Annotated in this window: 37 protein-coding genes and 1 tRNA gene (1 of these 38 cut by a window edge); 15 read left to right on the top strand and 23 right to left on the bottom strand. The window is 61.9% G+C overall.

Annotated elements, in window-relative coordinates; genetic code table 11:
* Positions 1–502: 502 nt before the first annotated feature.
* Positions 503–889, top strand: a complete 387-nt coding sequence (locus FVW59_RS15005) for an MbcA/ParS/Xre antitoxin family protein (protein ID WP_148065164.1) — start codon at positions 503–505, stop codon at positions 887–889.
* Positions 890–1,636: 747 nt separating this feature from the next.
* On the opposite strand, the gene FVW59_RS15000 is transcribed toward FVW59_RS15005, so the two are convergent.
* The 9 genes from FVW59_RS15000 to FVW59_RS14960 all read right to left on the bottom strand — a co-directional run bounded on the left by FVW59_RS15000 (position 1,637) and on the right by FVW59_RS14960 (position 10,056).
* Positions 1,637–2,827, bottom strand: a complete 1,191-nt coding sequence (locus FVW59_RS15000; RefSeq protein WP_148065163.1) for an Arm DNA-binding domain-containing protein — start codon at positions 2,825–2,827, stop codon at positions 1,637–1,639.
* A gap of 10 nt (positions 2,828–2,837) precedes the next feature.
* Positions 2,838–3,053 (bottom strand): hypothetical protein, encoded by a 216-nt coding sequence (locus tag FVW59_RS14995; RefSeq protein ID WP_148065162.1) that lies wholly within the window; start codon positions 3,051–3,053, stop codon positions 2,838–2,840.
* A gap of 532 nt (positions 3,054–3,585) precedes the next feature.
* Positions 3,586–4,038 carry a Mov34/MPN/PAD-1 family protein gene (locus FVW59_RS19840; RefSeq protein WP_148065161.1) on the bottom strand — a complete coding sequence of 151 codons (453 nt, stop codon included), beginning with the start codon at positions 4,036–4,038 and terminating at the stop codon, positions 3,586–3,588.
* Positions 4,020–5,798 (bottom strand): ThiF family adenylyltransferase, encoded by a 1,779-nt coding sequence (locus tag FVW59_RS14985; RefSeq protein ID WP_148065160.1) that lies wholly within the window; start codon positions 5,796–5,798, stop codon positions 4,020–4,022. The genes FVW59_RS19840 and FVW59_RS14985 overlap by 19 nt, the downstream gene beginning before the upstream one ends.
* A complete protein-coding gene (locus FVW59_RS14980; protein WP_148065159.1) occupies positions 5,795–7,003 on the bottom strand; it encodes a CBASS cGAMP synthase in 1,209 nt (402 codons plus the stop codon). Before FVW59_RS14980 ends, FVW59_RS14985 begins: the two co-directional genes overlap by 4 nt.
* Entirely contained in the window at positions 6,990–7,982 is a 993-nt protein-coding gene (locus FVW59_RS14975; protein ID WP_187275918.1) for a CBASS cGAMP-activated phospholipase, read from the bottom strand. Before FVW59_RS14975 ends, FVW59_RS14980 begins: the two co-directional genes overlap by 14 nt.
* A 284-nt stretch (positions 7,983–8,266) precedes the next feature.
* Positions 8,267–8,343 (bottom strand) — tRNA-Arg (locus FVW59_RS14970).
* Between the two features lie 79 nt (positions 8,344–8,422).
* Complete coding sequence (locus FVW59_RS14965; RefSeq protein ID WP_148065157.1) at positions 8,423–9,430, bottom strand: zinc-dependent alcohol dehydrogenase family protein; 1,008 nt, start codon at positions 9,428–9,430, stop codon at positions 8,423–8,425.
* Positions 9,431–9,507: 77 nt separating this feature from the next.
* Positions 9,508–10,056 carry a DUF2058 domain-containing protein gene (locus tag FVW59_RS14960; protein WP_148065156.1) on the bottom strand — a complete coding sequence of 183 codons (549 nt, stop codon included), beginning with the start codon at positions 10,054–10,056 and terminating at the stop codon, positions 9,508–9,510.
* 250 nt (positions 10,057–10,306) lie between these two features.
* Between FVW59_RS14960 and FVW59_RS14955 the strand changes: the two genes are divergently transcribed.
* A complete protein-coding gene (locus FVW59_RS14955; RefSeq protein ID WP_148065155.1) occupies positions 10,307–10,852 on the top strand; it encodes a glycine zipper 2TM domain-containing protein in 546 nt (181 codons plus the stop codon).
* 201 nt (positions 10,853–11,053) lie between these two features.
* Here FVW59_RS14955 and FVW59_RS14950 read toward each other — a convergent pair whose 3' ends face one another.
* The 3 genes from FVW59_RS14950 to FVW59_RS14940 all read right to left on the bottom strand — a co-directional run bounded on the left by FVW59_RS14950 (position 11,054) and on the right by FVW59_RS14940 (position 13,532).
* Positions 11,054–11,677, bottom strand: a complete 624-nt coding sequence (locus FVW59_RS14950) for a DUF4136 domain-containing protein (protein ID WP_148065154.1) — start codon at positions 11,675–11,677, stop codon at positions 11,054–11,056.
* Between the two features lie 129 nt (positions 11,678–11,806).
* Positions 11,807–12,832, bottom strand: a complete 1,026-nt coding sequence (locus tag FVW59_RS14945; RefSeq protein WP_148065153.1) for a DUF3080 family protein — start codon at positions 12,830–12,832, stop codon at positions 11,807–11,809.
* A gap of 76 nt (positions 12,833–12,908) precedes the next feature.
* Entirely contained in the window at positions 12,909–13,532 is a 624-nt protein-coding gene (locus FVW59_RS14940; RefSeq protein WP_148065152.1) for a glutathione S-transferase family protein, read from the bottom strand.
* Positions 13,533–13,666: 134 nt separating this feature from the next.
* Here FVW59_RS14940 and FVW59_RS14935 point away from each other — a divergent pair, with 134 nt between their 5' ends.
* From FVW59_RS14935 to FVW59_RS14925, 3 genes are all read left to right on the top strand, one after another.
* Complete coding sequence (locus FVW59_RS14935; RefSeq protein WP_148065151.1) at positions 13,667–14,092, top strand: c-type cytochrome; 426 nt, start codon at positions 13,667–13,669, stop codon at positions 14,090–14,092.
* A 209-nt stretch (positions 14,093–14,301) separates the two neighbouring features.
* Positions 14,302–15,438, top strand: coding sequence for an efflux RND transporter periplasmic adaptor subunit (locus FVW59_RS14930; protein ID WP_187275917.1), 1,137 nt, complete (start codon positions 14,302–14,304; stop codon positions 15,436–15,438).
* 3 nt (positions 15,439–15,441) lie between these two features.
* The gene (locus FVW59_RS14925) at positions 15,442–18,582 is read left to right on the top strand and encodes an efflux RND transporter permease subunit (RefSeq protein ID WP_148065149.1); all 3,141 of its coding nucleotides are present in this window, start codon (positions 15,442–15,444) and stop codon (positions 18,580–18,582) included.
* Between the two features lie 18 nt (positions 18,583–18,600).
* On the opposite strand, the gene FVW59_RS14920 is transcribed toward FVW59_RS14925, so the two are convergent.
* On the bottom strand, positions 18,601–19,680 hold the full coding sequence (locus FVW59_RS14920) for an amidohydrolase family protein (protein ID WP_148065148.1): 1,080 nt from the start codon (positions 19,678–19,680) through the stop codon (positions 18,601–18,603).
* A 140-nt stretch (positions 19,681–19,820) separates the two neighbouring features.
* On the opposite strand from FVW59_RS14920, the gene FVW59_RS14915 reads away from it, so the two are divergent.
* The 3 genes from FVW59_RS14915 (at position 19,821) to FVW59_RS14905 (ending at position 22,066) form a co-directional block, all read left to right on the top strand.
* Entirely contained in the window at positions 19,821–20,144 is a 324-nt protein-coding gene (locus FVW59_RS14915; RefSeq protein ID WP_148065147.1) for a hypothetical protein, read from the top strand.
* 66 nt (positions 20,145–20,210) lie between these two features.
* A complete protein-coding gene (locus FVW59_RS14910; RefSeq protein WP_148065146.1) occupies positions 20,211–21,794 on the top strand; it encodes a PepSY-associated TM helix domain-containing protein in 1,584 nt (527 codons plus the stop codon).
* Entirely contained in the window at positions 21,791–22,066 is a 276-nt protein-coding gene (locus FVW59_RS14905; RefSeq protein WP_148065145.1) for a hypothetical protein, read from the top strand. The genes FVW59_RS14910 and FVW59_RS14905 overlap by 4 nt, the downstream gene beginning before the upstream one ends.
* Before the next feature lie 10 nt (positions 22,067–22,076).
* Here the strand turns inward: FVW59_RS14905 and FVW59_RS14900 are convergent, their stop codons facing one another.
* The 3 genes from FVW59_RS14900 to FVW59_RS14890 are packed head-to-tail and all read right to left on the bottom strand — an operon-like array spanning position 22,077 to position 26,651.
* Positions 22,077–23,798 (bottom strand): potassium/proton antiporter, encoded by a 1,722-nt coding sequence (locus FVW59_RS14900; RefSeq protein ID WP_222711526.1) that lies wholly within the window; start codon positions 23,796–23,798, stop codon positions 22,077–22,079.
* Positions 23,799–23,808: 10 nt separating this feature from the next.
* Entirely contained in the window at positions 23,809–25,803 is a 1,995-nt protein-coding gene (gene rep, locus FVW59_RS14895; protein ID WP_148065144.1) for a DNA helicase Rep, read from the bottom strand.
* A 56-nt stretch (positions 25,804–25,859) separates the two neighbouring features.
* Positions 25,860–26,651 (bottom strand): mechanosensitive ion channel family protein, encoded by a 792-nt coding sequence (locus FVW59_RS14890; protein ID WP_148065143.1) that lies wholly within the window; start codon positions 26,649–26,651, stop codon positions 25,860–25,862.
* 197 nt (positions 26,652–26,848) lie between these two features.
* Here FVW59_RS14890 and FVW59_RS14885 point away from each other — a divergent pair, with 197 nt between their 5' ends.
* From FVW59_RS14885 to FVW59_RS14875, 3 genes are all read left to right on the top strand, one after another.
* Positions 26,849–28,051 carry an acetyl-CoA C-acetyltransferase gene (locus tag FVW59_RS14885; RefSeq protein WP_148065142.1) on the top strand — a complete coding sequence of 401 codons (1,203 nt, stop codon included), beginning with the start codon at positions 26,849–26,851 and terminating at the stop codon, positions 28,049–28,051.
* Positions 28,052–28,069: 18 nt separating this feature from the next.
* Positions 28,070–30,226 carry a 3-hydroxyacyl-CoA dehydrogenase NAD-binding domain-containing protein gene (locus FVW59_RS14880; RefSeq protein ID WP_148065141.1) on the top strand — a complete coding sequence of 719 codons (2,157 nt, stop codon included), beginning with the start codon at positions 28,070–28,072 and terminating at the stop codon, positions 30,224–30,226.
* Between the two features lie 148 nt (positions 30,227–30,374).
* Positions 30,375–33,248: a S8 family serine peptidase gene (locus FVW59_RS14875; RefSeq protein WP_187275916.1), complete on the top strand. Its 2,874-nt coding sequence runs from the start codon at positions 30,375–30,377 to the stop codon at positions 33,246–33,248.
* Positions 33,249–33,324: 76 nt separating this feature from the next.
* Here FVW59_RS14875 and FVW59_RS14870 read toward each other — a convergent pair whose 3' ends face one another.
* Genes FVW59_RS14870 through FVW59_RS14840 form a run of 7 tightly spaced genes read right to left on the bottom strand, consistent with a single transcriptional unit; the run spans position 33,325 to position 41,442 of the window.
* Positions 33,325–33,993 (bottom strand): NUDIX hydrolase, encoded by a 669-nt coding sequence (locus tag FVW59_RS14870; protein ID WP_148065139.1) that lies wholly within the window; start codon positions 33,991–33,993, stop codon positions 33,325–33,327.
* A 39-nt stretch (positions 33,994–34,032) separates the two neighbouring features.
* The gene (locus FVW59_RS14865) at positions 34,033–35,559 is read right to left on the bottom strand and encodes a tannase/feruloyl esterase family alpha/beta hydrolase (protein ID WP_148065138.1); all 1,527 of its coding nucleotides are present in this window, start codon (positions 35,557–35,559) and stop codon (positions 34,033–34,035) included.
* A 33-nt stretch (positions 35,560–35,592) separates the two neighbouring features.
* Positions 35,593–36,786 carry an acetyl-CoA C-acyltransferase gene (locus FVW59_RS14860; protein ID WP_148065137.1) on the bottom strand — a complete coding sequence of 398 codons (1,194 nt, stop codon included), beginning with the start codon at positions 36,784–36,786 and terminating at the stop codon, positions 35,593–35,595.
* Positions 36,783–38,015 carry an acetyl-CoA acetyltransferase gene (locus FVW59_RS14855; protein WP_148065136.1) on the bottom strand — a complete coding sequence of 411 codons (1,233 nt, stop codon included), beginning with the start codon at positions 38,013–38,015 and terminating at the stop codon, positions 36,783–36,785. Before FVW59_RS14855 ends, FVW59_RS14860 begins: the two co-directional genes overlap by 4 nt.
* 3 nt (positions 38,016–38,018) lie before the next feature.
* Positions 38,019–39,686: a class I adenylate-forming enzyme family protein gene (locus FVW59_RS14850; RefSeq protein WP_148065135.1), complete on the bottom strand. Its 1,668-nt coding sequence runs from the start codon at positions 39,684–39,686 to the stop codon at positions 38,019–38,021.
* 1 nt (position 39,687) lies between these two features.
* Complete coding sequence (locus tag FVW59_RS14845) at positions 39,688–40,617, bottom strand: NAD(P)H-dependent flavin oxidoreductase (RefSeq protein WP_148065134.1); 930 nt, start codon at positions 40,615–40,617, stop codon at positions 39,688–39,690.
* A gap of 30 nt (positions 40,618–40,647) precedes the next feature.
* Positions 40,648–41,442 (bottom strand): DUF1295 domain-containing protein, encoded by a 795-nt coding sequence (locus FVW59_RS14840; RefSeq protein WP_148065133.1) that lies wholly within the window; start codon positions 41,440–41,442, stop codon positions 40,648–40,650.
* A 152-nt stretch (positions 41,443–41,594) separates the two neighbouring features.
* On the opposite strand from FVW59_RS14840, the gene FVW59_RS14835 reads away from it, so the two are divergent.
* The 4 genes from FVW59_RS14835 to paaN form a co-directional block, all read left to right on the top strand.
* On the top strand, positions 41,595–43,124 hold the full coding sequence (locus FVW59_RS14835) for a carotenoid oxygenase family protein (protein ID WP_148065132.1): 1,530 nt from the start codon (positions 41,595–41,597) through the stop codon (positions 43,122–43,124).
* A gap of 71 nt (positions 43,125–43,195) precedes the next feature.
* Positions 43,196–45,517 carry a TonB-dependent receptor gene (locus FVW59_RS14830; RefSeq protein ID WP_148065131.1) on the top strand — a complete coding sequence of 774 codons (2,322 nt, stop codon included), beginning with the start codon at positions 43,196–43,198 and terminating at the stop codon, positions 45,515–45,517.
* Positions 45,518–45,610: 93 nt separating this feature from the next.
* On the top strand, positions 45,611–46,561 hold the full coding sequence (locus FVW59_RS14825; protein ID WP_148065130.1) for a winged helix-turn-helix transcriptional regulator: 951 nt from the start codon (positions 45,611–45,613) through the stop codon (positions 46,559–46,561).
* A 77-nt stretch (positions 46,562–46,638) separates the two neighbouring features.
* On the top strand, positions 46,639–47,378 hold the 5' portion of the coding sequence (gene paaN / locus FVW59_RS14820) for a phenylacetic acid degradation protein PaaN (protein WP_148065129.1). Its footprint extends 931 nt past the window's final position; only the first 740 of its 1,671 coding nucleotides appear in the window; its start codon is at positions 46,639–46,641; its stop codon lies beyond the right edge, outside the window.

The raw sequence follows: 47,378 nt of genomic DNA, 5'->3' as shown, positions 1-47,378 counted from the left end.
TTCATGCTGCTTCAGAATCGCCAGTATCTGGCTTTCGGTGAATCGAGACTTTTTCATCTATCGCTCCTTCTGCGATCATTGTAGAAGTCTCTACTCAAAACCTCGATTATTTTTTGGGGGGATTACAGAGTGACCAGGCAACTTTATTGTGTGTGTCAATGGTGAGATTGCCGTCGGGCCGTCCAATTTGATCCGGAATTGGTGTCGATAAACTGACAATCTTCCAAGTGTGGACTTTCTGTTTCGTCTCGGTAATTCTGCACATTAGCCGTACCATTTCTACGATACTGAGTTTGCAGCCTGTAACTGTCATAATTAAAAAATGAACCGTCTTTCGGTTGTCGCCCCATTCATTGTTGCATCGAGAAATATTCATACTAACAGTATGACTATATTATGGAAGATTGATCCATGGCCACTTCCGTGCTCGCACCATTTTACCTGATCATCAAGAGGGTTATAATCGCTACGCGGATGCGTTGCGTAACGCTTGGAGGAGAGCATGACTACTGCCCAGTTTATCCAGGGTAGCGAGCAGGCCAGGATTATTAAGATGATCATGAAGCTTTTCGATCACTGGAAGCTCTCTACTGGTGAGCAATTAAGTTTGCTGGGACTGCCCAAAGAGAATCGTAGAGCGTTAGTTGGGTATAGCAACGGGCAACCCTTGGCGAATGATCGTGACAAGCTGGAGCGTGCAAGGATCTTGCTGGGCATCCACAAATCCTTGCGACTGCTGTTCCCGCACAATAGAAAATTGCTCTACGGCTGGATGACACAGCCAAATGAAGCTTTCAGCGGCGCCACTCCGGTACAACTCATTGATGAGAGTGGCTTAATGGGGCTCTATATGGTGCACACATACCTTGATCGTGTGCGTTGTCGTTAGTGGGCCGAGATGTCATTGTGTATTCGTCATATCCCTGTATTTGTAAGTGATTCAATTTCCTACAGAGTTTCATCTGAACATTATGGCGCTGGTGAATCCTGAATCATTGTTCAAGAAAGTAAATGCATGGCCGCGAAGCTGACGACCATGCATAGTAGCATCAACCTTTACTACGATTCATAGGTAGAAATTGCTTCATCCTTTGAAGAATCTTCGGCAATCTCAATTCCAAACAATGCACCCGTAGAGTAGAGCGCGCACCGGGTGCAGTGTCGCAGGAGATCTATCTTCAATCCATGGCGCCGTATTGAGGTGAGGAGGCTGGTGTTCGCATCTCTCAACTTCAATGTCCTGTGTGTCCGGAGTAGTGCCCTGACGTAATACAGCAACCAGTATGAGAGTGCAGCAAGTCCTGTGTATTCTGGCTCCATGGCTATCCCCCTCCCAGCAAGTGTGGAGGCAGGCGTCGATTGAGCTCCAGTTGAAGCGTCTCGGCGCATGATTTGAAATTTGGTTCAGTTGGCCAGTGATGATCCTGGAGTTCATCTCTCAACCATTGGTAGATTGCCAAGTCGTTGCGCGTCGTGGTTCCGCTACCGATATAAGGCACTATACCCGCCTCATAGGGCTGGATATCGAAGTGTCGGCAAAGTGCAGAGGCCAGTCTACGGAGTCGGTTTAGGCGCCGTCGAGTTTCTGCAGCTTCGATAGCACTTTGCAACAAAGTTGAGGGGGTGCTCGTCTCACTCATTGTTCTGTCTCCTTTTCTGGTGCCGGTGCATCGAGAACATTGGTCAGGAGGGCTTCGAAGGCCGATCCGTCCTTGCGAGTCAGGTCGGGGACATACCGGCTGTACACACGGAACAGCATTTCTGTGGTGGTGTGGCCCATCTGGCGTGCAATCCATTCCGGGTTTTCCCCAGCAGCAAGCCATAGCGTGGCAGCTGTGTGCCGGGTTTGGTAAGGTCGGCGTCGCGCCAGGCCAAGATGGCGTAGGAGTGGATACCACACGCGTTTGGTTACGTTGTTATGGCTGAGTGGCTGGGCATTGTCGGCGCAGAACACAAAGTCCCCTTTCCCCGTGACTTTGTGCTGTGCTTTCAGTGCGTCATAGACCGGCTGAGAAATCTGGACATGACGATTTGACTCTTCGGTTTTAGTCGGGCGTAGCTTTCCCTTGACCCACGTTTCACAGATATGAATTTCGCGGCGTTGGAAGTTGACGTACTTCCATTGCAGCCCATCTATTTCGCCGGTGCGAAGCCCGGTAAAGAAACGTACGGTGTAGTAGGGGCGGAAGTCGGTTCTAACTGCAGCCAAAATGGCCTTTACCTCGGAGAAAGTGAAAGGCTGTACATCGGTTTTAGGAACCTTCAGTGATTTTATTCCCTGGTAAGGTGAGGTGAAGCCAAATCGCTGGGCGGCTTCATTCAGGATCATGCGCAGCGGCGTCATGATGTGGTTTATCCGATCGGCTGAAATAGGTCCCCCTTTCCTGCCCTTGCGTCGCGCCACCTCCGATCGGAAATCGAGGAGGTCATCCTTTGAAATGTTGTTTAGTGCCTTGGCACCGAATGCTGGGATTAGCGATTTGTCCAGGGTGCCGCGCACTGTGATCGCGTGCGTCTCACTCCATTCGACGGCCATTTGCCCGAACCAGGTATTGGCGAAATCCTCGAAGGTTGGCAGACCGCTTTGTACCTGTGAGACACGTTCAAGCTCTTGGGCAAAGCGCTCCACGCGCGGTGAATCCGGGAAGTAAGCCCCGTAGTCAAAGGTACCAAGGGTGATTTCCGCCTCGATGCGTTCCAGGATGATCCTGAGTCGCTTTCGATTGGCGGGGCTGTCCTTGAGTTTCGTGTATTCCTTGCAGCGAACGCCCCGGTAGCGAAAATCGAAGAACAGAGTGCCGTTTGCCAATGAGTTTACTTTTGCCATTTCCGCCTCCCTAGATCACGCCTTTCATGAGATCCAGCGTGGAGCTGGCCCGGGTCATGTCCTGTTCAATCTGTTCCCAGATGTAGAGGATCTTGCGACCGCCAAAGGGACGGATGTAATGAACGCCTTCCAGAAGAACGCTGTCCTTGAGCTGGTTGCGTATGGTGCGGGGCTCGTATTTGATGCGCTCGGAAAGCTCATCGGTGGTGAGGTAGGTATTGCTCATAGTTCACTCCTTTCAGCCTGTATTTGGTGACTGCAAGGTGAACGTATCTCGGGTATGGAAAGGCTGCTGGGCGCAGGGAAACCGCCGTAGACTGGCTGGGGATCGCTTCAGAGTGCGTTGTTCAATCCCACCACATCATTGAAAAATCGAGGCTGCAAGCCTCGATTTTTCCGCGCTCAAAATCGAGATTTTTGAGCTATGAAAAGGTTGGTTGTAACGCTAATTTCTAGGGATGTAGTATGTGAGTCGCAGGCTGGCCTTAAAAATCTGCCCAGTGAATGCACACATGGAGCGCGCATAGCGAAAAGTCAAAATTTTATCGCCCCGAGTTTAGCGGAGTTTCCAGGCCTTGACAGGATGGACTAACGACGAAACTAACGAGATACCCCCCAGAGTTTCGGGAGCGAGCTGTGTGGATGCAGCTGGAGCAGCAGGATTATTACGACGCCCAGTGGGCCGCGATAAATTCAATCACTGTTATAGCCGGCTGCACATAGGAAACGTCGTTCTCTACTTTTAACGATTGGAGGTTCTATTCAGGCACACTTATCAAGCCAGTTGTAGGGGAGTGTATACCTATATATACATCACTCAATCCTTGGATAAGCAGAAGCATGTTTCGGGAAGGTAGGTCGCGAGTCCATGAAATTACATCTTGATGAGAAGGATTTGGAGAGGGTATGGGGTGAGTATGCCATTCACCGATATATGTGACCAATCTGCTTGAAGTCGACCAGATCTGCTCGGCATATTCTTGATGACCTTTGCTGAGCCGGTTGAAGTGATTTCTTGAGCTTTTGTCTGTCGGGAATGGGGTAGTGGCGTCAGTAATCTCAAGATGGACACCCCTATAGCTTCCTAGCAGGATACCTCCAGCCTCTGGTCGATTTCCTGTTTGGGTGTAGGATTTTAGAGTTTCAAATACCCGTGATCTAATCAGAATGTATCCGCCAATTGGGTTTAAGATTACTCGATCCTGCAGCATGGACAATCCAATAGTGGCCTTATGTCAGCGTCTTTAGTTTCACACACTCTCGCGTCGAGGGATATGTGCCTAAAGTGTGGAGACGGTGAACCGTTAACCCAGTCGAGACACTGATTTAGAATGAGGCCAGCGGCAGTGGCAGGCGCTTGTGAGGAGAATGGCATGTAGCCGCCCAGGCCACAGGGACGCGGCCTCCATTCTGGTAAAGTAGCGCCCGCCTTAAAAAGCTTGAAGCGTTCTGAGGTAATACCTTCCGTCGATCTTGTTTTTAGGCATCCGTAGCAAGCTCTATTAGAATTGCATACGTCCAAAAGAGTTCGGGCGGCAAGGCCACCAGCATCAATCCATCCATAAACCACGGGCGTTGGATAGTCGCATCGGTGCATCTGATGGCAAAACGAAGTCGAGAAACTGATGTCTCCCGTTGTGTCGACAATTAGATCAAAATTCTGACTAATAGAGTCTATCTGGTCTGCACTGAGGTTGCACTTGTGACTTTGAATACTGATATCGCCTGCTGATTGATGGGATATATAATGCTCTAGTGCACGCGCTTTATTTTCACCAACATAAGAAATTCCCAGGATATGCCGGCTCAAATTTTCCGTAGTGAGCTGATCAGAGTCGTAGAGCTCTATCCGGCCGCCATTGCTACCAGCACCGGACTGACAGAGAAGACTTGCTGTGTAACCTCCTAGAGTGCCGCAGCCGACAACTACTATTCTCAAGCTAGACAAGCTCTTTTCGGTCGTGCTGTTACGATTACTAATGGTCGAAACTCGTGCGTCGTTTACCGAAAAGCGCAGAAAGCTACTTCCCTTCTCCAGCTTGTCTAAGCGGGAAATCAGCGACGAGATTCTTTTTGCACCGGGAAGTAGCGGCTTCGACTTTCCTCGTTTGCCCGGCTGGGTGGCCTTAAAGCTTCGCCTGATAGCTAATTTGGTCGCGGGGGTAGAATAAGAGACTAGGCCACCAAAGAGCATTTTGTGAAGCTGAAATAGAATGAAGCACGATTCGTTTTTAGCAAGGCACATGTAAAGAGTGTTCAATAATCTATGCCGCGCAGACGCAGCATTATCTTGATCAAGCCATTGATCTAGTTTGGAAATGGAGTCAGGTGGCCACTCCTTCGACGGTATAGAGATGTCATGGGGGAGATCAAAGATAAATCCCGGACCAGTCAATATTGTGGTGTCAGTGCTCATGCGCTTCTTGCGCCAACTCTTTGCAGCGACTGTGCTGTCTGCCAATACAATTTCATCTACTAGTTCGCCATCTAGGTTTGACCTCCGAAAGAGTTCATATATGAAGCAGTCGCCATTGGCTGCCATGAATACTGGGTCACTACAGCCTCGTTGCCAGTACGCTGGAAGTTCTCTACGTAGCTCTGCTTGCAGCGATTCCTCATCTGAGACGAGCTGTTCCAGGAGCGCATCTAGCGCGGTGAGCATTACGAGAACATTGTATCGAGGATTGTAGCGATCAAACTCAACGCCCCTATCGTCGAGATAGCAAAGTGCCTTTTCAAAGAAAATGTGAGGCAGTAAGGTCGGAAGTCCATCCGGTCGATCAACCAACAGTATGAGCGGCTTCTTAACGAAGTAGGGGTCTTCTATGTGGACTCTTATGGCAAAATCTATGTTGGATTTTGTGATGGTGTTTTCATAGATATTGCCTTTGGTGGAAGCACACCGTTTGAATCCGGCTTCAGCGAGAGCATAGTGAATGATCTCAAGTGTTTGGTTTTCGGAACCGCTCAACCTGACCGAAACTCCGTGCCGGAACGCATTGTTTCTATCTCTGGTTTGGGTTGCGGCTCAGCCGGGGTCGATGTGACCACTGCAGCTGTTGCTGAGCTGGCGGAGACCACCCAATCCGCTCGGTGAGGTACCCTGGTGCCCCAGTGTTTAATCATAGTTTCTACTACGCCAAGCCGTGAAGTTCCTGATTCAAGGGAGGTTCGGATGTCTTCGGAAAAAAGGGTCGTTTGGCGAATAATGCTGTTGAACTCTATGTCGTCGAGATCTCGGGGGAAGACGGTCTCTTCGGGCGCTACTGGGTTCTTCACGCCCGCCTCCAATCTTGCAGGCAGTTCGCGCGCAACAGCGAGCAGCGCCTCGCTGTCCGTATAGAACTTAGTTTTGCGATCGTTGAAGGTTTCCCATACGCATATCATGAGAGCAATTGAGCTTGGTCCACCTTTGAACCAGTTAAAGTCTCTCCATGCTTTCAGGTACCGGCATGTCCGCGTAAAAATGCTACCGAAAATTTTCTGTTCCCCTTCAAACCATTCCTGGATACGGATGGGGTCGCTTTCTTTCCAATGCGGTCTTTCACGCAGAGCGAGGTATACTTTCTGCTCACCAAGAAGGGCGCGTAGATTAATATCGCCGTCATCGGTGACAGCCTCACGACTCAGGACTGCACGCCCCATTGCCTTCTGGAGTTCATCAAAACGTTCAATTGGTATGGCGTAGAGGGGCACGTCGAGGTGAGTAACTGCATCTAGCTCCACGCGTACACAGGTGCTCTTTTGGTCGTCAAAGCCCCAGTTTTCTAGTACTGCAAGTTCTTTGAGGGCCGTATCAACAATCTCGAAAAAAACTTGTTTTAAGACAATAGGTTTGTCGCGGAGCGCTTCGATGGGTAGATAGACGCCATCGTCAACATCAATCTGTTGAGGAGGCGTATGGCTGGGCATATTCTGTGTACCGTAGGCGAGGGAACCTTGCGGCCAGAATCTGGGTTCAATGTTGATAAACGCAGTTCTTTCCGCCGCGTTCATCCTGGCCATGTAAGTTTCGTTGGTCTTCGCAGCAGTAAACGCCGTTTTAATCGCATTTCTTACCTTGGTTCTGGCTGCCTTCATTAGGGCTACCCGGTAATCATCGACATCGAGTTTGTTAATCAGTCGATCAGATTCAGACCTGACGTACATTAATTTTGTCACATCATACTTTGGCATCGTCACTGCTCTCCTGATGGTCTTGCGCTATTGGCGCCGTTCTGGACGTGTGCTGGAAAAATTCTTTAACCCGCTCGTCGTTTACTCGTGTTCCTGCTTCGCTGCTCGCGTGCGCGAGGAGTATCTCAGTCGCAGCAGCTGAGCCGTTATCAAGCGAGAGGAGGTGAGCCTGCTCTTTGGTCGCTTCGCTATCGATAATTTCTAACCTGCCTTGCAGGAGCATTCTCGCCATGTCGGAGTAGAGCTTTTCACCTGCGGACATAGCGAGGGCAATGATGTCTTGGCCCATGCCCCACCCGCGGTAGCCCAGGTCATTGGACTTATTGTGGTCAATGGCAAGGCCCTGCCCCATATTTCCAATACTAAGTCCTGATAATCGCTCCAGTGGTACTTCGAGAGCACGATAAGCTTCAATTACTCCCATCAAGATAGGATTGTTCGCTACAAGGCCTCCATCTACGTAGCGGGCGTTATCGATCTCATGTAGTGGGAAGTATGTGGGCGCGGCGCTGGTGGCTAATGCGACATCTACCAGAGTGTGTTGGGCATCTTGATAGAACATGGTGTTATGCGGAGTCTTAAACGCACGGACTCGACCAACTGAATAGTTGATCGACGGCACTAGCACGCAATTTTTAAGATCTCCAATTCTGCGATCTTCAAATATTTCTAGGAGAACAGCCTTGAGGGGGGCGGGGGAAAACTTTGCCGTAAGCGCCTGCTTTACTGTTGCAAACCTCCCGGGAGGTGGAAAAATTGTTGGCAAGTTGTCCTGAAAGGATTGACGGATAATTTTTGCAGGTATGTCAGCAGCCAACCCTAGGGCAAGAATGCCGCCGATAGATGTCCCGCAGACCATATCAAAGTGTTTAGATATAGATGTATTGAAGCGAAGTTCCAGCTCTTCTAGAACGCGAGCTGTATATAGCCCCCGGGCTCCCCCACCGCTGAGCGAAAGAATCTGGAATTTCTCAGCCAAGCTCACACCCCCGGTCTCTTATCGGACTTACTTCGGAAGATGGGGGCGTGCACATGCTATTTCAAGGGAACAAAGACAATTATAGTCAATTGAGAGACGATGAATCCCCGTTCAGTTTGTAGAGCCGCGTAATTGGGCAGAGCTTGCCATGGACCAAATATAGCTAAAGGTCAAAGTTTCAAAAGGCGATTTTGGGGAATTTTAATTATGGTCCAGTTTTGGTCCAAATATGGTCCAACTGGGATTTATGTTAGTGGGTGCTTACTGGGAAGGCGCTGTAGAAATGGCCCGCCCGAGAGGATTCGAACCTCTGACCTTTGCCTCCGGAGGGCAACGCTCTATCCAGCTGAGCTACGGGCGGTCTGGTTTGCCCCAGTGGCTGGGGCGGAAGGACGCGAATCATACCGAACCGCGCCCACTGAGTCTATCACTGCTCCGCTTCAGCCAATATCCACACAGATCTTGCCAAAGTGCTGCTGGCTCTCCTGGTGGCGGAAGGCTTCGGCCAGGTCCTCCAGCGGGTAGTGGCTGTCGATCACGGGTTTGAGGCCGTTGGTCTCCACCGCGCGGATCATGGCTTCCTGGTGTTGCTGGCTGCCCACGGTGATGCCGTGGATACGGGCGTTTTTCTGGAACAGCTCGGCGGTGGGCACTTCGCCGCTGATGCCGGTGAGTACGCCGATCATGCTGATACAGCCGTCGAAGGCGACGGCGCGCACGCTCTGGCCCACGGTGCCGGAGCCGCCCACTTCCACGACCAGGTCGGCGCCGTGGCCGCCGGTGAGTTCCAGTACCTTGTTGCCCCACTTCGGGGTGCTTTTGTAGTTGATCAGGGCCTCGGCGCCAAGAGCCTCGAGGCGGGCGAGTTTGTCGTCGGAGGAGGAGGTGGCGATCACCCGGCAACCAATCATCCGCGCCAGCTGCAGGGCGAAAATGGAGACGCCGCCGCTGCCCTGCACCAGTACCCAGTCACCGGGTTTGAGGTGGGTTTCCTCCATCACCGCGCGCCAGGCGGTGAGGCCGGCGCAGCCCAGGGTGGCGGCCTCGGCAAAGTCCAGGTTGGCGGGCATGCGGCTGAAGGCGCCGGCGGGCTTGGTCACGGTCTGGCTGGCAAAGCCGTCCACGTTGTCGCCGGGCACGCCGCCCAGCCGGGCCCTGGTGGGGCCGCCGTCCAGCCAGTGGGGGAAGAAGTAGCTCAGTACCCGGTCGCCCACGGCGAAGTCACTCACGCCCTCGCCCACGGCGGCAACTATACCGGCGCCGTCCGACAGGGGAATGCGGCCATCTTCACTGGGGATCATGCCGGTGACCACGGCGTAGTCGTGGAAGTTGAGGGAGCTGGCCTTCACTTCTACTTTTATCTCGCCGGGGCCGGGCTCGCGGGGGGTGATGTCGCCGGGAATAAGTTGGTCCAGGCCGCCGGGGGCCTTGAGTCGTACTGCGCGCATGCTGCTTCCTTATAGTCTTGTGCCGTCTGGGAAGCAGCAGTTCTACCAGTTGCGCCGCGCTGTGGCCAGTGCGGGCTTTACCACATGAGGTCGTCGGGGATCTCGTAGTCCTTGTACCACTCCTCCTCTTCCTGGGTCAGCTTGGCGGCGTCGGATTCCTCGCAGCGGATGATGCGGCTGGCATCGCGCTCGGCGATCTTGTCCGCCACCACGGCGGGGATCAGCAGGTACTGGTCGCCCTGTTTGGCGATGCACAGGCGGCCGGCGGAGAGCTGCTTCTGCTGGATGGCCGTCACGTACAGTTTCTTCACCTGCTTGCCGTCGGTGAAGTGGAAATTGATCTCGCCGCCGCTGCGATCCACCACATTGTTGTCGATCAGCTGGCGAATCTGCGCGTTGATGGCCTTGCGCTGGGCCTTTTCGTTCAGCTGCTGGTTGAGCTCGCGGTCGCGCTGGACTTTTTCTGCCTGGGCGCGACGGGCCGCGGCCTTGATCTCGTCCTCTTCTGCATCGCCGCTGCGCCGGGCTACCCGGGCGGCCTTGCGCTTTTCCTTGTCGAACTGCTTGGCGCGCTTGGCATCCGCCAGGCCCGCCTGCAGGAGCTGGTCTTTGAGTGATCCGGACATAGTGCGGTCTGTTGCTGAACTGGGCCGACGATTGTAGCGCCGCTACCGCGCCAGGCCCAGCGGGAGGCCCGATAGCGCGTTAAGTTATAAGCAAAGATTGTAAAGATAGGTAAATGGTATTTGTTTGGGGAATATCATGCCCGGTTCAGGCGTCAAAGAGTTAACAGAGCCGCAAGGCCTCTGCTGAAAAGCTGCACAGTAGCTAATGCCAGTGTGCAGCTTGGTGCAATGGACGATGGAGGTATACAGAATGAATAAGTCATTGTTAACCGGTGCAGTATTGGGTGTAACCGTAGCCACCGCGGGTGGTGTGCTGGCCAGTTTTGGCCTGCTTCCGGGGGGCGGGGGTGCCAACGAGGCAGAAGTGCTGGAAGTCACCGAGGTGCGCGAAACCGTGGATAACCCTCGCGAGGTGTGCAAAGACGTGGCGGTTACCCGCCAGCGTCCGGTAAAGGATCAGCACCAGGTGCTGGGTACAGTGGCCGGTGCGGTAATCGGCGGTGTGCTGGGTAACCAGGTCGGCGGTGGCAGTGGCAAGAAAATAGCCACGGCAGCCGGTGCCGCGGCCGGTGGTTACGCGGGTAACAAGACCCAGGAGCAGATGCAGGCTGGCGATACCTATACAGCCACCGAGACTCGCTGCGAAACGGTGGTGGACTCCCGCGAGGTGATCAGTGGTTACGACGTCACCTATGAGCTGGACGGCGAAACCGAGACGATCCGCATGGCCTACCACCCGGGGGACAGCATCCCGGTGGAAGACGGCAAACTGGTTATCGACAAGCGGGAAGGGTAATAGTCTGGCCGCTCCGTGTGTGGAGCGGTGGTGAACGAGCAAGGTCTGTAGTTTGGGGGCCATCTTCCCCGGCCCCCGCCCTGTCCCGCGGCGAGTCTCTCACCGCGGGTTTTTTATGTACAGGATGTACGGTACGTCCCGGGAGGCATGGAAGCCGGCAGGGACGTGGTCAAATTCACTGCCGCACCCGGCACTAATTTGTTATTGGACGTCACCACTTATCCCGGGCGGGAACCCGCCGAGAATATTTACCGCCGCAGCATTCACCACGTCCTGGTCGCGCAGGTGCTCTGTATCCTTGATACGGGACTGGATGGTGCTGCGCCATACGGACTTCTTCAGCTGCGGGTCGATCATGTCGAGGATGAAGGTGCCGTCGGTGTAGTTGCGGGTGACCACCTCGGTGCCGCCGCCCATGCAGGACCAGCAGTTGTACATCGCGTAGCGGTTGTAGCCGTAGTAGGGGCCGTACATGCCGGGGCTGTTGTAGGTCTGTACATCGGTCTTGAACTGGGTCACCAGGTGCCAGCTGACCAGCATGTCCGCCTGGCTGGCGTCTTCAATAACGTTGAAGCCTTTCTGCTTGAGGGCGTAGGTGAGGGCGTCGTCGACGCGGTCGATCTGGATGTCGCTGAGCTGCATGCTGTTGTCACCGCTGACCTGGCCAGAGCCTGCGTAGAAGGCAATGGTTTTGACCGCCCCGAAGTTGTAGTCACTTTTGTAGTCGACATCGGGTTTGGGCGGGCTGCTGGCGCAGGCGGCCATCAGCAGGGCGGCGGCCGCGACAACCAGCGCGCGGCTGGCTCGATTGACGGTGTTCAACATCGTGTTTCTCCTGGAGTGTGACGGTAAGTCGGCCGCGAGCGGCCGCAACGGCAAACCGGCTCTGGCAGGCAGTTGCGCACAAGAGTATAGCCGCTTTGCAGGCCCACTGTATTGCCGTGGGCATCACCATTAGTGCTGGCAGGGCGCCAGTAGTTCCTGCACTGCCTGGACATGCCGGCGCGGCGCGGTATGCCATCGCTCCAGGCGGTTTTCCCTGTCCACTCGCCACTCCCGGTAGGCCGGGGGCAGGGTGTTGTCCAGTTGTGTCTCCAGTGCCCGCAGCGGCGCCAGTAGTTCGTACTGGCGTTGATTCACCGCTGCAGACCAGCGCTGGATATCGCCTGCGAAGTAGGTGGCCACCACGTTGGGCAGGATGTCGGCGGCGGCCGGCCGTATCGGGCCGCGGCACAGCGGCCCCTGCGCAGCTTTGCTGGCGAGCATGGCGTCGGCCCCCGCAAGCCAGTTGGACTGCATAGCCAGGGCCGCCAGCAGGGCGCCGCCGTCACCTTTGTTCACTTCGCTCAGCAGCAGTTCAAAGCCCCGGTTGTCGGCGCGGTAGTCGCCGTTGAGCCAGCGTTCGCTCAGCGCATTGATCGCTTCCAGTGCAGTGATGACGGCGCTGGAGGTGTTGCGTGGATACTCGGCAAGCCCGCCGGGGCGACGCCAGAAGTTGCGGTACTCGGGGCCACCGAGGGTGGCGAGGAAAATACGCCCGGGCAGTTGTTCCCGCTTCTGCGCGTGGGCCTGGCGCAGGATGCCGGCCAGTTCCGCATCCCCTTTGCGCAATTGCGCCGCGATGCAGTCCGGTGCCAGGCGCAGGTATTCCAGGTCGAGCAGCAGGCGCTGGGAGGCGCTGGCCATGCGCCCCAGGCTGCTGTTGCGCTTGCCGATGGTGATCTGCACTTCGCAACCTGACAGGGCGAGGAAGTCCAGGGCATCGAGGTTGCTGGTGGCGAATTCAAAGCGCAGGTCGGCGCGGTCGGGCTGCCGGGGTGGAGCGGAGAGCTGCACCGGCGGGTGAGGGACGTCGAGGGTGCGCGACAGCCGGGTGAGGTAATCGTCGAACAGCCCCTCCGGCCCGGGACGGGCACAGGCACCCAGCAGCGCGAGTGCGGTGAAGGCGAGGACTGCGATAGCGGTGCGGGGAGCGCTCATCCCTAATGTATAGCGCAGGAAGCTGGCACAGGGGACAGCGAAACTGCGCAGCCCCCGCCGGTGATGCAGTGCCGGACTACTGCCCCAGGGCGTCTTTCACGCGCGGCAGCCAGGCGTGGATGTTGGCGCAGTCCTCGGGCACGCTCTCCTTCACCCAGCCGCAGAACTCGGTGGCCACCAGCAGGTCGATGTCCGCCAGGGTCACGCTGTCGCCCACCAGGAAGGATTTGCCTTCCAGGGCGGCGTTGATCGCCCGGAACGACGGCGCCAGGCGCAGGCGGCCGCGCTCCGCCAGCTCGGGAATCTGCGGTATTTCCAGCGGGCCGGGCAGGGCGCGGCCGGCAAAATTGGGGTTGGCGTTGCGCAGGATTTCCGCCACCGCGGTCAGGCAGGTGTTGAAGATACGGTGATCCCAGCTGATGACCTCGGCGCGCTCGATGGCGGTGCGACCCAGGAGCGGCTTCTGCGGGTACAGTTCCTCCAGGTAGACGCAGGCGCCGATGACCTCGGTCAGCAGGTGGCCGTCGTCGGTCACCAGCGCCGGTACGGTGCGCGCGGGGTTGACCGCACCGAAGGCGTCGCTCATTTGCTCCAGCTTCATCAGGTTGACCTGTTCGGTGTCCACCTCGATGCCCTTGTAGTCGATAAACAGCTGCAGGCGCTTGGGGTTGGGGGCGGGGTCGTAGGTGTAGAGCTTCATGGCGGCCTCTTGTTTGCGGTGGTGGGTGTCGGGCACTTATCCTAGGTGCAATTGCAGGCACTGGCCAGAGGCGAGTTTTCCCCTGTCCCATATCTGGCTATAATGCGCGCCACTCAGAATAAAGGATCGCTAGAATGCTCCGCACTCTTACAATTATCGCGGCACTGTTTGCTGTAGCCGCTGCTGCCTCCGCGGTCGAACTCACTGAGAGTCAGCGCACCGCCATTGAAGAACGCATTGCCCCAATGGGCGAGGTCTGCCTGCAGGGCGACAGCAGCTGCGGTGGGCCAGCGGTCGCCGCCAGCAGCGGCCCCCGCTCCGGCAAGGAGGTGTTCGATGCCGCCTGTATGGCCTGCCACTCCACCGGCGCCGGCGGCGCACCGATACTGGGCGACGTGGATGCCTGGGCACCGCGCATCGCCAAGGGCATGGACACCCTGCACAAACACGGCCTGGAGGGCATCCCCGGCACCGGCATGATGGCCAAGGGCGGCTGTGTGAACTGCTCCGACGAGGAAGTCATCGCCGCCGTGGACTACATGGTGGAAGGCAGCCAGTAAGCCAGTGCAAAGCCGGTCAAGGGCCGCGGCTGCTGCATAGCGCCGCGGCCTTTCTGTTTCCGGCGGCGGCAAAGTTTGTAAATTCCGCTATTTTCAAGGTTGCTCACAGCCGGCGCCGCAGGGCAAGTGTCAAATTTGTAACGCAACTCCTGTGATGGGTCGGGGTCTAGGACTAGACTGAAATTTTGAACCCTGCCCGGGAGCCTGTTTTGAACCGTCGAATATTACTGGTGCCCGCGCTTCTGCTCGGGCTTGCCGCCTGTACCGAAGAAAGCGCACCGCCCCCCACCATTGAAGTGGTGGTCGACACGGTGGTGTCCGAACCCTTCCAGCCCCGGTCCGCCTATGTCGGCCGCCTGCAGGCCCGCGAGGACGTGACCATCCAGGCCAAGGTCACAGGCTATCTGGTGAGCCGCGACTTCCGCGAGGGCGAGCTGGTGGAGGCCGGGGACGTGCTGTTCACCATTGACGATTCCGAGTACCGGGCCGCCCTGGCCCGTGCCACGGCCGACCTGGCTTCAGCGAAGGCCGCCCAGGCCAATGCCGAGCGCAACTTCAATCGCGGCAGGGAGCTGCTGCCCAAGGGCGCCATTTCGCAGGCGGAGATGGACGACCTCATCGCCAAGAAACTCGACGCCGAAGCGCGCATCGAGTCCGCCCGGGCCCAGGTCACCAGCGCCGAGGTGGATCTGGGCTTTACGGTGATCAAGGCGCCCATCACCGGCCGCATCGGCCGTAGCCGGGTGAGCCCGGGGGATCTGGTCGGCCCCACCAGCGGCGATCTCACTACCCTGGTCAGTATCGACCCCATCGAGGCCCTGTTCCAGGTGAGCGAGGCGACCTATGTATCCACGGTTTCCGAGCACATCGGGGGGGAGCTGGACCCCTCTGCCCTGCAAAGCATCGAGGTGACGCTGGAGCTGACCAATGGCGTTTCCTATCCCGAGGTCGGCCGCATCGATTACTTCGCCAACCGCATCGATGCCGCCACCGGCACCATGGAGGCCAGGGCCAGCATACCCAACCCCCATTCCATCCTGGTACCGGGGCAGTACGTGCGGGTGATCCTGCAGGACACCAACCTGATGCAGGGCCTGTTCATGCCCCAGGCGGCGGTGCAGGCCGACCAGCAGGGCAGCTTTGTGCTGGTGGTGAACGAGAGCGGTGTAGTGGAGCGGCGCAATGTGGAGCTGGGCGACCGCCTCGACCAGTCGGTGCTGGTGCGCGAGGGCGTGGAGGCCGGCGAGCAGGTCATCGTGCGAGGGCTGCAGCAGGTGCGCGCCGGCATGGCGGTGAATGTCAAAGCCCTGCCGGGCAGCGACAGCCCCGCGGCGGGCGGGCGCTGACTTATGTTTAGCGCGTTTTTTATCCGCCGGCCCAAGTTTGCGCTGGTCATCGCGATTGTCATGACACTGATCGGCGGCATCGCCATCTTTGCCCTGCCGGTCAATGAATATCCCGCCATTTCGCCGCCCAACATCGTGGTCAGCGCCAATTACGCCGGCGCCTCCGCCGAGGTGGTGGAAGCCACGGTGGGAACGCCCATCGAGAATGCGGTGAACGGCGTGGAGGACATGATCTACATGTCCTCCAAGAGCTCCAATGACGGCAGCTACAGCCTCACGGTGACCTTCAAGGTGGGCACCGACGCGGATATGGCACTGGTGCGGGTGCAGAACCGGGTCAAGCTGGCGGAGCCCGCGCTGCCCGCGGAAGTGACCGCCAGCGGCCTCAATGTGGACGAGCGCTCGCCGGACATCCTGAAGATTGTCAGCTTCAGCTCCCCCGACGACTCGCTGGATTACAAATTCATCTCCAACTACGTGAAGATCAACGTGCAGCCGGCGCTGGCGCGGCTGGACGGTATCTCCAACGCTAATATTCTGGGCGAAGCGGATTATTCCATGCGCCTGTGGCTGGACCCGGACAAAATGGCCGCCCTGGACCTGTCGGTGAGCGACATCGCCGCGGCCCTGCGCGAACAGAACGTGCAGGTGGCGGCGGGCAAGATCGGCGCGCCGCCCTTCGACGGCCCCCTGCAAACCGAGTACACCCTGCAGACCAAGGGTCGCCTGCAGGAAGTGGAGGAGTTCGAGAGCGTCGTGTTGCGGGCGCTGGAAGACGGCTCCGCCATTTACCTGCGCGATGTGGCGCGGGTGGAGCTGGGCCAGGCCGGCTACAACTTCTTCGGCGAGACCGACGGCCACCCGGCGGTGAACGTGGCGGTGTACCAGATGGCCGACGCCAACGCCCTGGCGGCCGGCGAGGCGGTGGACCAGCTGGTCGCCGGGCTGGCGCGGGAGTTCCCCGACGGCCTCAGCTACCAGATTGGCTACGACCCGACGCGCTACGTGTCCCAGGCAGTGTCCCAGGTGGTGGAATCCCTGTTCGCGGCGGTGCTGCTGGTGGTGGCGGTCACCTACCTCTTCCTCGGCAGCTGGCGCACGACCCTGATACCGACGGTGGCCATTCCGGTATCCCTGGTGGCGACGTTCGCAGTGTTGCTGGCCATGGGCATGTCCATCAATACGGTGACCCTGTTCGGCCTGATCCTGGCCATCGGCATCGTCGTGGACGATGCCATCCTGGTGATCGAGAACTGCGACCGCCACCTGCGCGAAGACCCTAGCCTGTCACCGGTGGATGCGGCGCTCATCACCATGAAGGAGGTGGGCGGAGCGGTGATCGCCACCACCCTGGTGCTGCTGGCGGTGTTTGTGCCGGTGGCCCTGTTACCGGGCATTACCGGTGTCATGTATCGCCAGTTCGCGGTCACCATCTGCGTGGCGGTGGTGTTCTCTTCGATCAACGCCCTGACCCTGAGTCCGGCCCTGTGCGGTCTGCTGCTCAAGCCCGGCACGCCGAAAGAGGCGCGCTGGTACCAGGGTTTCCTGCGCGGCTTCGAGCGCGTCACCGGTGTCTACGACCGGGGCGTGCAATGGATTCTGCGCCGCCTGCTGGTGGTAGGCGCGGTGTTCGCCCTGTGGATGGGCGGCCTGGCACTGGGGGTCATCAATACACCTACCGGCTTTGTGCCCGATGAAGACAAGGGCGCCATGCTGGTCAACGTGATGTTGCCGGACGCTTCCTCCCTCAATCGCACCCGCGACGTGATGGACAAGGTCACCGCCCTGCTGAGAGAGGACCCGGCGGTGGAAAGCGTAACCGCCATTACCGGCTTTTCCGTCCTCACCGGTGCCCTGGCCAGCAACGGGGGGACACTGTTTGTGGTGCTCAAGCCCTGGGATGAGCGCCCGGAGCCCGAAAACAGCGTGTTTGGCCTGGCCCAGCGGGTCAATGCCCGCGCCTTCTCGCAGATACCGGAGGCCCAGATCATCGCCATCGCCCCGCCGGCGGTATCGGGGATGGGCGCCGTGGGCGGCCTGGAACTGATGCTGCAGGACACCCTGTCGCGCTCACCGGCGGCGCTGGCCGGGGTGCTGAACAACCTGATTGTGGACGGCAACCAGGACCCGGCCCTGCAGGCGGTGTTCAGTACCTACCGCGCCAACGTGCCGCAGTACTTCATCGACATCGACCGGGTGAAGGCGAAGAACCTGGGGGTGCCCCTGAGCGAGATTTTCACCACCCTGCAGGCGCAGATGGGATCGCTGTACGTCAACGACTTCAACAAATTCGGCCAGACCTACCGGGTGATCATGCAGGCGGAGTCCAGCTATCGCTCGGACCTCACTGATCTGGATCACTTCTATGTGAAGTCCGGCGGCGGCCAGATGGTGCCGCTGTCGACACTGGTGACCACCCGGCCCATCCTCGGCCCGGATGTGGCGCCGCGCCACAACATGTTCCGCGCCGCGTCCGTTCGCGCAGCAGCGGCGCCGGGGGTGAGCAGCGGCGCCGCGATGGATGCTTTCGAGGATCTGGCGGAGCGGCTGCCGGCGGGGTATCGCATCGAGTGGACAGGGCTGGCCTACCAGGAGCGGGAGGCGGGACAGACCGGCACCATCGCCTTCGCCATGGCGCTGATCTTTGTCTATCTCTTCCTGGTGGCCCAGTACGAGAGCTGGTCGATTCCGGCGGCGATCATCCTGGTGGTGCCGATGGCTATCGGCGGCGCCATTCTGGCGCTGCTATTGACCGGACATGCGCTCAACCTCTACGCCCAGGTCGGCCTGGTGCTGCTGATTGGGATGGCGGCGAAGAATGCGATCCTGATTGTCGAATTTGCCCGTCACCGGCGCGAGGCCGAGGGGGAGGGCATCAGGGAAGCGGCGCGGGAGGCGGGCCGGCTGCGCTTCCGCGCGGTGTGTATGACGGCCATCTCCTTCATCCTCGGCATCCTGCCGCTGGTGTTTGCATCCGGGGCGGGTTCCGCCGGGCAGCAGTCACTGGGTATTACCATCCTCGGCGGCATGCTGGCGGCCCTGCTGGTGGGGACGTTTTTCATCCCCGGTTTCTACGCCATTGTGCAGGGAGCGCGGGAGCGGGTGAAAGCGCGGCTGGGAATTGCGAAACCGGCGAAACCGTGAAACCGGGGTCAGAGCCCTTTATTTCGAAGAAATAAAGGGCTCTGACCCCATAGAAATAAAGGGCTCTGACCCCGTGGCGCCCTTTTCCGGCAGTACGGCCAGGAAATTGTCCCGCGCCACGGCGCGGGCAGTGTCCCCGGGCAGGGCCTGCAGGAACAACTCGTAGTCGGTCAGTTTCTCCCCCAGGCTCTTGTAGCGCCCCAGCAGGTCGGAGCCGAGCATGAAGCGCCCGGGGTAGCGCGTAACGAGCGCCACCCACTCGGGGTCGGGCCGGTCGTTGCCGTCCAGCAGGTAGGGGCGCAGTACGGTCCACGACAGGTCGATGTACAGGTTGTCGTGGGCCGCCAGCAGGCGCTCCACCTCCCCGTGCAGGAAGTCCAGTTTGTCCTGGAAGCGGTGCAGGGTCTTGCTGGTGCCGGCGTGGGCCCAGATGAAGCGCACCTCGGGGAATTTTTTCAGCGCGGCTTCCACCTCCCCGGCATACAGGGCGTTGCGCTCGCGTTTGGAGGTGATGTTGCTGTGCAGCAGCACCGGCAGGTCGTGACGGCGGGCAAAGGCGTAGACCCGGTACATGGCCTCGCTGTTGGCGCGCGGCGTCTCGCCCTCGGTGAGGGCAGTGAGGTCGTCGTGGCGGGTGATGACCTCGCCGATGCCCTGCCACAGGCCGGGGTACATCTCTACCATGCGTTCAAGGTGCAGGGTGGCGTTCTTGTCGGTGGGATTGAAACCGCTGAGGAAGGGGTGCAGCCGCAGGCGCTGTGCTTCCGGCAGGCCTTGCAGGGCCGCGGCGAGATAGGCGTCGGTGGCACTGAACCAGTACACCGGGGCGTCGTCGCCGGCGTAAGTGTCCGGCTGCTTCGGCTCGTCCTCCTGCCACTTTTTCATCAGCCCCATGCCCGAGATCATGGCATCGCCCACGCTGGCGGCGTCCATGGCGGCAATCAGTTCACCCAGGGGCATGCCCTGCTGGAAAAAATCCACGGCGTGCAGGTGGGCGTCGCTATAGCGGTAGTTGTCGGGCGCGGCGACCAGCAGTGGCGCTGCGATGAGCAGGGCAGTTGCGTGGCAGTAGCAAAAAAAGCGGGGCAGGCGGGGCATGGTTCACAACCTGTGACGACAGTGGCCGGCAGTGTAGCAAGGCCGCTGGCGGCGAGGTATGTGCAGCGCGCCCTCTGTAGTGCTAATATTTCTCATTCGCAGTACGTTTACCCTTCACCCGCACCGGAGAGCAGTACGCCGTGAGTGCCAACACCCCTGATACACCAGCCGGGCAGGGCCGCGGGCCGCTGCTTGCCCGCTGGATCGTGGCCGGCCCCCTGGTGCTGGTCGCCTCGATACTGGTGATGGCCGGTATGACGGCGTGGTTCCCTGAGGGAGCCGCCGGTATCAACCACCTGGCCTTTCCCATCCTGCTGTTTCCGGCGATCTGGGCGCTGCTGTTCTTCTATGCCCTGCTGGACGCGCGGCCCTGGCGCGCGGGGGCGGTGATCCTCGCCCTGGCGGTGGCCAATGGTGTGCCGGTGGTGTCGGCTGTGCAAACCATGATGCAGGGAGCTGGGTAAAGTGGGCAAGACAGTCGTTGTCAGTTATGTCGTCGCCGCGGCGGCGATCCCTAGCAGGAAGCCAGTATGATCAAGCTGTCACAGGAAAGAACCCGCCGCCTGATTGCGGTACACGGTTGGTCCGCGGTGATCTGCGGCCTGTTTCTCTATGTGGTGGTGCTGACCGGGGCGGTGGCGGTACTGGTACACGAGATTGGCGCCTGGTCGGTGGGCGGCAGCAAGGTGGCGGAGCCGATGGCTGCGCCGGTCGATGCCACGCTGCGTGAACTTATCGAGACCGTGCCGGAGGCGCAGCGGGAGGACGTCAGCCTGTTCGGCAATGCCGCCGGTGAGATCGTCGCCTATTTCCACACCCACCAGCAAAATCCGGCCTCCGGCAACATGGAAGACTTCGGTACCCTGATGGACATCGATCCGCGCAGCGGGGAAGTGCTGCGCAGCCGTGAAGACTATGGCAGCGAGGTGTTCAACGCCGGCCCCGGCGATGCCCTGGACCGCTTTATCGTCGATCTGCATGTCAACCTGCACCTGCCGGAGCCCTGGGGGCTCTACGCCACCGGCATACTCGGCCTGGTGATGCTGGTTGCCGCCATCTCGGGCCTGCTGATTCACCGCCACCTGATCAAGGACGCCTTCGTTGCACCGCGCCCAACCGGCGCCCTGCTGGAGAAGAAGGACCGGCATGTACTGGCTGGCACCTGGGGGTTGGTGTTCGGGTTTGTGCTGGCGTTCACGGGTTCATTCTTCAGTTTTGCCACTGCCCTTGGCCTGCCGCTGGTGGCCATAACGGCCTTCGGCGGCGACCAGGTGGCCGCCCTCGAAACCCTGTCGGGTACACCGGAGGCGAGCGATCCCGCCCCGGTACCCATGGCGAACCTCGACGCCATCCACGCGCGCTCGGCCGCAGAGGCCGGCTCTGTCCCCCAGTTCACCTCGGTGTCGCACTGGGGGCGGGCGGATTCGCAGGTACTGGTATTCCACGCGCCGTCGGAGGGTGAGCTGACCGGCACCACTAACCTGTTCGACGGCGCCACCGGCGAGTTTCTGGGGGTCAAACCCAGCCTCGGCACTGTCCCCTCGGCGGGCACCGTTGCCTTCGACCTGATGGGCCCCCTGCATTTCGGTCACTTCGCCGGGCTGCTGTCCAAGATTGTCTGGGTCTGCCTCGGGCTGGCCATGTGCTATGTGACCATCACCGGACTGCAACTGTGGCTGCAGCGGCGCGAGGAGGACCCGCTGTGGCGGCGCCTGGCGAGCAGTGTGGAGGTCGTCGCCTATGGCACGCCCATCGGCCTGGCGGGCGCCGCCCATGTCTTTTTCCTCAGCTACGGCCGCGCGGATACCCATTACTGGGTGGCTTCCGGCTTTATCGGCTTCTCCCTGCTGACCATCGCGCTGGGCCTGCTGCTGCCCCGGGCTGCGCTGCACCGCACGCTGGCCGGCTTCCTCGGTGCTCTCTTCGTACTGCTGCCCTTTACGCGGATGCTGCTGGGCGGTACACCCTGGGCCGAGGCCCTGGCCGGTGGCAACGGTGTGGTGGTGGCCATGGACTGTGTGATGGTGCTGTCGGGGGTGATCTGCTGTCGGGTGGCCGCGGGTCTCGGCTGGATGCCGCGCTTTGCCGCCCTGACTCCCCGGGCGGCCACATGATGAGCCTGATACTGTTTCTGGTGGCCAGTCTGTTGAGCGGCCTCGGTCTTGCCTGGCTGGCAGCGGTCAATCCGAAGCGTCGCAGGGTTTATGGACTGTCGCGCCCGGCGCCCGTGGTGCCCTGGCAGAAATGGGCCATGGCGGTACTGGTCCTGTTGCCGGGCGTGCTGCTGGTGGTCTTTGGGCAGGTCGCCGGGTTCGTGCTCTGGCTGGGGGCCGTTACTGTGATCGGCTGGATGGTAGCCCTGCGCCGCCCCGCGCTGACCAGATGATAGCCGCCGGTTAGCAGAGCTTCAGGCCCACCTGCAGGATGCGCCCCTGCGCCATCTGCTTCACCACCAATTCGATATTACCCACTCGCAGCCGGTCGCCGACCACCGGCTGGGCGTGTACCCGCCTGCGCAGTACCGCATCCAGGTCGAGGCCCTCCAAGTCCGGATCGGGCGCTACGCCGTAGGCGGCGCAGAGATCATCGAACAGCACGTCCGGTTGCAGGGTGAAGGGGCCGAAGAAGGCGCTGCTGACCAGGTGGGAGCGGGTGGGCAGGGTGGCAAACAGCCCGGCCAGCTGGTCGCTCTCGTGGCTGGGGGTGAGCAGTACCAGGATGTCCTCCGGCGCCAGTCGCAAGTCGTCCCGGGGCTGCAGTACCTGATCCGTGCGCAGTACCCCGACGGTTTTCACGCTGTCAGGCAGCGGCAGCCGGCCCAACACGTAGGCATCCGCCGGGCTGCCGGCGTGGATGCGGTAGGCCAGCAGTTCCCGATCCACCTGGCCTGGAATGACCACACCCAGGTGCTCCCTGTCCTCAACCAGCGGCGGCACGTCCAGCTGCAGGCGCCGCGCCAGCGGCGCGATGGTCCAGCCCTGGAAGCACAGGGACAGCAGCACCACGAAGAAGGTGACCTGGAAGTAAGTGGCGCTGTGCTCCATGCCTGAGAGGTAGGGGAACAGGGCGAGGATGATGGGTACGGCGCCCTTCAGGCCGACCCAGGAAATAAACACCTGCTCCTTGAGGGGAAGGCGAAAGGGCAGCAGGCAGGTAAACACGGCCACGGGCCGCGCCACCAGCATCAGGGCGGCGGCGATGACCAGGGCCGGCAAGGCGACATCCAGCAGCGACGACGGCGTGACCAGCAGACCCAGCAGCAGGAACATGCCGATCTGGCTGAGCCAGGCCAGTCCGTCCAGCAGCCAGCGGATATCGCGCAGGTAGTTGACGGGGCGATTGCCCAGCAGCAGGCCGATCAGGTAGATGGCGAGAAAGCCGCTGCCGCCGGCCAGGTTGGTGAGGCCGAACACACAGAGGCCGAAGGACACCGCCAGCAGCGGGTAGAGGACCCGCGGCAGGTGCAGCCAGTTCAGCAGCTTCTGCAGCAGCCAGCCGCCGGCCAGCCCGGCAATGCCGCCAAAGCCCATCTGTTGCAGGAACTCCAGCAGCAACGCTACTCCGATATTGCCACTGCTGGTGCTGCCCAGCAGGCCGAGCAGGGAGACTGTCAGGAAGATGGCCATCGGGTCGTTGGTACCTGACTCGATCTCCAGGGTGGCGCCGCTGCGCTGCTTCAGTTCCAGCCCGGCACCGTGCAGCAACCCGAACACCGCGGCGGCATCTGTGCTGCCGACGATGGCGCCCAGCAACAGGCCGTTGAGCAGGGGCCAGTCCAGGATCCAGGCGGCCACCAGCCCTACGATGCCACTGGTGATGGCCACGCCGAGGGTGGCCAGGGACAGGGCGGGTTTCAGGCCGACCCGGAAACTGCTGACATGGGTGCGCATGCCACCGTCCAGCAGGATGATGGCCAGGGCGATGTTGCCCACCAGGAAGGCGGTGCCGACATCGTCAAAGTGAATACCGCCGGGGCCGTCTTCGCCCGCCAGCATGCCCACCAGCAGGAACAGCAGCAGGGAGGGAGCGCCCAGGCGCTGGGACAGACCGGTGATGGCGATGCTCACCAGCCCGAGAAAGGCGCACAGGAGAATCAGTTGGTAGCTGGCGTCGATCATGGTCTGGCGCTCAGGCGAACAGGGCCTTCAGCCCGCTGAGGGTCTCGGCGGCGCGCTCCTGGTTGGCCTCGGGCGTGGCCTCGCCGCCGCCCTGCCACACCAGGTCTTCCTCTGGCAGTTCCGCCAGGAAGCGGCTGGGTTCACAGGGCACGGTCTCGCCGTACTGGCGGCGGCGCTCGGCCAGGCTCATGGTCAGGGTTTCGCGGGCGCGGGTGATGCCGACATAGGCCAGGCGGCGCTCCTCGGCGATGTTGTCCTCTTCCACGCTGACCCGGTGGGGCAGGAAGCCCTCTTCCATGCCGATGATATAGACGTGGGGAAATTCCAGGCCCTTGGAGGCGTGCAGCGTCATCAGCTGCACACAGTCGGGTCCGGCTTCCTCTTCATCCTGCTGTTCCAGCAGGTCGCGCAGGATGAGGCGATTGATGGCCTCGTCGAGGGCCAGTTCCTCGTCGCGCATCAGGCGGTCGATGGAGTCCACCAGGAAGTAGACATTGCCCATACGGCGCTCGGCGACATCCTCGCTGGAGCTGAGCTGCAGCAGCCAGTCCTCGTAGTCGATGTCGCGCAGCAGCTGGCGAATGCCGTCGGCGCCGGATTTCTCCGCGCTGATGCGGCGTATCTGCTCCAGCCAGTGATGGAATTCCCGCAACCGTTTCAGTCCGGCTTCCGGCAGCACGCCCTCGCTGAGGCGCTCGCAGGCGCCACTGAGGCTCACATGCTGCTCGTTGGCGAATTCGCCCAGGGCCTCCAGGGTGCTGGCGCCGAGCTTGCGCCGGGGCACGTTGGCGATGCGCAGGAAGGCGTTGTCGTCGTCCGCGTTCACCAGCAGGCGCAGGTAGGCCATGATGTCCTTCACCTCGTTGCGGGCGAAGAAGGAGGTACCGCCGCTGAGGTGGTAGGGCACGCCGTTCTGCTGCAGGGCCAGTTCGATCAGCCGCGACTGGTGGTTGCCGCGGTAGAGGATGGCGTAGTCGCCATAGCGGGTGCGCTTGCGCAGTTTGTGGTCCTGGATTTCCGCCACTACCTGGTCGGCCTCGTCCTGCTCGTTGGCGCAGCGCATCACCCGCAGCGGGTCGCCCATGCCCAGCTCGGACCAGAGCTGCTTCTCGAACACGTGTTCGTTGTTGGCAATCAGGGTGTTGGCGGCCTTGAGAATGCGCGAGGTGGAGCGGTAATTCTGCTCCAGCTTGACGATCTTGAGGGCCGGGAAGTCCTCCTGCAGCAGGCTCAGGTTTTCCGGCCGCGCGCCGCGCCAGGCGTAGATGGACTGGTCGTCATCGCCCACCACCGTCAGCCCGCCACGCAGGCCGACGATCTGCCGCACCAGCAGGTACTGGCTGGAGTTGGTGTCCTGGTATTCGTCCACCAGCAGGTAGTGCAGCTGGTTCTGCCACTTCTCCAGAATCTCCGGCTGGTGCTCGAAGAGGATGGTGGGCAGCAGAATCAGGTCATCGAAATCCAGCGCGTTGTAGGCTTTCAGGGCCCGCCGGTAGCGCAGGTAGGCCTGGGCGCAGAGCATGTCCGCCGGGCTGGTGGCCGCCGCCACCGCCTCTTCCGGCAGCACCCGGTCGTTTTTCCAGTTGGAGATGCGTTGCTGGATGGTACCGGCCTGGTCACCGTCGGAGCCGTGCTCCTGGATCAGCAGGTCCTTGATCAGGTTCTTGCTGTCCTCGCCGTCGAAGATGGAAAAGCCGTTCTTCAGGCCCAGGTGCTTGCGCTCGCGGCGGATGATATTCAGGCCCAACTGGTGGAAGGTGCTCACCGTCAGCCCGTCGGCGCCATTGCCCAGGATCTTGCCCACCCGCTCCTTCATCTCCCGCGCCGCCTTGTTGGTGAAGGTCACCGCGGCGATGCGCTTGGCGTCGATGCCGCACTGCTCCACCAGGTAGGCGATCTTGCGGGTGATCACGCTGGTCTTGCCGCTGCCGGCGCCGGCCAGCACCAGCAGGGGGCCGTCGATGTAGCGCACGGCCTCGCGTTGGCGGGGGTTGAGTTGGGTCACTGGGGCAACACGGGTGGTGAATGGGGCGCCAGTGTAGCAGGAATGGCCCGGCCGGATCAGTCGTCGCCGCGGTCCACTCGCAGGCGCCCGGTGGCCAGCGACACTTCCGGCACCGCCTTCAGTGCCGTCAGGCTCGCCCGGTACAGCCGGTCCCGGCTGCTGAACCACTCCGGCGTAGCCACCCAGCAGGTGGCGAACAGGCTGATTTCGTTGCGGTCCATACCGGTCACCAGGGCGGCGGGGGCGGGCTGGTTCAACACCTTTTCGTCGGCTTCCATCAGCGCCACCAGGGCGGCGCTGGCGGACTCCACGTCGCTGTCGGGGGACAGCGGGAAGGTCATCGCCACCCGCCGCGCGGGGTTGCAGCTGAAGTTGGTCACCGCCGAGGTCATCACCAGGGCGCTGGGGATGAAGACCGTCTGGCCGTCGAAGGTACGGATGACAGTCTGGTAGGCGGTGATGGCTTCCACTGTACCCATCACACCGCGGACCTCGATGGTGTCGCCGGGGAAGAAGGGCAGGCGGGGCAGGAAGGGAATGAGGAAGAAAACAATCGTGGCCACCACCAGCACCGCCAGGATCGCGAGCCCGGCGATACCGGAGGCGTCGTAGCCCAGGCGGTTGGCGGCCACCAGCACAGTGATCACCAGGATCAGGGCGTAGAAGGTGCCGAAGGCGACCTTCAGCAATCGCGCCCAGGTGCCGGCGGGTTTCACAAAGGAGGCGACAAGGCGGTAGAGCAGGAAAATGGCGATCATGCCGCCGATCATTATCAGCAGGCCCTGCAACACCAGGTTGCCGTATTCACCCACTTTCTGGAGGATCAGGCTGACATCCTGCATTTCCATGCTGTGCCCCGGATTCTTGTTGTCGTCGGGCCAAGACTAGCACAGCCCGGCGACGGTACAGCTGCCCGCTGAAGGATTAAGTCAGCGGACCCTGACCCCTGGCGCAATGGATTGCCGATGATCTGGCCGGGAAGATGGCGCCACTGATCATTGTGGCCGGCAGTCACGCCGCGGCCAGTCCAGGCAAGAGGAATCCCATGACCCAGGACGCATACATCTACGATGCCATTCGCACCCCGCGCGGGCGCGGCAAGCCCGGTGGCGGCCTGTACGAGGTCAAGCCGGTTGATCTGGTGCGCAATCTACTGCTTGCCATGCGCGACCGGCACGATCTGTCCGAGGAGCGGGTGGAGGATGTACTGCTCGCCACCGGCGAGCCGGTAAAGGAGCAGGGCCAGAACATCGCCAAGACGGCGCTGGTCTACAGCGGTTGGCACCAGGCAACCGTAGGCGCCCAGCTGCACCGTTACTGCGCCGGTGGCCTGGATGCAGTGAACACACTGGCTATGAAGGTCATGTCGGGCATGGAGTCCCTGGGCATGGCCGGCGGGGTGGAGAGCATGTCGCGCCTGGGGATTGGCGCCGGTGGTGCCGCCGCTGGCGACCCCTGGGTGGCGATGCACAGCTTCGGCATTTCCCAGGGCCTGGCAGCGGACCTGATGGCCCACCTGGACGGCTTCAGTCGTGAAGACGTGGACCGCTACGCCTGCGAGTCCCAGCGCCGCGCCGCGGCGGCCCGCGACGCCGGCTATTTTGATCGCTCCCTGGTACCGGTAACCGACCTCAACGGCGTGGTGGTGCTGGACCGGGACGAGCTGATTCGCCCGACCACGATGGAGAACCTCGCGGGCCTCAAGCCCTCCTTCACCGTGTTTGAACAGTACGGCCATGGCGACTTCCTCAAGTTCAAATACCCCCAGGTGGAAAAGCTCGCCTGTATTCACACGCCGGGCAACAGCTCGGGCGTGGTGGATGGCGCCGCGCTGGTGCTGGTGGGTAATCGCGAGGCCGGTAGCGATCTCGGGCTGAAGCCCCGCGCCCGCATTCGCGCCTGTGCCCTGACCGGTAGCGAACCCACCCTGATGCTGGGGGGGCCGGCGCCGGCGTCGAAGAAGGCCTTGCAGATCGCCGGGATGAGTGTGGAGGACATCGATCTGTTTGAACTCAACGAGGCCTTTGCCGCTGTTGTATTGCGCTACCAGCGCCTGCTGGGCATTCCCGACGACAAAATCAACGTCAACGGCGGCGCTATCGCCATGGGACACCCCATCGGGGCGACCGGGGCCATGATCCTTGGCACGGTGCTCGACGAACTGGAGCGCAGGGACCAGAACACCGCCCTGGTAACGCTGTGCGCGGGCGGCGGCATTGGCATCGCCACCATCATTGAGCGCGTGTAAGGGTTGAGGAGAGACGTCATGAGCTATATCCGTTTGCAAAAAGACGCCGATGGCATTGTGGAGCTGATCTTCGACCAGCCCGGCAAATCGGTGAATGTGATGGGCGACGAGTACGCCGAGGCCATGCCCAAGGCCCTCGACGAGCTGGAAGCGATGCAGGGCGAAATAGCCGGGGTGTACATACGCTCCGGCAAGCCGGGCCAGTTTTTTGCCGGTGGCGACATTACCAAAATGCTGGAAATGGACCTCAACCCCTCGCCGCAGGAGCGTCAGCAGATGTTCGAGGCGCTGCTGCAAAGCAAGGAGCCACTGCGGCGGCTGGAATCGCTCGGGGTGCCGGTGGCTGTCGGCATAAACGGCGCCGCGCTGGGCGGCGGGTACGAGATTGCCCTGGCCTGCCACTACCGGATAGCGCTGGATGACGCAAAAGTACAGATCGGCCTGCCGGAGGCCATGCTCGGCCTGATGCCAGGCGCTGGTGGCGTGGTGCGGCTGGTGCGCCTGCTCGGCATGGAAAAGGCCCTGCCCTTGATTGCCCAGGGCAAGCGCCTGCGCGCGCCGCGGGCGCTGGAAGCCGGTCTGGTGCACGAACTGGCCGAGTCCGAAGAGGCCATGGCGGCTCGCGCCAAGGCCTGGATCAGGGCCAACCCGGAGGCAAAGCAGCCCTGGGAGCAGACGGATTATCAAATGCCCGGTGGCCTGCCTGGTGATGACGCTACCCAGGGTCTTACCTACTTTGGCCCGGTCAACGTGATGAACCAGACCAGGGGGAATATGCCGGCGCAGCAGGTGATCTTTGCCGCCGTAGTGGATACAGCCCGGGTGGACTATGACACCGCCCATAAGGTGGAGGCGCGCTATTTCCAGCGCCTGCTGCTGGACCAGGTGTCGCGCAACATGATGACCACCTTCTTTGTGCAGATGAACCAGCTCGATGCGGGGGCCTCGCGACCCAAAGGCGTCGAGAAACGCCAGGTCAAGAAACTGGGCATTCTGGGCGCCGGGGTGATGGGGGCGGGCATCGCCTTCAATGCCGCCAAAGTCGGCATAGAGGTCGTACTGAAAGACCTGGACCAGCAGCGCGCCGACAAGGGCAAGGCCTACGCGATCAAAGCCTGTGAGAGGGATCGCCGCCTGGACGAGGTCGCCAGCGAAGCCCTCTTGGCGCGGATACATTCCACGGGGAATGCTGCTGACCTGGCCGGTTGCGATCTGGTGATCGAGGCGGTGTTTGAAGATCGCGAGATCAAGGCCGCGGTGACCAGGGAGACCGAGGCCGCCCTCGGCGACAATGCCATCTTTGCCAGCAATACCTCCTCGCTGCCCATCACCGAACTGGCCGGTGCATCGGTGCGGCCGCAGAACTTTATCGGTATGCACTTCTTTTCACCGGCTGAGCGCATGCCGCTGGTGGAAATCATCACCGGTGAGCAGACCTCCGACGAGGCTCTGGCCCTGACCTTCGATCTCGCCCAACAACTGGGTAAAAAACCCATTGTGGTGAGGGACGCTCCCGGTTTCTTCACCACCCGCGTGATCGGCCAGACCATCACCCAGGGCCAGCGCATGCTGGCGGAAGGCGTCAACCCGGCACTCATCGAGAACGCCGCCGCTTTCAATGGCTCGCCCATGGGGCCGCTGGAAACCCTGGACAGCATCTCTATTGAAACCGCCTACCACGGCATGCAACAGCGCAAAAAGGATGCCGAGGCGCGGGGAGAGGCCTTCGAGAATGCCCCGGAATCAGAGGTGATTCGCGTCATGATCGAGGATTGCCAGCGCAAAGGCCAGCAGGCCGGTGGCGGGTTCTACGATTACGATGAAAAGGGCCGGAAGATCGCCACCTGGCCCGGGCTGAAGGACCGTTTTGCGCCGCACGGCTACACCGACATTCCCTATGAGGATGTGCGCGACCGGTTGCTGTTTCCGCAGGTGCTGGAGGCCATCCGCATCATGGAGGAGGGCGTACTCACCAGCGTCGCCGACGGCAATATCGGCTCCATCATGGGCATCGGTTTTCCGCCGCACACCGGCGGGGTGTTCCAGTGTGTCAACGCCTATGGCGCAAAGGCCTTCGCCAGGCGTGCCAGCGAGCTGGCGGCGCGTTATGGCCAGGCATTCGCACCACCGCAATTGCTGTTGGACATGGCGGAGCGGGACGAGCAATTTCGCTGAAGCTTGTTATAGTATGACGCAGTCCAGCGGAAATCTGATGGCGATGCCAGCGTGTCGCCAGTTGCGTACCACCCGGGTTGGGTAGTCGCTCCTTCAGTAACAGCGAGCGCGGACGATATTGCAAGGAAGCAACAAAGGAACCGGGAAATTGTTCACTCGACATTTGCTTGTGGCCGGCTTGGTGTTGTCGGCGTTGGCGGGCTGCAAAGTCCGTATTGAGGTGCCCGAAGGCGGCAGAATCGAGACCGAGTCCGGCCGCTACCAGTGCGAAGGTGGCGCCGTGTGTGAGCTGGATGTGCGCGACACGGACTTCGATGAGAGCTTCCTGGCTGTGGCGGACGACGAGCATGTATTCAGGGGCTGGCGCCGGGGCGATGGTTATTTCTGTGGCGGCAGCCTGGCGGCTTGCGCGCTCAGCACCACCGGCTTTTCCGGCAATGAGTCCTTGATGGCGGTGTTGAGCTCCAACCGGGTCTTCCATCTGGCGCCGGTGTTCGAGCCGGCGGCGTTTCACGTCATCACTGGCACTGTGACGGTAGCCGCGCAATCCCGTGCGGATAGCGATGTAAACGACATTAATGCTCCCTACACCCCAAACGACTACCCTTCCCTGTCGCAGCCTGTGTCCAATCCCGCCACTATCGGTGGCTACGCCAATGTAATCGACGCCGGCGAGCCTGGGCCGTCGACTGACTTCGGTGACCGGGACGATTTCTACACGGTAGACCTGCTAGCGGGGCAGGTGATTTCCCTTAATGTGTCGGAACCGGAGCAGGGCGACCTCGACCTGTACCTTTTCGACAGCAATGATCAGATTGTCGACTTCTCGCTCAATACCAGCTATTACGAATCCCTGACTGTGGCGCAGAGTGGCCGCTATTCTATCAATGTCTTTGCTTACTCCGGGGCCTCCAACTACACACTGTCAATCGGTCAGCCCGCGTCTGAAGCCGCCGGTGGCTTCACTGCAACCGCGGATTTCGATCCGGAGGCGGTAGTGGTGCAGTACCGTCAGGCGAGAGGTCCCCAGGCGCAGGCCGCTTCTGCCGCTGAGCCGCGTTTGCGCCTCGAGTCACTGGCGAGCCTGTCGGTGGCTAGCGCAATGACTGCTGCGGGCGACTCCGGCAAGGCAGGCCAGTTCCACAGTGGGGAACTGGAGCGCAAATGGCGGGCCCTGAACGCAATCAAGGCCTTGAATAACCGCTCAGACGTGGAGTTCGCCGAACCGAATTACCGCTACCGCGCCGCCGCTCGACCCAACGACCTTTACTATTCGTTGCAGTGGCACTATCGCCAGATCAATCTCGCCGAGGCCTGGGACATCACACGAGGTAGCGGAGACGTCGTTGTCGCGGTGATAGATACCGGTGTGCTGGGCCGGCACCCGGACCTGAGTGGCAAGTTCGTCGATGGCTACGACTTTATCAGCGATCCTTACCACTCGGGCGACAACGACGGTATCGATCCGGATGCAGAAGATCCCGGCGATGGCGGCGTGGCGGGGCAGAGCAGTTACCACGGTTCCCACGTCAGCGGTACCGTGGCCGCCGCCACCAATAACAGTCTCGGTGTGGCCGGTGTCGGTTGGCGCACACGGGTAATGCCAATCCGCGTGCTGGGCGAGGAGGGAGGTACCGTCTATGACATTGCCCAGGGGGTTCGCTACGCGGCCGGCCTGGCCAACGATTCAGGCACCGTGCCGGCACAGAGGGCCGATATCATCAACCTCAGCCTCGGTGGCGCTGACAGTTCCCAGGCCATGCGTAATGTCATTTCCAGGGCGCGGGAGAAGGGGGTAATTGTCGTGGCCGCGGCGGGCAATGAGAGCAGCAGTCAGCCCAGCTACCCCGCAGCCTACCCGGGAGTTATTTCGGTCGGTGCTGTTGGCCCCAACGGCGTACGTGCGTCTTACTCCAATTTTGGCGCTACCCTCGACCTGGTGGCGCCGGGCGGCGACATGGCGGCGGATCTTGACGGCGACGGTAACACTGATGGTGTTATCAGCACGGTGGGCAGTGATAGCGGGTCCGGAGTCAGTTTCGGTATTGGACCGCAGCAGGGGACTTCAATGGCCAGTCCCCACGTCGCTGGTGTCATCGCCTTGATGAAGGCGGTGCGCCCGTCGCTGACACCGGCGCAAGTGGATCAGTGGTTGCAGCAGGGACGTCTGACCACGGACCTGGGTGAGGCGGGTTGGGACTCTCAGTACGGCCACGGCCTGCTCGACGCTGCGAAAGCAGTGCGCACCGCCAGCACCGCGGATTCCGGTCCGGACACCACGGCACCAACTCTGCAGATTTATCCCGGCAACGTGGCGCTGGGCGTTGAGTCCCGGCTCTTTACCGTCACTAACAGCGGCGGCGGGACCTTGCGGGTCAGTGGTATCGCCAGCCCGGTGGCCTGGCTGGAAGTCGCTGCCGAAGCCGTCGACGACAATGGGCTGGGACAGTACCGCCTGAGATTGCTGCCCGGCAGTCTGGCGCCCGGGGTGTACCAGACCACGTTGCGGATCGACAGCTCCGCGGGGAGCGGCGAAGTGGAAGTGATCGCCACCGTCGAAGAGGTCGGGGCTTCGGCAACCAGTGCGGGAGTGTTGTACGTCCTGTTGACCGACCAAGCGGGGGCAACCATTGACCAGCGGATACTGGAACCTGAGGACGGTGGTTACACCTTCCGCTTTGATCGCGTGAAAGAAGGCAGCTATCGCCTGACAGTCGGGTCCGACATGGACAATGATTTCTTTATTTGCGACGCCGGCGAGGCCTGCGGCGCCTACCGCACGCTGTTCAATCCCGATGACATCGTACTTGATCGCCCGCGGCGAGGCCTGTCGATCAACGCCAGTTTCAGCCCCAATATCGGCAGTGCTGCGGCCGCCGAGGGGGGTGGGCAGCCGGTGCCGCTGATGATCCGGCGGCCCGCACGTCAGGCGGGTGATAGTGACGGAGACGCCGGGTTGCCCACCCGCCAGTTTTGGTCACCCGGCAAGACAGAGTCCCGAGGCAAGAACAATCGGTCGTAAGTTGCGCGCTTTCGGAGCGGGCGAGTAAAACTGCAAAGCGTGCCTTGCGGGGTTGTGGGAAGGTGCCGGGGGCGCCTCAGTCGAGAATATGAGGGCTTGGCGGGTGTTGTTCCACCAACTCGTAGTGGGCTACTGCGGGTTCAGCGGCTATGGCCTGGCGACGGGCGTTTTGGTCGCCACACGTTTCCTGCACCAGCGCGAGCACCAGTCGCGTAATCCCGATCATCGGCAGCTTTGCTGCCTGTGAAAAAGTCACCCAATGCAGATCCTCCAGTTCGCCATTGCTGCGCAGCTGGCCGGCGCAGTGGCGCGCGTCGGCAAGGAAGAAGCGGGCGTCAAAGCGGCGCACATTGTTGGGTGGCGTGACGGCGCGGGCGAAGTAGTCCATGCGGTGTAGCGCCGGCGCCAGGCCCTGGCGGTAGAAGGGGCGCCAGGACGGCGAGCGGGTGCGCAGTGGCTGTTGCGGTGGCTTGCCTAGCAGCAGTCCGGTTTCCTCCCAGGTTTCGCGTACCGCGGCCATTGCAATGGCGCGTCCGCGGGCGGCGCTGACGCTGTGCTCCAGCCGCTGCCGGGTCGATTCCTGCAGTGAAAATGGAGTGGGCACGCGAGCGTCGCCGGCATCCACCCGCCCGCCGGGAAAAACATATTGCTGCGGAACGAAGGCGTGCCGCGCGCTGCGCAGCCCCATCAGGACCTCGCGGCGGTTGCGCACGATGACGAGCGAGGCGGCGTCTACCGGGCGCATGGCCGCGCCACCCCTCTCGACAAGTACGTTGCTATCGCGTCACGGGGCTGAGCAGGTGAAGCTGTCGGCGCTGTCCGGATCGCCACCCTGGTAGACCGCCTGGTTCGGCAGGGCACAGAGCTTGCGACTGCGGACAATAGTGCCCTCGGCGTCGCGCTGGTGCGCGAGTACGGTGTCAGGTGCTTCGCCCTGTTCGACCCAGCGGTCGATGATCTGTAGGGGGTTGAAGTCATCGGCGGTAAGCCCGGGGCGCTCCCAGCAGTGGCCAAAGCCCGGTACCGTAACAAAACGCGCCGATGCCGTCAGCGCTTCAGGCGCAGTCGCCGCGGTGGCTTCCTCGAAGTAGGCCGCGGCTCGGCCGGGCAGGATCAACGGGTCCGCCAGGCCCTGGTAGTAAAACAGTCGTGTGCCGGCGGCGGCGAGAGCGTCGAGGTTGGGGTCGGTGGCGTCGACCACGGGCGCAAGGGAGCGAATACGCTCGATTTCCGCGGCCAGGTTGTAATCGTGGGGGTGAAAAGGCTGATCGGCCGGAATGCCGTAAGCCAGTCGCAGGTAACCTTCGCCGGCTCTCTCGCCCCAGGCCATGTTGTCATTGGTGCCGACGACCCAGATTGGCCAGTAGGCCTCTGAGCCGGGAGCAATGCCGGGAAACAGCGACTGGCCATTGACGGTGGCACCCCGGTACAGGCGCTGAATGGCGTTCACCTCCTCCGCGCTGAAGCACTGCCCGCCAGTTTCCCCCTTGCACTGCAGGGCCTGGGGGGCGGGATCACAGAGGTCCGGGCGGGCGACGATACCGTCTTCGACGCCGTCGAGGCTGTCACAGCGTTGCATCACGTGCTCGGCGAGCAAGGGGACTTTGTCCTTGGAGATAACGGCGCTGCCGTCTGGTTTGCGTGTAGTCTGTAGCAGCCAAAGACCGTGAATGCCGCCGTTGCCGCTGAGGTCGAAAATGCCATCGCCGGCGGCGATTCCATCGAACAGGTCGGGGTGGCGCTGGGCGGCATACAGTCCCAGTCTGCCGCCGTTGGAACAGCCGGAGAAATAGGTGCGCTGGGGTACTTTTTCGTAGTAGCTGGCTGCCAGGGAGCTGCCGCTGGCAACGGCCAGCGGCATCCACTCGCCGGCGTAAAGCTCCAGCGCGCGGGGGTCGTCCAGCGCCCAGTCAGTCTGCCAGCTCGGGGCCTGGTGGCCGCTGTCGGTGAGGATTGCGGCATAGCCGTCCTGCAGCGCGGCGTTGAGGCTGTTGGAATAGCCGGCCTTGTCCGGGTCCAGGCCGCCGCAAAAGCCGCCGCAGCCGGCTACCACGAATTTGCTGTTCCAGTTCTCGCTGGGCATGCGCATGACAAAGCCCACCTTGCCCTCAATTTTGCCTTCCACCTGGCAGAACGGGGGCAGGCCCTGGTGGTCGCGCATCTCGCGGGCACTGCTTACGGTGGTGTCCGCCGACGTGTGGCCGGCGAGGGCGGCGCAGCGGCTGTCCGCGCTGAGGGAGTCTGTGCCGTTCTGGTTGGCGCAGGCCGCGGCGAGCGCGGCCGCGGCCAGGAGTGATAGCCGGTAGTGCATGGTAAATTCCTTACGGTGTTTTTTGTTATCGCGTTAGCCGAGCCGTTCGATCAGCATGGCGCTGCCGGTACCGGCGGCACCGGCGGCGGAGACGATGCCGCGGTGCAGGCCCCGCCGCTCCAGTTCATCCAGCAGGGTGCCCAGCATCATGGAGCCGGTGGCGCCCATCGGGTGGCCGAGGGCGATCACGCCGCCGTTGACGTTGTACTTGTCTTCCGGAATGGCCAGTTCGCGCATGCCCATCACCGAGATGGCGGCGAAGGCCTCGTGAATCTCGAACAGGTCGACATCCGCAGCGGTGAGTTTCTGTTCCGCCATCAACGTGCGGGTCGCTTCCACACAGCCCGACAGCACCTGGGTGGGGTCCGCCGATACGGTATTGCTTGCCACGATGCACGCCCGGGGCCTGGCGTCCAGCGCGCCCTCGGCGGCCACCAGCACCAAGGCGGCGCCATCGGCCATGGCCGGGGAGTTGCCTGGGGTGTGGATGTGCTCGATTGCCGACAGCTCGCTGTGGGCCGCCAGCTGGTAGGCATTAATCCCCATGGCGCCCGCTTTGGCGAAGGCCGGTTCCATGCCGGCGAGGCCCTCCGCGGTGGTGTCGCCGCGGATGCATTCGTCCTCGCTGCACTGGCTGCCGTCGGGGCGGGTGATCGGTACGATCGAACTGAAGTAACCGGCTTCGCGGGCCTTCGCCGCGCGTTGCTGGCTGGTTGCGGCCAGGGCGTCGGCCTGCTCACGGCTGACTCCGTGCAGGGTGGCGATGAGGTCGGCGCCGTTGCCCATCATCAGCATCTGGCAGCGGGCGGCGAAGGCCGGGTCCTTGAACACCCGGGCATCATCGGCCAGCATCGGCACCCGCGACATCATTTCCACGCCGCCGCCAATCGCGGTATCCACCAGTCCGGCCTGCACCTTGAGGGCGGCCAGGGCCACGCTATCGATACCGGAAGAACAGTAGCGGTTGATGGTCATGCCGGGAATCTGGCTCGGCCAGCCGGCGTAGAGGGTGGAGGCCTTGGCGATGTTGCCCGCCTGCTCGCCGTGCTGGGTGGCACAGCCGAGAATCACATCGCCCACCCGTTCCGGCGACAGGCCGGTGCGTTCGGCAATGGCCGTGTAAAGCTGCTTCAGCAGTTCATGGGGGGTGACAGCGTGCAGGCCGCCGTTCTCTTTGGCGCGACCGCGGGGGCTGCGAATGGCATCGTAAATGAGGGCGTCTTTCATGCATCGACTCCGATAATCAGACTGGCACAGGTGGTGGCGCTGCCACCGAGATTGAAGGTGGCCATGTTGCGTGCGCCATCCAGTTGGCACTCACCGGCGCGCCCGCTGACCTGTCGCGCGCAGTCCAGCGCCATACGTACGCCGGTGGCACCCACCGGGTGGCCGAGACCGATCAGGCCGCCGCTGGGGTTGATGGGGAAGTCACCACCGATGGCAATGCGGCCTTCCTCGATGGCTTTCCAGCTTTCACCGGGCAGGGTCAGGCCGCTGTGATCGATGGCCATGTACTCGGTGACCGAGAAACAGTCGTGGGTTTCCAGGCCGTCCAGGTCGGTCACCTGCCGGTACCCGGCCCGGCGCAGGGCATCGTCAAACATGTCCCGCACATGGGGGAACAGCAGGGGCTGGCCGGCGCTCAAGCGCAGCTTGTGCTCCAGGGAGATCGGTGCGCTGCGGTGCCCCCACCCTTTGATGCGGGGAATATCCGCCAGTGACAAGCCCTTCGCGCGCGCGTGCTCGCGGGCGGTGGCCTCGTCGGCGAGGATGATGCAGGCGGCGCCATCGGTGATCTGGCCGCAATCCATTTTGCGCACCCGGCCCTCGATCACCGGATTCAGCTCATCGTCGGCGCTGAAGCAGCCCGCGGGGAATTGCCAGTCGCGGCTCTGGGCCAGCGGGTTGCGCTTGGCGTTGGCGAAATTGTTTTCGGCAATACGCAGCAGGTGTTCGCCGTCGATGCCGTGGCGGTTTTCGTACTCGCGGGTAATGCGGTCGAACATAAAGGGCCAGGGAAATTCGCAGTCCGTCGCCTCGTGGCCGGCCCATGCAGCGGCCCCCAGGTATTCGGCGCCGGTTTTGCCGCCCACGTTACGCATCAGCTCCAGGCCGACCACGGCAGCGCAACGGTAGTGACCGGCCTCGATGTCGCGCATCGCAGCCAGCATGGCCATCGATCCCGAGGCGCAGGCGGCCTCATGGCGCGAGGTGGGAATGCCGCACAGCTGGGGATAAACCTCGGCAAAGAAACCGTTGAGCTGGCCCTGGCGGGCGAACAGATCTGCGACAAAGTTGCCGACGTGGCCGACTTCGATCTGCTCCGGCTCGATGCCGGCATCGGCGATGCCGGCGCCCAGCGCTTCGTGGAACATATCGTAGATTTCCAGGCCCTCGCGCGCCCAGTTGCGGGCGAAGTCGGTCTGGCTACCGCCCAGGATGTAGATATTGGTCATGGCTCAGTCCTCTGTGATCAGTTGCTGCAGGTCTCCGCGCACCACCTTGCCCACCGGATTGCGCGGCAGGGCATCGAGTACCTCGATACGTTCGGGCAGCTTGAACTTTGCGACACCGCGTTCCAGCAACCAGGCAGCCAGAGATTCCAGTGTCGGCGCCTTGGCACCCGCGGCCGGCACCACGCAGGCGCAGATCTTTTCACCCAGCATGGGGTCGGGATAGGCGCAGACGGCGGCCTCCGCGAGATCCGGATGGCCCTCGAGCACGGTGTCCAGGTCGGAGGGGGAAATCTTCATGCCGCCGCGGTTGATGATGTCCTTGCAGCGGCCGACGATGCGGTAGTAATTCGGCGGTTCGCCGGCGATCTCCACCAGGTCGCCGGTGCGGAACAGGCCGTCGTCGGTAAAGACGCCTTCCCCGTCGTGGCCGAGATAGCCGTCGAACACGGCGGGGCCACTGATACACAGTTCGCCGGCCTGGCCGGGTTCGGTAATTTCCCGCCCGGTGTCCGGGTCGATGACCCGGGTCACGGTGCTGGCGTGGGCCTGGCCCTGCCAGGGCATGCCGGGCACCCCGAGTCGCGGGAACAGCGCCGCCCGGTATTCCGCACCCGGCGCCGTCACGGGCGTGGAAAACAGACTGATGCCCTCGTTGGAGCCGTAGAAATTAATAATCGCCTTGCCGTAGTCGCCTTCGACGGTTTCGATCATCGCCGGCGACAGTGGCACGGAACCCGACCCGAAGGCCCGCAGCGCGCTGAAGTCGCCCATTTCCCAAAGGGCTGGCTGGTGGGCCAGCTGGTTGAGCAGGGCCGGCGGGGCGATGGTGAAGGTGACGCCCTCGTCCTGCAGCTGCTTCAGGTATAGCGGCGGGTCCATCGGGTGGTGCAATACCAGACTGGACCCGGTCAGCACGGAGGGGAACAGGAAGCCGCCGATGGCCGCCATGTTGATCAGCGGGAAGGGCGCCAGCAGGGTTTCCCCCTCCCGGTAGTCGCCGGCTTCCATGGTGTTGCGGGCGATGGCGATCCACATGTTGTGGGAGCGCGGTACGCCCTTGGGGGTGCCGGTGGTACCCGAGGTCCAGCAGATGGTGACGATGTCATTGGCGTCGGCGGGGTGGGCATCCTGGTGAGCAGCGAGTCGGGCTTCGTCGAACGTCGCGTCGGGGTCGCCCGTGCAGATGGTTTCGCCGAGCGTCCACACGGGCGTGTCACCCAGCGCCGCCACAGCGCGAGCGGCAAGGTCATCACCGCGGAAGTCGGCCAGGGTGATGACGGCGGCGGGTTTCAGTGTGGCGGCAAACTGTTGCAGCTCGTGGCGGCCGTACTGCACCGGGATCGGCGAAATGATGGCGCCGATGCGGCTGCAGGCGTAGTACAGCGCCACCAGCTCGCTGATGTTGGGCAATTGCACGAGGAGGCGGTCGCCAGGCGCGATGCCCTGGTCCAGCAACTCGCTGGCCAGCCGGCCGCTGAAATGCTGCAGTTCACGGAAATTCAGGCGCCGGGGCGGGATGCCACAAAGGTCCGCCTTGTTGGGCTGGTCCGCCACCGCCAACTGCTCCGCGCGGGATCGGGCGCAATTGGCCAGCAGGCCGTGCAGGGTATCGTGCCCCCAGAACCCTCGGTTGGTATATTCGCGGATACGTTCGGGTGTGCTGGTTTTCATTTTATTGTCCCTCACAGGTTGCGCGGTATTCGCTGACCAGGCGTTCCACCAGTTCAGCCACCGGCAGAATCTCGTCAATGGCGCCGGCCCCCTGGCCCGCGGCCCAGACATCGCGCCAGCGTTTGCTGTCGCCGGCTGAACGGGTGATATCGATATCACCAGAGGCCGGCATGTTCTCTGGATCATAGCCCGCCTGCACGAGACTGCCGCGCAGCCAGTTGGCCTTGACGCCGGTCAGGGCGTCCGAGCAGATGATGTCCTCCCCGCTCGCGGCAACCAGCATCTGCTTGTATTCGTCGACCGCCATGCTTTCGTTGGTCGCGATGAATCGCGTGCCAAGGTAGGCGTAGGTGGCACCGAGTACTTCCGCCGCGCGGATGGCCCGGCCCGAGGAAATACCGCCGCCGAGCACGATGGGGCCGTCCCAGAAGCGACGCACTTCCTCCACAAAGGCAAAGCCGGACAGCTGGCCGGTGTGGCCGCCGGCGCCAGCCGCCACCAGCACCAGACCGTCGACGCCCGCCGCAATGGCCTTGCGGGCGAAGGACACATTGATGACATCGGCATAGATACTGCCGCCGTAACTGTGCACCGCTTCCACCGCATCCCGCGGGCTGCCCAGGGCGGAGATAACGATGGGGGCGCGGTACTTCACCGCCAGTGCCAGGTCTTCGTCGCGGCGCGCGTTGGAGCGGTGCATCATCAGGTTGATGGCCCAGGGGGCGTCGGTGGCCGGGTCGAGTTCTGCGGTGATGCGTTGCAGCCATTCCTCGAGCTGTTCGGTAGTGCGGGTATTGAGCGACGGGAAACTGCCCACCATGCCGGCCTTGCAGGCGGCGATCACCATGTCCGGGCCGGACTGCAGGAACATGGGCGCCTGAAAGGCCGGGATGCGCAGGCGGGACAGGGAGAACTCGGGAGTGTCGGTCATAGCAAGGTTCCGTTTGGTGCTGCTGCGGAGTCAGGCCCTGCGGCGTGGCGGCAGGGGGATAAGTCCACTGGTCGATTCCATGTAGTGCTTGTAGGCGGGCTTTTCACGCGCCATTTTCTTGTCCAGGGTGCGCTGGCCGGTGATGTTGATCACCAGGTAGCTGTAGGCCAGCGGGCCGATAACGGTGGCGAAACCCCAGGGTGCCTCGCAGGCCACCAGGAAGATGCCCCACCACACGCAGAGTTCGCCAAAATAGTTGGGGTGGCGGGAATAGCGCCACAGGCCGGTGTCCAGTACGGTGCCGCGTTTTGACGGATCGGCACGAATGCGGGTCAGCTGATGGTCGGCGATGCTTTCGCAGGCCAGCCCCAGGGCCCACAGGGCAAAGCCTGCCCAGGCCAGCGCGCCGGGGGTCATACCTGCGGGGGCCAGCATGCCGACCTGCAGCGGCAGGGCCACCAGCCAGATGACGACGCCCTGCAGCAGAAAGACCTGTCGCAGACTCAGCCAGATAAAGGCCCGCTCGTTGTCGACCCAGCTGCGCAGCCTGGCGTAGCGCGGGTCTTCGCCGTGGCCCCAGTTGCGCCGCAGCAGGTGCCAGCTCATGCGCAGCGCCCAGGCCAGCACCATTCCCAGCAGCATCAGCTGCAGGGGAGCAATGGTGCCGGCGAGGACGAAGGCCAGCACGCCGATCCCCGCCAGAATGCCGGCAAAGGCCATATCGATGATGCTCACGTCACGCAGGGGGATGCTCAGTAGCCACAGCAACAGCACTGCACCGAAAGCAAAGGCGGCAGTGGCGAACAACAGGGCGGGATAGTCCATCGGTGCTCCGCAACATTTTTATGCTTGTCACTTTTGTAAATAGACTATATGCTTTGGTCTTGTTACGCAAGCAAGTATTGAATGGCTGGTTCTGTGAGCCAGCGGCCCGGCACCAGCGGGCCACCAACCCGATAACAATGAGGGAGTCAGCTATGCAGCCCCTGAGCCGAATCACCGAATACCCGTCCGTCGAGCAGTGCATTGGCGGTGTCGCCGAGTTCGATAACACCCAGCCCTGGATTTACAAGCTCGACAATCCTTACCTGCACGGCGCTTATGCGCCGGTGAACGCAGAGGTGGATGTCGGGGATTTGCAGGTGGAGGGCGAGCTGCCCGCGGACCTGTGCGGCGCCTATTTCCGCAACGGTCCCAACCCGCGCTTCGAGCCGAAGAATCGCCACCACCCCTTCGATGGCGACGGCATGATCCACGGCGTTTACTTCCACGAGGGCCGGGCGCGCTACCGCAACCGCTATGTGGAAACCCTTGCGCGCCACAGTGAGCTGCGGGACGGGCGCTCCATTTCGCCCGGCGTTATGGGGCCCTTCGATTACGAGCTGTCGCCCTTTGGTATCAAGGACACCTCCAACACCGACGTGTTTTTCTTCGACGGCTCCCTGATGAGCCTGTGGTACAACGCCGGCCACCCCTACCGGGTGGATGCTCACGACCTTGGTACCCGCGGTTACTTTGAGCTGGAGGGGCGCGACAAGCGTCGCATGTCCGCCCACTCCAAGGTTGACCCGGCAACAGGCGAGCTGCTGTTTTTCGACTACGGCAACGAGCCCCCCTACATGACCTACGGCGTGGCCGATGCGCGCGGCCGCCTGCTGCACGAGGTGGCCATCGATCTGCCCGGGCCGCGCCTGCCCCACGATATTGGCGTCAGCCGCAATTACACCGTGCTGCACGACCTGCCGTTCTTCCACGATATGAATGTGCTGCGCCGGCACGGCTATCGCGTGCTGACCTTCCACCGCGACATGCCGATTCGCTTTGGCGTGATACCGCGCTTTGGCTCCGGTAGCGACGTGCGCTGGTTCGAGTGCGAACCCGGCTACATCCTGCACACCAGCAACTGCTGGGAAGAGGGCGACTGGCTGTTCATGGATGGCTGCCGCTCGATCAACCCGATGCCCGCTGCCCAGCCCGGCGAGGGCGATCTGGCCTCGATGCTGGCCTACATGCGCCTGGAGGCCAACAACTACCGCTGGGCCTTCAACCTGCGCACGGGCGAAGTGCGCGAGGGGGATATCGACGACCTCAATACCGAGTTCAACAAGACCAACCCGCTCTACATGGGGATCAAGGGCCGCTACGCCTATCACCAGCGTATCCCCCTGCACCACGAAGGCGGCTATACCCTGCGCTTTACCGGGCTGGTGAAGTACGACAACGACAGCGGTCGTCGCTGGCAGTGGGATTACGGCCCGGGTGTGTTCGGGAGCGAGGCGGTCTACGCCCCGCGCCGCGGCGCAACCGCCGCTGATCCGGAAGACGACGGCTACGTCATCACCCTGGTCACCGACAGCAAGAACTGGCAGTCCCATTGCCTGGTCTTCGACGCCACCGATATCGAAACGGGGCCCGTGGCGCGTGTTCGTCTGCCGCAGCGGGTTCCCTTTGGTTTTCATGCGACCTGGGCGCGAGGAGAAGAACTCTACCCGCTAAGCGGAAGGTAGGCCCCCGGCTTGCCGCCGTTTGGCCGTAAATAGCCCCACCTATAATCCATAAAGTTAAACGAGAGGCTTACATGAAAAAAGCACTGTTCCGCGCGCCCGCAACCGCGCTCCTTCCGCTGGCGATGGCCGTGCACCAGGCTGCCTATGCCCAACCGCAACTGGAAGAGGTTATCGTAACCGCCGAGAAGCGCAGCCAGAGTATTCAGGATGTGCCCCTGTCGGTGGCCGCGCTGGATGGCGGCAATGTCGAGGTCGGCAAAATCGAGGGCCTGAACGATATCGCCTATCGCACGCCCGGCCTGACCTTTAATCAGTTCAATGTCGGTGAGCCGCGTATTTACATCCGCGGTATTGGCAACAGCTCCGATTCCGCGGCTTCCGATCCCGCGGTGGGCGTATTCATCGACGAAGTCTACATTGGCCGCACGGGCGGCATCGGCTTCGATCTGTTCGACCTGGAGCGTATTGAAATACTGCGCGGTCCGCAGGGAACGCTGTACGGGAAGAATACCAACGGTGGCGCGGTCAATATCGTGACCAGCCGCCCCTCCCAGGAGAATGAACTGCGAGTGCGCGGTTCGTTGGGTAGCGACGGTCTGCTGCATCTGCAGGGGCTCGCGTCTGGCCCCCTGAGCGAGAGTACGGCGGGGAAACTGGTCTTTTCCTGGCGCGAACGCGACGGCTTCGGCAAGAACGTGATTACCGCCGATGAGATCGCCAGTATGGGTGACTTCTCGTCGAGCAAGTTGATAGACGGGAGCATCGGTGCCGCCAACGGCGGCGATGACATCGGAAACCTGGAGAACTGGAGCGCGCGCGGCCAGTTGCTGTTTGATATCGGCGATAACGCAGAGCTGCTGCTGGGCGCCGACTACGCCGACAACGAGACCAACGGCAGCTGTCGCCACGTGCGCAACCTGGACAAGGCGATTGCCGGGCTGGGGCCGTTCTGGGAAGGCGCCATGTCGGATCGCTACCGCGCTGACGTGCGCAACTGTGCCTCCCAGTTCGATACCACCCAGGAGCGCGAAACCGGCGGCCTGATGGCGCGCCTTGAATACGATATGGATGTGGCCACGCTGACCTCCATCACCGCCTGGCGGTTCAGTGACTACAGCAGCCTGGACGACCTTACCGGCCTGCCACTAATTGACCTGGACGCACCCTCGCCGCCTGGCGTGCCGCTGCCCCCCGGTTCGTTCACCGGGCCGGAAAACGTGATTGACGCGGCGGAGGAAGAGGCCTCCCAGTGGTCGCAGGAGTTCCGCCTGGCCGGCAGTACGGATCGCTTCAACTGGCTGCTCGGCGCGTTCTACATGGAGGAAGATGTCGAACGCGAGGAAGAGTTCTACACGCAGTACAGCACCCTGCTACAGGGGCTCGGACTGGCCGGAACCGGGGATGTGCTGTTCACCCAGGACAATACCACCAAGAGCACGGCTGTTTACGGCCAGGCCGATTGGCATATTACCGAACAACTGACGCTGACCTACGGCCTGCGCTGGGCGGAGGACGAGAAAGACATTACCCAGAATGCCCTCGACCTCCTGGGCACCACGCCTTCCGGGGTTCCGCTGATTCTGCCGGAATTTGCTGCGCCGGTGTCGGCCAGCGATTCCTGGTCGAAAGTGACCCAGAAACTGTCGGTCGCATGGCACCCCTGGGACGGGATGATGCTCTATGCTACGTATTCCGAAGGCTACAAGAGCGGTGCCTTCCAGTCCCAGACCAACCTGCCTTCTGTTGCGGCACAGGCGGTGGATCCCGAGTTCGTGACCAATCGTGAAGTGGGCATGAAATCCAACTGGTGGGACAACCGCCTGCAGTTCAACCTGTCCTATTTCGATATGGATTACGAAGACCTGCAGGTGTTTGAGCTGAACAGCCTGTTCCTGCTGACCCTGCTGAACGCGCAGGCGGTCTCGGAGGGTATCGAGGCTTCCTTCGATGTCATACCGGTGGAGAACCTGACGCTGAGCGCAAGCTACAGCTGGAACGACGCGACCTACGATGAGTTCGTCAATTCCAACGGGCTCGACCTGTCCGGCAACAACCTGGCCTATGCACCGGAGCAGGCCTATACCGTGAGCGCAAACTATCGCTGGCCGCTGAACGGTGGTGCGGCACTGGACTTCGGGGCAACCTACAGCTGGAAGGACGAATACTTCCTCGGCCCGCAGAATCGTGAACGGGAAGCGCAGCCGGCCGAGGGCCTGCTGGATGCCAGTGTGGGCTGGACCAGCGCCGACACCAGCCTGACCATCGACCTGTGGGGTAAAAACCTCACCGACGAACTGGTTCTGTCCAACCTTATTGTGGACCCCACCGGTGTGACATCGGAGTTTTACATGGCTCCGCGCACTTACGGACTCACGGTGACCAAGAACTTTTGACGTTCCAGTCGCTGCAGCCCTTCGCCCTTTTGCCGGTATGAATTCGATGCCGGCATTGGGCACAATAGCCGCTTGTTGTTGCCGGGTGGCTTTATGACTGAATTGACAACACGCGCCAGCTCCATCAACCGGGCGCTGGACCAGATAGGGGACAAGTGGTGTCTGCTGATCCTGCAGGAAGTGTTCTGGGGGATTAACTCCTTTGGCGGTATTTTGCAGGAAACCGGTATTTCCCGTGGCGTCCTGTCGGACCGCCTCAAATGGTTGCAGGATCACGACTGTTTGCGGCGGCGCGGCGGTGCGCGCCATCCCAGCTACCACCTGACGCACAAATCGGTGGACCTCTATCACAACGCCCTGATGGCGGTGGCGTGGGAGGACCGCTACTACGACACCCCGGATATCCAGGCGGTAAGGCTGGTGCATCGCAACTGTGGCAAGCGCTTCGAGCCGCTGATGACGTGCGGTCACTGTCACGGCGCTGTCGATGGGCGCGATGTGAGTTTTCAGCCGGGACCGGGGGCAACCCGCGACGTGCGCGACAAGAAAGTGCGCCGCCGCTCCTCCCTGTCAGCCGATGCCATTCCCAGTGAGCGGCATGTCTACCGCAACTTGGTGAACCTGGTGGGCGATCGCTGGACGGCCAATGTGATTGCACTGGCCTTTCACGATCTTCACCGTTTTGACGAGTTTCGCCGGGAATTGCCGGTGGCCACCAATATCCTCGCGGACCGCATGCGCTTCCTGGTGGAGCAGGGGATTTTCGAAACCCGGCCCTATCAGCAGCGCCCGCTGCGCCACGAGTATTTTCTCACCGACAAGGGCTGGGATCTCTTTCCCTGGTTCCTCACCGTACTGCAGTGGGGTGACCGCTGGTGCGATCCGGACGGCGCTGGCCCGCCGATGGAGTTGACCCACACGGCCTGTGGCCACGCCCTGCAAGGCCGGGTTGTGTGCGATCAATGCGGTGAAGAAGTGCGCCCGGATGAAGTGGATTTCACGATTCTCAACCTGGAGCGCAAGGCTGTCAGAAGTTCCGGATAGCACTATAAATATAAATACTTGCATAACAAGACTATGCTGTGGCATCTTGCAATTCCTTTATGCCGAGGTGCGCCGCCATGACTGACTGGTTTTCCCAACACCGTCCCCTGCTGGACAAAGCCATCGACGCCTGCGCCAGGCGCTACTCCTGGAGCGGCTGGCCGGAAAGCCCCAGCACCAAGGTCCACGGCGAAGAGAAGCCTGCCGCCGGGCGCGCCGCATTCGAGGCCATGCTGGGCAATGACTTCAGCCTGGGCCAGCCGGGCGTGTCGGACTGGGTGGGAGAAGAGGTCTCGCCCTATACCGGCAAGCCGCTGGGCATTCGCTATGAGGCACCGGCGCCGGAAGCGCTGTTCGGGGCCATCGCCGCAGGCCGCAAAGACTGGGCGGCGGCCAGCCCGCAGCAGCGGATGGGTGTCTGTCTGGAAATACTGCAGCGCTGCGGCGAGCAGTTGTTTGCCAATGCCCACGCCACCATGCATACCTCCGGCCAGTCCTACGTGATGGCCTTTGCCGGCAGCGGCGCCAACGCCCTGGACCGGGGCCTGGAGGCACTGGCCTACGCCCACAAGGCGATGAGTGATGTGCCGGAAACGGCAAGCTGGGAGCGCAGCTTCGGCGGCGACGGCGCCGCCTGCCTCGACAAGCGCTATCGCCTGGTACCGCGCGGCGTGTCGGTGGTGATTTGCTGTGCAACCTTCCCCCTGTGGAACACCTACCCCGCCCTGTGCGCCTCGCTGGCGACAGGGAACCCGGTGATACTCAAGCCACATCCCGCGGCGACCCTGCCGGTCGCCATGGTCGCGAAGGTGTGTCG

The organism is Parahaliea aestuarii (assembly GCF_008064635.1).
Lineage (GTDB): Bacteria > Pseudomonadota > Gammaproteobacteria > Pseudomonadales > Halieaceae > Parahaliea > Parahaliea aestuarii.
This window is presented reverse-complemented; position numbering and strand designations above follow the sequence as displayed.

What these genes read in the sequence shown, in the direction of transcription:
- FVW59_RS15005 (WP_148065164.1), top strand. Translation starts at nt 503, where the DNA reads ATGACTACTGCCCAGTTTATCCAGGGTAGCGAGCAGGCCAGGATTATT.
- FVW59_RS15000 (WP_148065163.1), bottom strand. Translation starts at nt 2,827, where the DNA reads ATGGCAAAAGTAAACTCATTGGCAAACGGCACTCTGTTCTTCGATTTT.
- FVW59_RS14995 (WP_148065162.1), bottom strand. Translation starts at nt 3,053, where the DNA reads ATGAGCAATACCTACCTCACCACCGATGAGCTTTCCGAGCGCATCAAA.
- FVW59_RS19840 (WP_148065161.1), bottom strand. Translation starts at nt 4,038, where the DNA reads ATGCTGCAGGATCGAGTAATCTTAAACCCAATTGGCGGATACATTCTG.
- FVW59_RS14980 (WP_148065159.1), bottom strand. Translation starts at nt 7,003, where the DNA reads ATGCCAAAGTATGATGTGACAAAATTAATGTACGTCAGGTCTGAATCT.
- FVW59_RS14965 (WP_148065157.1), bottom strand. Translation starts at nt 9,430, where the DNA reads ATGCGCGCAGTACGACTCAAGGCCCCCGGCGGCCTGGACCAACTTATT.
- FVW59_RS14960 (WP_148065156.1), bottom strand. Translation starts at nt 10,056, where the DNA reads ATGTCCGGATCACTCAAAGACCAGCTCCTGCAGGCGGGCCTGGCGGAT.
- FVW59_RS14955 (WP_148065155.1), top strand. Translation starts at nt 10,307, where the DNA reads ATGAATAAGTCATTGTTAACCGGTGCAGTATTGGGTGTAACCGTAGCC.
- FVW59_RS14950 (WP_148065154.1), bottom strand. Translation starts at nt 11,677, where the DNA reads ATGTTGAACACCGTCAATCGAGCCAGCCGCGCGCTGGTTGTCGCGGCC.
- FVW59_RS14945 (WP_148065153.1), bottom strand. Translation starts at nt 12,832, where the DNA reads ATGAGCGCTCCCCGCACCGCTATCGCAGTCCTCGCCTTCACCGCACTC.
- FVW59_RS14940 (WP_148065152.1), bottom strand. Translation starts at nt 13,532, where the DNA reads ATGAAGCTCTACACCTACGACCCCGCCCCCAACCCCAAGCGCCTGCAG.
- FVW59_RS14935 (WP_148065151.1), top strand. Translation starts at nt 13,667, where the DNA reads ATGCTCCGCACTCTTACAATTATCGCGGCACTGTTTGCTGTAGCCGCT.
- FVW59_RS14925 (WP_148065149.1), top strand. Translation starts at nt 15,442, where the DNA reads ATGTTTAGCGCGTTTTTTATCCGCCGGCCCAAGTTTGCGCTGGTCATC.
- FVW59_RS14920 (WP_148065148.1), bottom strand. Translation starts at nt 19,680, where the DNA reads ATGCCCCGCCTGCCCCGCTTTTTTTGCTACTGCCACGCAACTGCCCTG.
- FVW59_RS14910 (WP_148065146.1), top strand. Translation starts at nt 20,211, where the DNA reads ATGATCAAGCTGTCACAGGAAAGAACCCGCCGCCTGATTGCGGTACAC.
- FVW59_RS14905 (WP_148065145.1), top strand. Translation starts at nt 21,791, where the DNA reads ATGATGAGCCTGATACTGTTTCTGGTGGCCAGTCTGTTGAGCGGCCTC.
- FVW59_RS14900 (WP_222711526.1), bottom strand. Translation starts at nt 23,798, where the DNA reads ATGATCGACGCCAGCTACCAACTGATTCTCCTGTGCGCCTTTCTCGGG.
- FVW59_RS14890 (WP_148065143.1), bottom strand. Translation starts at nt 26,651, where the DNA reads ATGGAAATGCAGGATGTCAGCCTGATCCTCCAGAAAGTGGGTGAATAC.
- FVW59_RS14885 (WP_148065142.1), top strand. Translation starts at nt 26,849, where the DNA reads ATGACCCAGGACGCATACATCTACGATGCCATTCGCACCCCGCGCGGG.
- FVW59_RS14880 (WP_148065141.1), top strand. Translation starts at nt 28,070, where the DNA reads ATGAGCTATATCCGTTTGCAAAAAGACGCCGATGGCATTGTGGAGCTG.
- FVW59_RS14870 (WP_148065139.1), bottom strand. Translation starts at nt 33,993, where the DNA reads ATGCGCCCGGTAGACGCCGCCTCGCTCGTCATCGTGCGCAACCGCCGC.
- FVW59_RS14865 (WP_148065138.1), bottom strand. Translation starts at nt 35,559, where the DNA reads ATGCACTACCGGCTATCACTCCTGGCCGCGGCCGCGCTCGCCGCGGCC.
- FVW59_RS14860 (WP_148065137.1), bottom strand. Translation starts at nt 36,786, where the DNA reads ATGAAAGACGCCCTCATTTACGATGCCATTCGCAGCCCCCGCGGTCGC.
- FVW59_RS14855 (WP_148065136.1), bottom strand. Translation starts at nt 38,015, where the DNA reads ATGACCAATATCTACATCCTGGGCGGTAGCCAGACCGACTTCGCCCGC.
- FVW59_RS14850 (WP_148065135.1), bottom strand. Translation starts at nt 39,686, where the DNA reads ATGAAAACCAGCACACCCGAACGTATCCGCGAATATACCAACCGAGGG.
- FVW59_RS14845 (WP_148065134.1), bottom strand. Translation starts at nt 40,617, where the DNA reads ATGACCGACACTCCCGAGTTCTCCCTGTCCCGCCTGCGCATCCCGGCC.
- FVW59_RS14840 (WP_148065133.1), bottom strand. Translation starts at nt 41,442, where the DNA reads ATGGACTATCCCGCCCTGTTGTTCGCCACTGCCGCCTTTGCTTTCGGT.
- FVW59_RS14835 (WP_148065132.1), top strand. Translation starts at nt 41,595, where the DNA reads ATGCAGCCCCTGAGCCGAATCACCGAATACCCGTCCGTCGAGCAGTGC.
- FVW59_RS14830 (WP_148065131.1), top strand. Translation starts at nt 43,196, where the DNA reads ATGAAAAAAGCACTGTTCCGCGCGCCCGCAACCGCGCTCCTTCCGCTG.
- FVW59_RS14825 (WP_148065130.1), top strand. Translation starts at nt 45,611, where the DNA reads ATGACTGAATTGACAACACGCGCCAGCTCCATCAACCGGGCGCTGGAC.